The following is a 57671-nucleotide window of genomic DNA, read 5'->3' as shown; positions in this document are numbered from 1 at the left end:
CCATGTCCTCGTGTTCCAGCGAGAGCACCAGCTTGGCGGCGTCGAAGTCCTTGCGCAGCGAGACGCGGGCGGCCCAGTCATTGTCGCCGCCGGACTTTTGGCCGGTGGCGGTGTTGTCGACCCAGCCGTCGCTCTTCGACCGCACCACCACCACGCGCGCGGCCAGGGTGTCGCTGATCGGCAGGTTCATCATCGCGTCGGCATTGGTGCGGCCGAACTTGCCCAGCTTGAGATGGCCGGCGGCGTCGACTTCCTTGCCCGGTTCGTTCGGCGTGATGGAGATCGCGCCGGCCGCGCTGTTGCGGCCGAACAGCGTGCCTTGCGGGCCCTTGACCACCTCGATGCGCTGGACGTCGATGAAGTTCATCAGCGCGCCGCCGGTCTTGCCGGTGTAGACGCCGTCGACATAGATGCCGACCGGCGAATCGGTGGCGATGCCGAAGTCGCCCGCCTGCACGCCGCGGATGCCGAAGCTCGGCTGGGTCGGTTCGATCGCGTCCACCGTCAGGCCGGGGATGTAGCCGTTCAGGTCCGCCAGGTCCTTGGCGCCGACGCTGGCGATGTCCTTGGCGGTCAACACCTGCATGGTCATCGGCACATCCTGCACCAGCTGCTTGCGCGATTGCGCGGTCACGACCACCGATTGGATCTCGTCGGCGGCCCATGCCGGCGGCGCAAGGAAAGCGGCGCCCAGGCTGGCGGCGATAATGGTGCGGGTAGTTTTCAAGTCGTCCTCCAAGGTGTAGTTTTTATGTTTTTTTCCAACCATGCAGCTGCGCCCAGCAACATCACCAGCGCCGCCGCGCGCAACATCAGCGGTGCATCGAATCCGAACCACGCCGGCAGCAGCGCAAACGCCAGGCCCAGCGCCGCGGCGCGCGCCTGCTCGATGCGGATGGCGGCGCGGCGGCCTTCCAGCAGGGCGCCCAGCGTCAGCGTGCTGCCGACGACCAGCGCCGCGTACAGCCCCAGCGCGCCCGCGTCCAGCATCGGCGCCACCGCGATCAAATGCGACACGCATGGTACCAGCAAGGCGAATTGCAGCATAGCGTAGATGGCGACCGGCGCCGGCGTGTTGCTGCGGTAGTGTTCAAACCGGGCGCCGTCGAAATGACCCAGCGGCTCGCCGGTCCAGCCGCCGGGAGGCCCGAACCAGACGTACAGTTTTGTGCGCAGGCCCTTGACCTGGCGCGTGGCCCGCCACAGATCGGCGTAGTAATGGAAGTTGGCCCACAGCGGATTGAGGCTGCGCAGCGGCGTGCGCACGCCGTAGATGATTTTCTCGTCCTCGCGTTCTTCCGCGAAGGTGCCGAACAGGCGATCCCACAGGATCAGGATGCCGCCGTAGTTCTTGTCGATGCAGTAGTCGTTCTGGCCGTGGTGCACGCGGTGGTTGGACGGCGTGACCAGCACCCGGTCCAGCCAGCCGAGGCGGCCGACCATCTCGGTATGCACCCAATACTGGTACAGCAGGTCGATCAGGCCGACGCCGGCCAGCACCAGCGGCGGCACGCCGGCCAGCGCCATCGGCAGGTAGAACAGCCAGCCGAACATCCAGCCGCTGGAGGTCTGGCGCAGCGCGGTGGACAGGTTGTAGAACTCGGACGAATGATGCACCACATGCGCAGCCCACAGCACGCCGACTTCATGGCCCATGCGGTGCGCCCAGTAGTAGAAGAAATCGTAGGCCAGCAGGGCGGCTACCCAGACCCAGACGCTGTTCGCCGGCAGCGAGGCGAGACGCCAGTGCTCATAGACGGCGGTGTAGATGCCCAGCACGGCCAGCTTGACGAACAGGCCGGTGACCTGGCTGATCATGCCCAGGTGGAGGCTGGTCAGGGCGTCCGCCGTGTCGTAGGCGGCGGTGCCTCGGCGGTGCGCTACCCATGCTTCCAGCAGGATGGTCAGCATGAAAACAGGGATCGCAAAGACGATAGGATTCACGTGGGGCCAGGGTTGTTTAAGGCGCTTCGATTATGCCTACAACCATGATAGATACACAAGAATTACCGGCCCGGGTGACGTGTATCGAACACAAACGGGTCGGATTCATATGAATAGTTAATCCAGTTGTATTTCCGGCGGCGGCGCCGGCTCGCGCATGAGTTTGTAGTAGCCGATGGGGATCGCCATCGGCATGGCAAAGTGCACCAGCATCAACCACCACAGGCTGTCCGTCAGCACGTAGCCGACCGTGAACAGCAGCGCCGAGACGATGGCGCCGGCGAACGGCTTGGCCCCCTGGTAGCCGTGTCCCGCGCCGTAGGCCACGGCGGCGACGGCGACGGCGCCCCAGGTGCCGATCAGCGGCGTCAGCGCCAGCATCAGGAAGCCTCGGTACAGCAGCTCCCAGCCGACGGCCACGAACAGCATCAGCAATATGAAGAGCCGCAGTTCGGCCGGCGTGCGCGGGAAGCCCTGGTTGGCGAGGATTTTTTCCTGCGCGGCGGCGCGCTTGGCGGGATCCATTTTATTCTCGAACATCTTGCCGACGAAGTGCAGCACCGGCAGCGCGATGGCGACGCCGGCCAGCGACCAGAGGGCGGGACCGGCGGTTGGCGCGGATAGTCCCAGCGCCGCAGGGGTGTAGCCGTTCCACCAGCAGACCGCCGCAAGCGCCAGCAGGAGCAGCGCTATCTGGCGTATCGTCGACAGATAGCGCTGGGTGCGCGAGCGCTTGGGGCCTTCCACGGGGCGCAGGCTGCGCCGCAGCTGCATGCCGGGGAGGATGAAGACCAGATAGAACGCCAGCGCGATTTCAGCCATGAGCCGCATCCTTGAGAGTGGAGGTGAATGGAAATGCGCCGATTATACGTTACCAAATAGTCAACGCGGTCGGCGCTTGATGCGCCATGCCGCGGCGGCGCCTGCGGCCGCGCCGAGCAGGTGCGCCTGCCAGGAAACGAGGACGTCGGGCGGCAGGTCGGACCAGCCATGCGTGAGGAGCAGCGCCTCCGCGGCGATCTTGGCGGCCAGCGACATCGCCATCACCGCCAGCGCCATGCGCGCCAGGTTGCCGGCCTGCGGCCACAGCGCGGCGCCGGCCATCACGGTCAGCATCACGGCCAGGCCGGAAGCGCCGCGATAGTAAAGGCAGCCCTGCGCCACGAGCAGCAGGCCGATGGAGATGAATGGCGCGCCCAGCGCCAGCGCGGCCAGCATGGGACGCACGCCGTAGGCGCGGGCCGCGATCAGCCCCGCGACCAGCACCACGGCGCCGTCGACCAGCGCCTGCTGCCACGAGTAGTGGACAAGGTGGCAGGTCCACAGGCGCCAGATGTCGCCCGCCAGCAGCGCGTGGCGGTCGAACTCCAGCAGTTCAGGCGCGGCGTCGGCGAACGGCATATGCGACGCCGCCCAGCAGCACGGCGAAGGCGAGGCTGATCCAGCCCATGCCGCCGCCGCCCTTGTAGCCGGCCTTGTTCTCCACCTTGAAACTGGCGTCGTTCTTGATGCGCTCGCGGAAGTTGTCCAATTCCGTTTGCAGTTGAGGAATCAACTGCTCGACGGCGGCGTTATAGCCTTCGGTCTGCGCGGCGCGCGATTTTTCGCCGATGCCCACCATGCTGGCGCTGCCCTTGATCTGGCTGGTGCCGGGGGCGCGGAACAGCAGCTTGCGGCTCTGGACGTCGAACACCGAGGCGTCCAGCATGGTCTGCACGTCGTACTGGTCGCCGTGGATGACGTAGGCGCCGATGATGGTCCAGTACAGCACCGACAGCGCATTGTTGTCGGTGAACTGGACCTGGTCGTAGGACAGCAGCGCCACCACCTCGACATCGAACATGCGCGCGACCTGGTCAAGGTTGGTGAAGCCGCCCTTGGCGCGCATGTACTGGGTCGGGATGATCTCGATCTTGCCGATATAGGGATGCTTGGAGAACGACTCCTTGACGCGCTCCAGCAGTTTGATCTTCTGCGCCTCCGGCACGCCGCTGCCCCAGCCCGCGCCGGGGACGAAGGCGATGCCGACGCGTACCGGCGGCCGCAGCCTGGTCACGGTGGGCGTCATGGCCGGCGCGTTCTTCGCGTCCGGATACAGATAGTCGACGATGCTGCCGTTTTGCCGGGCGCCGTTATAGTTGTGCCACGACGCGCAGCCGGCCAATGCCGCTGCGGCGAGTACGAGTATCAGGGCTTGAAGAAGTCGCATGGAGTCTTGGGGAAGGATGTCGGTGCGGCGGATTATACGTTACCAAATAATTAATTGGTACTCCGCCGCCCCGGCATCACCTGGATACCACGGACTCCTGGCTAATCTCAAAAACTGGTCGACAGCCCCGCGTAGAAGGAACGGCGTTCGCCGTACTGCGGCGCGCCGACGCCCACACCCGAGCCGTCGCGCAGCAGGTAGGACTTGTCGAAGGCGTTGATCAGCGCCAGGCGGCCTTCCACCGTGCCGACGCCGGTGTTTTTCCAGGTATGCGTCAGCGCCAGGTTGACGGTGGTGTAGTGCGGCAGGTGGCCGGAGTTGGGGGCGGCGTCGTCCGGCGTCATGCGCAGGCCGCTGCCGTACAGGAAGTCGCCGCTGAGCTGCATGTCGCCCCAGTGGTAGTGCGCGCCGCCCGATACCGTGTAGGTCTGGTCGTGGTCCACGTAGATGTAGTGGTTGGCGATGTACGCCAGTTCATCCGGCGCGAACAGCGCCTGGCCCGAGACGATGTTCTGGCCCTTGGCCTGCTGCGTGGTCAGGTTGAGGAAGCCGCCCCAGTTCTTCTCGCTGTAGACGGCCGACAGTTCCACGCCCTTGGCGTAGCCGCGGTCGTAGTTGAACGGCGACAGGATCAGCGCCTGGCCGAACTGGCCTTCATCCAGCATGTTGCGGATCTTCTTGTAGTAGGCGTCGGCCGTCACGGTCAACTGATCGTTGAACTGGTGGCTCACGCCGACGTCGTAGTAGTTGGTGCGCTCGGACTTGACGTTGTCGGACACCGGCACTTCCGGCGCGTTGGAGGTGCCGGCGTACTTGTCGATGCTCGATTGCGCCGCCAGTTCCTGCGGCGGCGGGGTGAAGTAGCGCGAATAGCCGGCGTGCAGCGCCGTGCCCTTGGCGACCTGGTAGGCCAGGTTCACGCGCGGGCTCCATTGCTGCTCGTCGACATAGGCCGCGACTTTATCGAAGCGCACGCCGTAGTTCAGCGTCAGCGGCACGCCGATATGCCATTCATCCTGCAGGTAGATGCTGGACGTCTTGCCGGTCTTGCTGCCGTTGTCGATGATGGTGCGCGGATCGGTGCTCAGCTGCGAGCCGTCGTCGGCCAGGTCGAACACGCCGACGCTGTTGTCGCTATGCGTGGTCTGGCGCGTGTAGGCCAGGCCGGCGCGCACGGTGTGGGCATCGTTCAGCTTGTAGCTGGAGTCGAACTGCAGGCCGCTGGAGGAATTGGAGCGCAGCGTGTTGGACGCCACGCCGTTGTAGATCAGGTCGCCCAGCGGATCCGGCGTGTAGTGCAGTTCCGAATACTGGTGGAAGGCCGACACCTGGTAGTTCAGATCGCCGACGCTCTTTTGCAGCGACAGCACCAGGAAGCGGTTGACTTCACGCTGGTTCTCGTCCAGCTGCGAGGAGGCCAGCGTGCTGGTGCCCGCGCCGGCGTCGCTATGGCCGGTCAGCGAATAAGCTGGCGCCTGGTCCGGGTTGTTCGGAATCTGGAAGCGGCCGTTATAGGTGCCGAACATCAGGCCCAGGCGCGTCTGGTCGTCGAGGAAGTACGACAGCGTGCCGAAGGACTTGGCCTGCCTGGTGCGGTCGTGCAGCGCGCTGCTGGTCGGCAGCGGATTTTCGATGCCGAGATTATTCGACAGGTAGCTGCCGGACAGGTAGTAGTTGAAGGCGCCCTGGGTGCCGAAGAACTCCGCGCTCGGTTCCACGTGGTCGTGGCTACCCACCAGCACGCCGACGCGGCCGCCCGACTTGGGCTGGCCTTCCTTGGTCTGGATGTCGACGATGCCTGAGGTGCGCAGGCCGAATTGGGCCGGCAGCGCGCCGGTGATGAAATCGGTCGATTCCACGAAGCGGGTATCGATCGACTGGCCGAAGCCGGTGATGCTCTCCGGCAGCTGCACGCCGTTGACGCGGTATTGCACGTTGGCGTGGTCGTCGCGCACGTGGATCGAGCCGGAGGCCTTGGAGTCCTGGCTCACGCCCGGAAGGCGCAGCAGCACTTCATTGAAAGGCGTGTTGTCGCCCTGGCCCAGCTGGTCGACCATGTGCTTGTCGATCGAATAGATGGTGGTGCCGACGTTGGGCGACAAGTCGATGCGGGCGTTTTTCAGATGGGCGGCGGTGACTTCCACCTGCTGCATCGGTGCGGCGTCGGGCGCCGCGGCATCGGCGGCCGTATCGGCGGCGCTGGCGTGGTGGGCGTAGAAGGCGGCTGCGATCAGCAGCGGCAGGGTGCGGAGTTGTGGCGTGTGCTGCATGTTAAATCCTTGAATGTTCAGACGTGACTGGCCTCCGGCCCCGGCAATCGTGTCGGCGGGGCGCGCGGGCGTACTTGAAGAGAAATCAGAAGGAGGAAACAGCGGCGCCGGGCGGCGCGTGCGAAGGGGGCGTGAGGTAGTTGCCAACGACGGCGATCCAGCTGGCGGAGTGCGGTACCGCGGCCGGCAGACCGGCCAGCATCGCCACCGGCGCCACCACCGCGGCCGGCGGCGGAACGCCAGCCGGCATATCGGCGACCATGCAGGCCGCGCAATCCGTCTGGTGATCGGTGTAGGTGTGGTTGTGCGAACTTGCGCCGATCAGCTGCAGCGCCAGGAACATCAGCACGAAGAACATCATGACACGCTGGTAGTGCGTCTTGCGATGTTGCGTGCCTAAGATGAGTGTCGGTTCGTACATACCGTGATTTTACAGGGCTTATGCCCAAACCGACAATGAAATTCGCCTGTCAGTGCTGGCTGGCCGCGCCATCGCCGACCAGGCCCCGCCTTGTCGCCAGTACCACGGCATGGGTGCGTGCCGTTGCGCCAAGCTTGTCAAAGAGACCTTTGACGTGGGTCTTGACCGTGCCGACGCCGATGCCCAGCTCGCGCGCGATCGACTTGTTGCATTGGCCCTGCGCCAGCAACTGCAGCACATCGGTCTCGCGGCTGGTCAGGCCGATGCGGGTAAAGCTGTCGGCCACGCAGCGGCTCAGGTCCGCGCTCAGGTAGCGCAAGCCGCGGCTGAGGGTGCGCACGGCCGTCAGCAACTGCTCCTGATCGGCGTTCTGCAGCAGGTAGCCGTGCACGCCGGCCATCATCGCCGTGCGCACTTCCCACTCGCGTTCCAGCTGGGTCACGATCAGCACCCGCGCCGGCGTCTCGCCGTGGTGGGCGGCGGCGCAGCGGCGCATGTATTCCAGGCCGCCGCGATGATCGACGATGATGACGTCGGCGCCGGCGTGGCTGGTGGCGTCGCCGCCGACCGCGACCTGCATGTCGGCGCCGGCGCCCAGCAGCGCGGCCAGGCCGGCGCTGACGATGGCGTCGCCGTGCGCGATCGCCACGTTGATTCTGTCGCCTTGCTGGACGATGGCGCCGGCGCTACCGCCGGAGACGGTTTGGGTCCAGGTCCTGGTATCCAGTCGCATGTCATTCTCCTCAAGTTAAAACTAAAATGGATCGCTATCGCCTGCGGAAGCCGGCAGCACCAGCCGGCGGCGGCCGAACAGGCGGGCGTCCGCCGAGTAGGCTCCCGGGCCCATCAGCACCAGCGCGATCGCCGTGATGGCGGCGATCAACAGCGGCGCGGCGTGCGGCCAGCCGGCATGGGCCAGGCACAGCAGCTGGTACGCGGCGGCCAGCGCGCCGGCCACCGGCGTCAGCACGCCCAGCACCAGCGCCAGGCCGACGATCGTCACCAGCGCCGCCTGCCACCAGGGCAGGGCGCCGGTGCAATTGCTTTCGGAAAGCAATTGCAGGCCGACGGCCATCCGCAACATCAGGAGGCCGACACCCGCGCTACCGCGCGGAAAACTGGAGCTGAATCCCCGCATGATCGTCCGGCCTTTACGTTGTTGCGCTATTCTGTACAGAAGATTAAGCTTTTCGCCGCCGGTTGCCACGCCCCGATCCGGGGGGTACCCCCTACCCAGATGGGGGTATGGCGGAAAAATTGTGTATGTGTCATGCTGGCGCCGTCCGCCCGACTTTAATTGAGAAATCCATGAACCCGGCCCAGAACCCGCCGATTACCGTACTGAGCGTGGATGACCATCCCATGTTCCGCGAAGGCATCGCCAGCGTGATCGCCGACGAAGACGACATGCAGCTGGTGGCCGAAGCCACCAACGGCGTGCAGGCCGTCGAAGCCTACCGCCGCGTGTTGCCGGACGTGACCCTGATGGATATCCAGATGCCCGACATGAACGGCATCGACGCGACCATCGCCATCCGCAAGGAATTCCCCAACGCCCGCATCGTGGTGCTGACCACCTACGAGGGCGACGTGCTGGCGCAGCGCGCGATCGCCGCCGGCGCCGCCGGCTATCTGTTGAAAAGCATGTTGCGCAAGGAATTGCTGGCGACGGTGCGCTGCGTGCACGAGGGCCGCCGCAGCATCCCCGCGGTGGTGGCCAGCGGCATCGCCGAGCACTGGCATGAAGGCGCGCTGAGCAAGCGCGAGACCGAGGTCCTGCAATTGGTCGCGGGCGGCCAGAGCAACAAGCGCATCGGCATGCACCTGGCGATTTCGGAGGAAACGGTCAAGGTGCACATGAAGAGCATCCTGGCCAAGCTCAACGCCAGCGACCGCACGCATGCGGTGACGCTGGCCATCGAGCGCGGCATCCTCGACCTGCATGCCTGCGGGCAAGGGCTCTAAGCACCGCAATCAGTGGTGTTGTCATTTGACAATTAATGTGCTCACACCAAATATTGTTATGTAGCTATAATCAGTGTTTTGTTTCTGCTACGAAATATTCTTTGATTGAGGTGAGACGTTGGGGTTAGTCGGAAAACAGCATCACGATTTGGTCGAATGGTTTAGCGGTGGTTGGTGGGCGCAGGGCGAGGCTCCGGTAGCGATGCTTCAAGGTTTCCCGGGAAGCGGTAAAACCGAGATCGCGGACGTCGTTGAACAACGCTGCCGCAGCGCGATGGCGGGAGTGAAAGTGCTCCGCTGCGATTTTCCTCAGTCGAGCGGGACCGTCATTGACGACTTGATCCTTTTGATCGCGGCCGAGCTCGCGCGCAAAGGAGACGACCGTCTGGCCCGTCATCCGACGGAGTCGACGCTGCTTGCACTTCTGGGTGAGCCGCTGCTGATCGTTATCGACGAATTTCAAGCAAGTTTCGACGAGCAATTGACCCAGCCGCCTGCGGCTTTAACGAAATGGATCGCTGAGATCAGCGGCAGAAAAGAGTTGCGGGCGCGCATACTTTTCTTGACGAGCCGTCAGCTGAATAACCAGCGCTGGAATGAGCGCTGCGACAAGCATTCGCTCGCCGGCCTTTCTCCAGAGGATGGGTTGACTTTCCTCGCGGCGCAATTGGATAGTAGTGGCATGGCGGAAAGCGATCTGCCGCAGGAGCGACGCCTCGACGTAGTCAAGTGGTTGGGTGGTTTTCCACGGGCGATTCGGCTCCTTGTTGGCGCCTTGCATCATAATCCGCTAAACGAGTTAATTGGCGCCCTCCCCGAAGCTTGGGAGGCGCGGGAGCAGACGGTATCGGCGCGCTTGCTGCGGAGTATAGAAACCGAGATGGTCGCGCGCGCCCGGAAGGGGCTGCCTCCTGAAATTGATCGTTTCTTTGAGCGATTGGCGGTTTTTCGACGACCGGTCGACAGCGCCGCGATTGCTGCTGTCAGCGAGGGCATGCTGGCGTATCCGGATTGGCAGGCAGAGTTGCAATTGCGGTTTTTGCTGGAACTCAGGCAGCACCATTATTCCTTGCATCCGGCATTGCGTGAAACCGTACTTATGCCGCTCAGCAAGGAGTTACGCCAGCGCCATCATGCACTTGCTGGCAAGCATTATGGACGCCATTTTTTGGGCAAGAAGATAGAGGGCGTGCCGGTCAAGCTTGGCGCGGCGTTTATCGAGGCCCGCTATCATTACACGCAATCGGGCAACAAGGACGAACTGGGGAAAATCGCGCACGCATTCGAGGGCTATGTCAGAGATCGAATGGGATGGACCACGCCGGTACCGGCGCTCGCCGAGGAATGCAACGAGGGGATCGCGCTGTTGTCGGCCTTGCTGGTCAGCGGAGGCGCGATGAGCATGCACTATTATCTGGCGCGCCTGTTGCAGCGACGGAATCAACCTGGGGATATCAAACGTGCTTTGGATCATGCAAAAGCGGGAACCGGCCCCCAGTCTCCGCATGAAGCCTGGCTGCTGCGCGCGCAGCTGATCGAACAATGCAATGGGAAGTTGGGAGCATTGAACGACATGGCCGCTCATGGGCTGAAGATCTTGCCGCCGGAGCGGAATCTATTTGCGTTGTACCAGCGCGGTTCGGAACTGTCGAGGGAACTCGGGAAAAACGATAAGGCGATTGCGTTATTGCGTGAAGGGATCGCTCGTATAGGCCAGGAGTACAGTCTGTACGTGTTATACATCAGGGCTGCTGAACTACTCGTGGCGGAGGGGAAGGCGGACGAGGCGCTGCTGCTGCTCGAGGATGGGATCGGACGGATCGGCCCACACTCGAATATTCATATACTCTATTTGGACGCGGCCGATTTGCTTGATCATTGCGGCAAGACGAGTGAAGCGATCACCCTCTTAATCAAGGGCATGGCGCTGATCGGTTCTCATCCGAGCAACTATTCCGTTGTCGAGAAAGCCTTGCGTCTTGCACTTGGCATGTTGGATTTGTCCGCGCTGCATGAAATACAGTTAATTACTGAGAAGCTCCATGATTTTGAATTTCACGCGGCGCTGGCGGAGGTGTATCGCTTGCTGCTGCTGAAGCAGGAAACCACCCGGACCGTCGATGCGGTTGTTGCCCTGCAAGCGCGAATTTCTCGATCAAAAAAGATACCCGCTTACCAAGTCGCGTACTGCTGCCTGAGTGTCGGCGCAGCCTCAAAAGCGCAAGCCATCCTTGATCAATTTTTCGCCGACACCGCGCCATTGCACGCTGCTAGCGCGAGCTGGCTGACTTGCTTTATTCAGTTGGAGCTCCATAATCAAGCGCGAGCCGATGAGCTGCTGTCGCTACATCTTGGCCGGCCGTTGATGGAAAACGAATCCGCCGACCGCGCCCGCTTGCTCGCAATCTGGGACCAGCCGTCGAGCAAGTCCGGCCGGGGACCCGCTGCGGACTTCCCTGTGCTTCCACCCGCGATGAGCGGCCTTGCGCAGACCGTCCACCGCACCCGCTGGCAATCGCCGGTGTTGACGGAAGTAAATTCCGCGGCAATGCCAGCGCCGCCGTCGCCGCCGTCCGACTGGAACGCCGAGAACGTCATCATCAGCCTGCGCCCCAAAAATTGGAATGGCTTGTATGTGCTTGGTTGTTTCGATCACCGTATCACGGTCTTCGCTCAGCAGGCCCGGGCGTTAAGCCTGGTTCGCGCGCTGTTTGAGGTGGGAGACCTGAAAGCGGGTCAAACAGTGGGGATAGTCGGCGCTGGCGCGGCCGGCGTGACGGCCGCCGTTGCGGCCGCTCGCCTGGGATGCGCCGTGAGCCTGTACGACGAACACGACGCGCCTTTCGCCATGCAGGCGTCCGCACAGCATCGTTACTTGCATCCGCACATTTACGATTGGCCGGCGCGAGGTTCGGATCGAAGCAATGCGGGGCTGCCGTTGATGAATTGGGATGCGGGCTATGCGGATGACGTCGTCACTCATTTGCGTGCCGAATTTGACCGGCACCAGGATGGGATGGGTCATTCGCTGACTTTCCGGCCTTGTAGCGTGATTACCCATATAAAGAAAGGCAGCGGGGCGAAACGGATTCAGTTGCTTGGCAATGAAGCGACCATTAATCAATCGTTCGATTTGGTTCTGCTGGCCAGCGGCTTCGGTGTCGAGCGATCGCCAATGCCGCATGTCGAGATGTCTTCTTATTGGGGAGGGGATGGCATCAGCGGTCCTTTCCCGTCGCCTCGCCGCATTCTGGTGTCGGGGGCCGGCGATGGCGGATTGGTGGATGTTGCCCGGGCATCGATTCGGTCTAGTCTGGGGGACAATCATTTTCGCCATGATCAGGCGGTGCAGGAATTGACCACGGATCCGGCGTTCCGCGTTTTGGCCAATGCGATGGCGGAGGTGGACGCGCGCGCAAGGCAAGCCCGGGTGCTGGGCGGCCAGCCCGAAAACCTCTATCAGGGCTATAGCGAGCTTTTCATCGAGGGAAGTCTGCTTGAGCGTATGCGGAAGTTGAAGCGTAGTGATACCGACGTCACCTTTAACTATATGGATGAGTCGATCTTTGGTCTCGGTTCGGCGCTGCTGAATCGCTTGCTGGTGCTATTGCTGATGAAAGCAGAAGTAGTACAAGGGAAATTCGGGACCATTTCCGCAGTAACGCCTTCTCAATCGAACCCTGCGCGCAAGCAGGTGGTTTTTAATGGCGATATCGCAGGCGCCGCCGATTTTGATATCGTCGTATTACGGCACGGCCCGCCCAAGGCCGAGTTTGAGCGACGCTTTCCAGCGTTGGCCGATGACTGCGTTGAGCTTCGGGGCAAGGTGGCGGAGCTGGCGCTGACTCAGAAATTGTCGCCTGAAACCGCGTCCTGGTATGCCGAAGCGCTGAGCCGCTAGTCACGGGTAGCGGCTGTGCGGGGAGGTGCGCCATGCTGCGATGTCTTGATCCAAATCAATCTTTTTTGAAGTCGCGCGCAGCAGAATGGATGGCCGCCCCCCGGCGGGGTACTGGTCAGACGGGATGTTTGCGATGCTGGAACCAACACGGGAAAATGAAGGGTTGAGTGCTGCCGAGGCTGCGGCGCGGCTGGCGCAAAACGGGCCCAACGAGCTGCCGGCGTCCCGGCCGCTCGGTGCCTGGCGTTTGCTGGTCGATGTGGTTTCCGAGCCGATGTTCCTGTTGCTCGTCGCTTGCGGCTGCATTTACATGCTGCTCGGCGACCGCGGCGAGGCGCTGATGCTGCTGGGTTTTGTGGTCGTCGTGATCGGCATGACGTTTTTGCAAAAGCGGCGCACCGAGCAGTCGCTCAACGCCTTGCGGGATCTGTCCTCGCCGCGCGCCCTGGTGGTCCGCGACGGCAGGCAGCAGCGCATCGCCGGCCGGGAGCTGGTGAGCGGCGATATCGTCTTGCTGGCCGAAGGAGACCGCGTGCCGGCCGATATCGACCTGCTCGCCGCTTCCAATCTGATGGTCGATGAATCGATGCTGACGGGAGAGTCCGTCCCTGTCGAGAAGCAAGCCATGCGCCAGGACGGCAAGGACAAACAGGGCAAGGTTTACTCCGGAACCCTGATCACCAACGGCACGGCGTCCGGCCGTGTGGCGGCGACCGGGCCCGATAGCGCGCTGGGGCGGATCGGCGCCTCGCTGGCGAACCTGGGCGGCGAGCTGACGCCGATTCAACTGGAAACGCGCAAGGTCGTCAGGCAAGTCGCCATCGGCGGCCTGGGCCTGGCCATGGCCTTGGGAATCGCCTACTGGTGGCTGCGCGGCGACTGGCTGCATGGCTTGCTGGCGGGGCTGACGCTGGCGATGGCGGTCTTGCCCGAGGAGTTGCCGGTCATCCTGACACTGTTCCTTGGCTTGGGCGCCTGGCGGCTGGCGCGCCAGAAGGTGTTGGCGCGCAGCATTCCGGCGATCGAGTTGCTGGGGGCGACCACCGTCCTGTGCGTGGACAAGACCGGCACCTTGACGGCAAACCGGATGGAAGTCGCCCGGCTGTGGTCGGAGCAGGCGCACTACGATCGCGCCGGCCAGGCCGGCCTGCCGTTGCCGCAGGCATTGCACAAGTTGCTTGAGTACGCCGTGCTGGCCAGCCACCGGACCGCGTTCGATCCGATGGAGTCGGCGATCGGGCAGGCCGGCGCCCGCTTGCTGGCCGATAGCGGGCGCCTGCATGGCGATTGGACCCTGATCGACGACTATCCCTTGTCGCGGCGGCTGCTGGCGATGTCGCGCGTCTGGCAGGCGCCTGCGGGCCCGGATTATCTGATCGCGGCCAAGGGCGCGCCCGAGGCCATTATCGACCTGTGCCACCTGGATGCCGCGCGCGCCGCCGGCATCGCGGCGCAGGTGGCGGCCATGGCGCGGAACGGCCTGCGGGTGATCGGCGTGGCGAGCGCGGCTTTCCGCAACGGGGCTTTGCCGGACGACCAGCACGCATTCGATTTCGTCTTTCTGGGCCTGCTCGCCCTGGCGGACCCGGTGCGTCCGGAGGTACCGGCCGTGGTCGCCCAGGCGCATGCTGCGGGCATGCGCGTGGTGATGATCACCGGCGACCATCCGGCGACGGCGATGGCGATCGCGCGCCAGGCCGGCATCGCCGGCGCGGATGGCGGCTGGCTGTCCGGCGACGAGCTGCGCGGCATGGACGACGACGGGCTGCGGCAGCGCCTGGCGCATACCACGGTCTTTTGCCGCATCGCGCCGGAACAAAAGCTGCGCCTGGTGCAGGCGTTCCGCAGCTGTGGCGAGATCGTCGCCATGACGGGCGACGGCGTCAACGACGCGCCTGCGCTGAAGGCGGCCGACATCGGTGTGGCGATGGGCGCGCGCGGCACCGATGTGGCGCGGGAGGCGGCGGCGCTGGTGCTGCTCGGGGATGACTTTTCTTCGCTGCTGACGGCGGTAAGACACGGCCGCCGCCTGTTTGCCAATCTGCGCAAGGCGCTGGCCTTCATCGTTGCCGTGCATGTGCCGATCGTCGGCTTGTCGATCCTGCCGGTGGCGGCGGGGTGGCCCATGCTGCTGATGCCGGTTCACATCCTGTTTCTCCAGTTGATCATCGATCCGGCTTGCTCCATCGTTTTTGAGGCCGAGCCGATCGAGGCGGACGCCATGACCAGCAAGCCCAGAAACCGAGACAGCCACCTGTTCGACCGGGAAATCCTGATCCGTGGCTTGTTGCAGGGCGGCGGCCTGCTGGCGCTGCTGGCCGGCCTGTATCTTCAGGTGCGCTGGGCCAGCGGCTCGGACGAGATGGCGCGCACGGCGGCTTTTGTCGCCCTGGTGTGCTCGAATCTGGGCCTGATCCATGCCAATTGCAGCTGGCGGCAGGCCACATGGAAACGGACGGCGGCCGCGAATCCTTATTTCATCTGGGGCAGCCTGGGCACCTTGCTGTTCTTGCTGCTGGTGCTCAGCGTGGCGCCGTTGCGGACACTGTTTGCCTTCGTGGTTCCCGGCATCGGCACGGTGCTCGGCTGCGTGCTGGTCGCGCTGCTGGGCATCGCGTGGTTTGAAACCGTGAAGTTCGCTATGTCCCGCCTGTGCATTCAAGGCCGCTGCAGCCGGTAGCGATGCGCCATCAGCAGCGCCAGCGCGGCCGAGGCGGTGTGTGCGGCGGCGCCGTCCGCGCAGCCGCTCGCGGCGATCGGCACGGCCGCTCCCAGCACCACGCCGCAGACGGCGGCGCCGGCCAGGCATTGCAGTTGCCTGGCCAGCAGGTTGCCCGCTTCCAGGTCGGGCGCGATCAGGATGTCGGCATGGCCGGCCACCGCCGATGCGAGGCCTTTGGCGCGCGCGGCGGCGGGCGAGATGGCGTTGTCGAAAGCCAGCGGGCCGTCCAGCGCCGCGCCGCCGATCTGGCCGCGTTCGGCCATCTTGCACAGGGCCGCCGCATCGAGGGTGGAGGGGATGGCCGGCGTCACCGTCTCCAGCGCCGACAGGATGGCCACCTTGGGCCCGGCGTTGCCCAGCGCCTGCGCCAGGTCGATGGCGTTGCGGACGATGTCGGCCTTGTCGGACAGCGATGGCTTGATGTTCAGCACGCCGTCCGAGATCAGCAGCGCCTTGTCGTACAGCGGTACTTCGACGTGGAACACGTGCGACAGGCGGCGCTTGGTGCGCAGGGCCGGCAGCGCCAGCACGGCGGCCATCAGTTCGCCCACCTCCAGGCTGCCCTTGAGCAGCATCTCGACCTCGCCGGCGGCGGCCATGGCGGCCGCGCGATCGGCGGCCGCGTGGCTGTGGGGAACGTCGATCAGGACCGCGCCGTCCAGCGCCAGGCCGGCGGCGTCGGCCAGCGCCCGCAGCCGCGCCTCCGGGCCCAGCAGCAGCGGCACGATCAGGCCCTGGCGCGCGGCGTCGAGCGCGCCCCGCAGCGATGCTGCGTCGCAGGGATGGACCACGGCGCAGCGCACCGCCTCGTACCGGGCCGCGACCGCCATCAAGCCGGCGTAGTGGCGCGGCCCCTGCGACAGGCTCAGTTGCGGCAGCGGGGTGCGCGGGCGGCGTACCTTGCCGGCCGGGGCGATCACGGTGGCGACGCCGCTCAGCACCACGGCGCCGGTCTGGTTCTTGACCTCGCAATCGAGCAGCACGTGCCGGTTGGCCGGGTCCTTGGCGGTCACCGTGGCGGTGATGCGCAGCTCGTCGCCGATGCGCACCGGCCGCTGAAACTGCAGCGTCTGCGCCAGGTAGATGGTGCCGGGACCGGGCAGGCAGGTGCCCAGCAGGCGCGAGATCAGCGCCGCGCTCCACATGCCGTGCGCGATCACGCCATGAAACAGCGTCTGCTCGGCGTACTCCGGGTCGACATGGGCCGGGTTGACGTCGCCGGACACCGCGGCGAAGGCCGCGATGTCGTCCTGGCACAGCGTGCGGCTCAGGCGCGCGCTCTGGCCGACCCGCAATTCGTCGTAGGTGACGTTTTCAATGATGTCGCTGGACCCGATCATGAACGCAGTCTAGTGAGCGCGGTCCCTGAAGCGTTTGATGCAGATCAAATGCCTCAGGCACGCGAGCGCCAACCATAAGTACTGCATCGCTGATATCACGGAGGAAATGTGGAAACATCACCGCTGAAAGTAGTGCCGGACATCGCGGCGGCCCCGCCGCCCGCGCCGAATTGCCGCAATGCGCTGGACCTGTACCTGCAAAGCCAGGTGGCGCGGCTGACCGGCGGGGTGTCGCCGATCGCGATGTCGCTGGCCTTCCAGGACTGGCTGCAGCATCTGGCCGTATCGCCAGGAAAATGCGGCGAACTGGCCGCGTATGCGGCCGGCACGCATTCCGGCGCCGGACGGCAGCCCGATCCCAGCCAGGACAGCCGCTTTGCCAAGGACGTCTGGCGCCAGTGGCCGTTCGCGCAGTATGCGCAGGGCTTCATGCGGATCGAGCAGTTCTGGCGCCAGGCCACCAGCGGCATCTGCGGGGTGTCGCCGCATCACGCCGACGTGGTCGCCTTCTCGGTACGCCAGTTGCTCGATATGTGCGCACCGTCGAATTTCCTGTGGACGAACCCGGAAGTGCTGCAGGCGGCGGTCGCCAGCGGCGGGCGCAGCCTGGTCAACGGCGCGCTCAACTGGCGCCAGGACCTGGCCCGCCACTTGGCGCCGCCGGACATGGCGGTGCCGGAACCGGTCGGCGCCAGGTATGTCCCGGGCCAGGATGTGGCCGTCACGCCGGGCGCGGTGGTCTACAGCAACGAGCTGATCGAACTGATCCAATACACGCCGCAGACCGACCAGGTGTACCGCGAGCCGGTGCTGATCGTGCCGTCGTGGATCATGAAGTACTACATCCTCGACCTGTCGCCGCACAACTCGCTGGTGCGCTATCTGGTGCGGCAGGGGCACACGGTGCTGATGCTGTCCTGGCGCAATCCGGACCGGCAAGACCGCGACCTGGGCATGGACGACTATCTGCGGCGCGGCGTGTTTGCCGCGCTCGACCAGGCCGGCCTGTTGTGCGACGGCGCGCCGGTGCACGCGGTGGGCTACTGCCTGGGCGGCACGCTGCTGGCGATCGCGGCCGCCGCGCTCGATTCGGGCGCGTACGTCGCCGATGGCAAGCTGGCGTCAATGACGCTGCTGGCGGCGCAGACCGACTTCAGCGAACCGGGCGAGCTGGGCCTGTTTATCGATGACAGCGAACTGGCCTTCCTCGATGCGCTGATGTGGGACCAGGGCTACCTGGACGGCGACCAGATGGCGGCCTCGTTCCAGTTGCTGCATGCGCGCGACCTGGTGTGGTCGCGCATGATGCACGAATACCTGCTGGGCCGGCGCACCGCGCCCAACGATCTGATGACCTGGAACGCCGACAGCACGCGGCTGCCGTTCCGCATGCACAGCGAATACCTGCACGGGCTGTTCCTGCGCAACGACCTGGCCGAAGGGCGCTACCTGGTCGGCGGCAAGCCGGTGGCGCTGGCCGACGTGCGGACCCCGATGTTCGTGCTGGCCACCGAGCGCGATCATGTGTCGCCATGGCGGTCGGTGTACAAGATCAACCTGCTGAGCGGGGCGCCGATCGACTTCGTGCTGGCCTCGGGCGGCCACAACGCCGGCATCGTTTCCGAGCCGGGTCACGCCAACCGCAGCTACCGCAGCCGTCCCGCCAACCTGTCGCCGATCGGCTACAGCAGCCCGGACGCATGGCTCAACTGCGCCGAACGCACCGAGGGTTCATGGTGGCCGCACTGGCAGCAATGGCTGGTGCGCCACTCGATCCGGCAGCGCGTCGCGCCGCCGGCCATGGGCCTGGGGCGCGTGCTGGGGCCGGCGCCCGGGCATTTCGTGCTGCAGACCTAGCGCGACATGCCTAGTGCGAGAGCAGCACCGGCAGCGTCATCGTACCGAGTATGGTGCGGGTGACGCCGCCCAGCACCATTTCGCGCCAGCGCAGATGGCCGTAGGCGCCCATCACCAGCAGGTCGGCGCTCAGGTCGGCGGCCAGCGACAGCAGCGCGTCGCCCACGCCCAGCTCCGGCGGCGTGGTTTGCTTCAGCACGTCGACCTTGACGCCGTGGCGCGCCAGGAACAGGGCGATGTCGGCGCCGGGCAGGGCGCCGTGCACGGCGTACTGGCGTTCGGGATTGAACACCGCCACGGTCACGTGGGCGCTGCGGCGCAGCAGCGGCAGCGCGTCGGTCACCGCGCGGGTGGCGGAGCGGCTGCCGTCCCAGGCCACCAGCGCGTGGCGGTCCAGGTGCGGGTAGCTGCCGGCATGCGGCACCACCAGCACCGGCCTGCCGCCGTTCAGCGCCAGGTAGGCGGGCAGCCCTGGCCCCATGAGCAGGCCGTCCAGCCCGGGGTCGGTCTGGCTGAGCACCACCAGGTCCGCGTAACGGGCTTGCAGCACCAGCCCGGTCGGGGCATCGTCATCGGTCTGCCGGCTTTCATAGCGCAGTTCCGCCGCGCGGGCCTGGCGCTCAAAGCGTTCCAGCGCTTGCTGGGCGTCGCGCTTCAGTTGTTCCAGCTCTTCCTGCGGCAAGACGTTGTCGAACATCACGCTGCTGCTGCGGTAAAAATCCATGGCGATGCCGGTCATCGCGGCGCCGATCAAGTGGGCATCCTGCTGCAGCGCCAGTTGGGTCGCGGCAGCGATGCGTTCGGCGGCGTGTGGCGCGCCGTCGACGTGGACGAGTATGGTCTTGTAGGACATGGCGAACTCCGATGGCAGTTAAAAGACCAGCCTAACAAGCGCGATTCCAAAAATATATGATCTGGATCAAATTCCCGGTACTACCTGATAAAGCTCGGTGTGGCCGAAACCTTGTTCGTAATCCAGCACTGAAATGATCGTCGGCGTGATGCGCACGAAGACCGCGCCCGGCCAGTTGGCGCTGCCGCCGGCCTGCATCAACTGGCGCAGTTGCGGAAACCGAAACAGCATCAGGTCGGCCGCGTGCGCCGTCTCTTCCGGATCGCCGACGATCGCGGCGCGGCCGGCCAGCGACAGTCCCCGGATGTGCTGCCAGTCCGCATACGGCGGCGTGACGGTGGCCGAGACCTTGTCGTTCTGGCGGATGTTGTGCGCCTTCTGGCTGTCGAGGCCGATGCCGGCGTACAGCGTCAGGCCATCGTTGACGAAGCTGACCACGGTGGCCTGCGGATAGCCGTCCGGGCGCAGCGTGGCCAGCGTCAGGTCGTGCGTGGCGCCAAGCAGGTTGAGGATGAATTGGCGGTGGGTGCGGTCCAGTGCTTGCATGGTGGCTCCTTGTGGCCGGCGTCAGCGCGTCATCAGCACCGGCAGCGTCATGTGTTTGAGGATGCTGCGGGTGGCGCCGCCCAGCAGCAGTTCGTGAAAGCGCGTGTGGCCATAGCAACCCATGACCAGCAGGTCGGCGCCGGTTTCGGCCGCCAGCGACAACAGGGCGTCGCCGATATCGTCCGCCGTCTCGCGCACCACCACATCGAGCTGGACGCCGTGGCGCGCCAGGTAGCGCGCCAGGTCGGCGCCGGGCTGTTCGCCGTGCGCGGCGTACACCAGCGTCGGGTTGAACACCGCCAGCGTCGCCAGCGTCGCGCGCCGCAGCAGCGGCAGCGCCGCCTGGATGGCGCGGCTGGCGGCCATGCCGCCGTCCCAGGCCAGCAGCGGCCGCGCGCCGATCCGGTCGAACCGGCCCTCGCGCGGGACCACCAGCACCGGACGCGGACAATGCAGGATCAGCTGCTGCGGCAAGAGATCGGCCTGGCCGATGACGGCCAGGTCGCAGTAGCGCGACTGCAGCGCCAGGCTGTCGGGCAGGCTGTCATTGGTCAGGCGCTCTTCGCAGGACGGGGCGCCCAGCTGCGTGACGGTGGTCGTGAACCGGGCCAGCGCCTGCCGCGCCGCATCGGTCAGCACGGTCAGGTCCGGCGGCAGCAGCGGCACGCCGGGAGCGACCGCGTTGCACTGGTAGATCAGCTGGTTGATGCCGGTGCTGGCCAGGCCCACCACATGGGCCTGTTCGGCGGCCGCGATGCGGGCGGCGCAGCCGGCGATGTGCTGCGCGCGCGGCGATGATTCCGCGTTCACCAGGATGGTCTTGTAGCTCATGTCGGGCCGGCCGGCGCCGCCTCCTGCTCGTCGTGCTGGACCGTCACCAGCTGGTTGGCGAAGTCGGCCAGCGCGGTGGCGTGGCGCCCGGAGAGCACATCGCTTTGATGCAGGCTGAGGCTGGCCACCGGTAGCTTGTTGCACATGGCCGCCATCGCGCTGAGCACTTCCTCGCCGCCGCTATCGCCTACCGTGCAGAACAGGCCGATGCGGCGGAAGTGCTCACGCTGTTGCAGGATATAGCTGCGCATGGGGGCGCTGAGGTGTCCGCCCCATACCGGCGTGCCGAGCACGATGACGGGATAGTCGGCGGGATGATGGCGGGGGAGCGCGATCTCGGCGGGGGCGCCGCGCAGGGCCTGCCACGCGGAGTGCAGATAGCCTGTGATGCCCCTGCGCGGGCGGATCTCCCGGATCTGCTCCAGATCCGCGCCGCAGGCCTGCGCCAGGGCGCTGGCCACCTTCTCGGTGGCTCCTGTGCGCGAGTAATACACGATAAGGCAAAGTTTCATAGCGCTCCCGGACGGTCGACGTAGCGGGCCGGCAAGCCCGTTGCTAATTGGACCGCGTTGCTACGCCGCGGTTCCCGTCCAGGTGGTCGAGGTTACAACCCGGTTCGTGTCCAGAGGGACAGAGGATCATGCCGCCCCGGCCAAGGCTGCCAGCACATCCTTGGTATGGACGATGGTCGCGTACTCGCCGTTCAGATTGGACAGGGCCATGGCATGCACCTCGTCCGCAGTTCTGGGGACGCCTGCGTAGTCGGTCTTGGCGAAGGCGAAACAGGCATCGGCGACCACCTGTGTGTCGAAGCCCAGGTTACCTGCGGTCCGGGCACTTGCCTCTACCGAGTTGTTGGTGCTGACACCGACGATGACGAGTTTGCCGATCTCGCGCACCCGCAGCCAGCGTTCCAGCCCGGTGTTGATGAAGGCATCAGGCACATTCTTTTCCAGCACATGCGCTTCCGGCAATGGTGCCAGTTGCGCTTGGAATTCCACCCCCGGCTGGCCCGGCCAGAAGGGCGAGCCAGGCGTCCTGGAGATGTGGCGGACATGGACAACGGTGGCGCCGGCTTGCCGCCATGCATGAAGCAGGGCAGCGATATGCTGTTCCGCGCTGGGATTGTTGCGGGTGCCTGCTTCGGGCTTCGCCATGCCTTTCTGCATGTCGATAATGATCAGTGCGGGTAAGTCCACGTGCATGGATGGTGCTCCAGGTCTTGGAAGTTATTGACATGTCTGCAAGTGCAGACAGCCTGATTGTAACTTGAGCAGCGCTCGCTGCCCGCCCGGCTAGCGGATGATCCGCGTCTCGGGCACCGGGCCATAGCCCTTGCTGGCGCCGACGAAACGGATCTCGAACCGGTCCAGCGTCACCGCCGGATCGAGCGCGTAGACCTCCAGCGTGTGACTGCCGGGCTTCAGCGGCAGGTTGGCGACCTCCGCGACCACGGCGTTGTCGAGCACGCTCTCGCGCCACGTCGCCGCGTAATACTCGCGCCCGAAGTCGAGCACGCGAGGCGGCTCGCCGTCGATCGACACCGCGATCCGCATCTTGCCATCCTTGGTGGCGGGGAACAGCGGCAAGGCCACCGCGCGCAGCGACACCACCTCGTCGAACACATAGTTGGGGAAGCTGTAGTCGCGCTCCGGCTTCAGCGTGTGGAAGCGGTAGAGCAGGCGCGGCGCCTTGGCCAGCGCCGCCGGGTCGGCCGGGTCGACCGGTTGCAGGTCCAGCGACGCCTGCACGTCCGCGCCCGTGTGTCCGACGCCGTCAAGCACCCGCCATGCGCCCGTCATGCGGTCCGCGTGCGCGGCGTACATCGATACCACGCCTTGGGCGTCGACAAAGGACGCCGTGTCGTCCGCGATCGGCGGCGCGACGCGGACATGGACGTCGATCGGCTGCTGACCGACGCTGCAGCTGACGCGCACCAGCCCGTCCTTCGCCTGCTTCGGCGCCTTCGACCAGTCGATCGACACCTTCAATCGCTGCTCATAGCCGCCCGCTTGCGAGAAGCGGCCCGAGGTCTTGTCGAGCCTGATCCAGGGCACGCTCGGCGTCGCGCTCCAGGTCGCGTCGAGCGCTTGGCTGGTGAAAATGTCGAGGTAATAGCTGCGCTCCGCCAGTTCGGGATTGAAGGTCGGCAGGGTAGGGAAGAACCAGTCCTTGTCGTCGAAGAAGCCGCCGCCTTCCACTTGCACGGGACAGCGCTGGGCATCCGCCGGTATCGACCAGGTGGGGATGGCCGGCGGCAGATAGTTGGTCAGCGACTGTGGATAGCTGTTGGAGATGTGCCGCCATTTGCCCCCTTCGATCTGCTCGCCATAGCGGCGCACGTTCGCCAGGATGGCATCGTGCGCGCGTTGCGCTTCCGCCGCGTAGGCGTTGGCGCTGGCCCGCCGTTGCAGGCCATAGGCGATCGACTTGTCCATGGCGAGCTGGCGCAGGTTCATATTGCCGGCGACCGTGACCGGATAGCCGACCAGCTCGTAGAAGGCGGACTTGCGGTCGGCGGGCAGCACCGTTTCCAGTTCCTTCGACGCCGCCATGATCGCCTTGTAGGCGTCGGCGCGGCGCGCGTTCTCGTCGCCGAAGTCGGTGATGGAGAAGCGCGTCTGCTGTACCGGCGTCATCGGGAAGGTGGTGTTGAACGCCATGAACTCCGGATTGCGGCCGAAGGCGAGCTTGTAGTAGCGCCACATCACGTCGGCGACCCTGCCGCCTTGCTCCGGGCCGAAGTTCCGCACGGCCCAGTCGTCCATGTACGCATGGGCGGAACCGGGCGTGGCGAACCGGTCCATGTCGAACGCCATCGCCAGATAAAATTCGAGCAGGTATTCGACCGGCTTGATGTTGCCGACGTTTAGCATCCATATGTCGCGCGCGTTGGCATGGTAGGCGCGTGTCATCTCTTCCCACATCAGGCTGGGATCGGTCGACGGCAGGAGCAGGTAGTTGCCCGGCGCGCCCCAGAAGGTGGCGTGATAGTAGACGCCGGAGCCACCCGGGCGTTCGCGCTCGCGCGCGTCGTTCAGGCGCACCATGTAGCCGTAATTGTCATCGGGCCAGACGATCGTCACGTCGTCGGGCAACTGGATGCGGCCGGTGTTGTAGGCGGCGGTCACCTCCTTGTACGGCGTGAACGCCTGGGGGATTTGCTCAGCCGGCTTGCCGAGCGACGTGCTGAGGATCTTGCGCTGCGCCTGGATCACGTCGTGCAGGATATCGCCCATCTTCGCGGCGGAGTCCGCGCCCTCCATCGGGAAGTCGTCGACGCCGCGCATGCCGATGGTATAGAGGTTGTCGTACTTGCCCCACTGGTCGATCGCGCCGCGCCAATACGCGGTCAGCCGGTCCTTGTTGGTGAGCCAGTTGTAGGGCCCCATCTCCTTCTCGTCCCACTCGACGGCGTTATTTCGCAGGAGCATTTCGACGTGGGAGGAGCCACGGATCACCGCGTAATCGGCGGCGACGTCGTAGTTCCCGGGTCGGAGGTTGAAGGCCGGGTCGGTGCTGTTCATCGCCGGCCAGATCAGGTTCGCCTTCAGGCGCCACATCAGCTCGAATACGCGCTCATAGGTCTTGGGCCCGACGCCGCCGGCCGCCGGGTCGTAAGTCTTGCCCGCCCAGTCCCTGAAGAAGGACGCGTTGATGAAGAAGCCCCGGTACTTGACCGTCGGCGGCCTGGAGAAGCTGGCGGCGGCCGAGACGTCGATGCGGTCGCGCGCGCGCGTCTTGACGTCGGCCCACCATTCCCAGGGGGACACGCCCATTTCCCGCGTCAGGTCGACGACGCCCCAGACCGCCCCGCGCGTATCGGCGCCGAAGATAAGGAGCGCGCGGGATCCCAGGGCGCGGGAATGACGGCACGGCCATAGGTTTCCCACTTGCCGTCGATGGCGGCGGCCGACAGCCCGTTTTTGCGCAGCAGGCCTGCGATCAGCGGCGACGAGGCCACGCCGACGATGACGCCGGTGCCGTGGCTGGATGTGATTCCCGCGCTGATGTCGGGCGTTCGGCCGCTAAGTTGCAGAAGGTCGCGCGACAGCAGTTCCGCCGCTTTTCGGATGGGTGCGCCGCCTGCAGGGTCGTAGGCAACGCTGGCAACGGCGCGTCCGTCGTAGAGCGCAAGCTGAGCCGGTCCCCCGGCGCTGGCACGGGCCGGAGAAACACCAATCGCCAGCGTTAAGCACGCAAACAGCAACAGCCACTTTCTTCGCGCGTACCTCAAGATGCCTGATGAATAACGAACCATGCCTTCTCCATTATGTGTATCTGTTATTACCACGAGGATACACGTAATTGGTTGCGCAATCATTTCTGGATGTGTAACAGATTCAGGCTTCGGCGATGGCTGCCCCGTTGCGGGCGATGATGTTTTCCTGCTGTCCCCATGCTGTAGAGCTGCCGCTAGCCGCGCTATTATTGCCGTTGGGACTGGCCGTCGCCTGTTCCGCAACGATCTGCACGTATTTCCCCACCATGTTCCCGGCATTTAACGGTGCTTTCTTGACTATCTGCGCGCCCCCAGCGCCCTGCGTGCCCGTCTTGTAATTCAGGTAGTAGCTGCTACGCCAGCCTGTGAAAGCATACCGATTGGTCGCGCTGGTGAGGGGCCAGAAGTTCGCATCTATGTCGCTCCCTCCAAAGCCGAGATCCTTCACGTGGTCGCCATCTTGCCCGGCCATGTTGTACCCCATGGAAGTCAGGGCCGTATTTAGCAACTGCTGCCGCGTCCTTGTTTTTCCATGTTTGGGGTTGTTGAGCAGGACGTCGCCTATCACCGGATGATTAGCGGCGGTGACACCGAGCTGATACGTTGTACCGTCAGGCGCCGCTACTTGAGGATTGGCCGCAAAAGGACTCAACACTACATTGGCGTTCGTTAAGCCGTCCAGCACCGTCACAGTGGCATAGCTTGCAGTCGGCTTATACCACGTGATGGGGATGGGGTCCGCCTGGTCGCCGGTGTGGTAGCGAACCGTATTGGCATCGGCCACAACGACATCCGTATCTAATTTGATCGCCGGCATGTTGGCCCCGAGGATTTCCGCTACCTCGGTACTGAATTCGTTGGCCGAAATGGCGACAAACGCATTGACGGCTCGCCGCTCCTGTCCGATAGCGTTGATCAAATCGATCCGCAAATCCAATACCGCTTGCCTCAAGCGGTCCGCTTCGCTAGGTTGGTTTCTCTCCCGGCTTCTGGACCGGCTTCTGGAGCGCGCGCCGGATCCTGCACGGCCACCGCCCCTGCCACCTCTTGGGGCAGGGCTTCTTGACCTGCTTCTCCGCTCACGTGGTAATGCATCCAGCTGCCGCTCTGCCGTTTGCAAGTCCCTGAGTGCGGTTGTCCTGGCGTCGTGTGCGCCTCTTACAACCAGATAGCTGGCGCGCCAGGCTGCCGAGACGCCTCTCAGACGCAACGCCGTATGAATCGCCGCCGCCTCTGCCCAAGTAGAAGCGACGCCCAATACAAATTCCGATCCCACCTTGCGGTATTCAAGATGATGTGTTTCGCCCAGCAGTGGTATGGCCTCCCGCTGCGCCTCGAAAATATCCTCTTCGCTTTCGGGTTGATCTCCTGCCTCCGCTTGCCCGGCATCTGCTTCATCCGAATGAAGGACGTCTTCGCTGTCTTCTGACTCCAGGGTGTCGTCATGCGCCTGCACGGCGTTCATTTGCAGCGCGCGCGAACGCAAGGCTTTCCCGCTTGGGCTTTGGTCCATGGCTTTTGCGACCTGACGCTGCGCGATCATGCGTGGTCCCTTGTCCATCATGGACCTGAGTTGTCGCAACTGATCAGCCGACGAGCTTTGATCTGCCCAAACACCCTCCTGCCGGGGCAGGCCAGCCTCGGTACCGACAGCTTCGCGCTGCGCGGGACGGTCACCACGTGTTTGTTTCGATTCTTGCATAGGCGTTCACTCGCTGTCAGGCCGCTTCGCGCAGCAGCCAGCGGCGCAGCGGGCCGTGCTTGCGTTTGCTGGCATACACGATCGTGGCGGGTGCCGTCACTCGCACCGCCGTGCCCATGCCGGGCCGGCTCCACAGTTCCAGCACCGTGTGCAGTTTGACGGCGCGTTCGCGCATGCCGGTCAGGCCCCAGTGGCCGGGGCGCGCGCCGGCCGTCATGATCGTCTCGGCGATGCCGTCGCCGTTGTCGCGCACCTGCAGCGTGAGGTGGTCGGCGCCGTAGCCCAGTTCCAGTTCGATGCAGCCGGCGCTGGCGTGGCGGAAGGCGTTGAGCAGCGCTTCGCGGCCGATGTGGTACAGGTGCTCGCCGGCTTCCCCTTGCAGCGCGGCCGGCTGGCCGGTGACGATCAGTACGAAGCTGGCCGCATGTTGTTCGCGTAGTTGCTGCCCCAGTTCGCCGAACAGCCGCTGCAAATCGTTTTGATACTGGCTCACGCTGCGCAAGCCGCTGACCTGGTTGCGTCCTTCGGCCAGGACCTGGTCCGACTGGTCGAGGATTTTTTCCACCAGCGAGCGCGCTTCGCCGTCCTGCGGCAACCGCACCAGCAGCGTATGCACGCGCAGCATCAGTCCCTGCACGCTTTGCAGGAAGGTGTCGTGCAGCGCGCGGGCGATGCGCTGGCGCTCGTCGGCCCTTTCCTCGATGCGCTCCCGCAGTTGCTGCGTGACCTGGCGCACGCGCCATCGGTACAACAGTGCCAATGCCGCCCCCGCACCAATCACGCACAACAGCTTGAACCACACGGTCTGCGCGAAGGTCGGCGGGATGACGAAGGCCAGTTCCGCTTCCTGCGGATTCCATACGCCGTCCTCGTTGGCGGCCTTTACGCGGAAGCGGTAGCCGCCCGGCGAGAGGTTGGTGTAGAACGCCTGCCGCCGCGCGCCCGGATCCTGCCAGAACACGTCGACGCCGTCGAGGCGGTAACGGAAGCGCACACGTTCCGGTATGCTCAGGCTCAAGGCGGTGAAGTCGATGCGCAGGCTGCCGGTGGATTGCGGCAGCTCCAGGCCGGGCAGGGCGTTGTAGCGCCGCTCGCCGACCGTCACTCCCTGCATCAGCACTTGCGGCGGCACCGGGTTGCGCGTGATGTGCGACGGGTCGATCCAGTGGATGCGGTTGGAGGTGGACATCCACAGCAGCCCATCGTCCGCCATCACCAGCGACGGCATGGGCCGCAGTTGCGAGGCCGCGCCGAGTAGGCCATCCTGCGCGTCGAAGCGTTCGTATTCGACTTCAACGCCCGGCTGCCGCAACGCCAGCGCCAGTTGGTCGGCGCCGATGCGGCTCAGGCCTTCACCGCCGAACAGCCACAGGTCGCCGCGCGCGGTGCGCGCTATGCCGGAGACGCCGCGAAACGCTTCGCCCTGGCGGCCATGCAGCGGATTGAAACGGGTGCCGTCGAACCAGGCGACGCCGCGCTCGCCGCCCACCCACAGCTGTTCGCCGTGCTGGTACAAGGTCAGTACGGTGCCGACTTCCAGTCCCTGCTCGGCGCCGAACGAGGTGACCTGCTTGCCGTCGATGCGGACGATGCGGTTGCGGATGTAGCCGGCCCACAGCGTGCCGTCGGCCTCGCTGGCCAGGCTGGTCGGAAATTGGTCGGGTTCGCCGGGCAGGGCCGGCAGGCCGCCGTGATGCAGCCATTGCCCGTCCTTGAGCAGGTACAGGCCGGCGCGCACCACCGATACCCACAGGCCGCCGTCCGCCGCGCGGCTCATGGCCTGTACTTCATAGCTTTGCGCTTCGGCCGGCAGCGCGAAGCGCGTGGCTTCCGCTGCCTTGCCGCGTCCCACGCGCCAGACCGCGCTGGCGTTGCCTGCCCACAGCACGCCGTCCGGATCGCGGTACAGCGCCGAGACGGGATCCGCCGGCACGCTGCTGCGTTCGCCCTCCGGTCCGAGCGCGCGCAATGCGCCGATGCGGTCGCCGGCCCAGACGCCGCCGCCGGTTGCGGGCGCGATGGCCGGATGGTTGAACTGCGCACGCAAGGGCAGCGTCAGCAGGCGATTGCGGCGGAAGCGGTCCAGCCCGGCCGAGGTGCCTATCCATACATTGCCTTCGCGGTCCTGCAAGAAGCTTTGCGCGAGGCCGCCGCTGAGTTCCAGCTGCTGCGGCGGGGCATCGCCTCCGGCCGTCCGGCGCTCGACGCCGCCGGCATGGAACAGCCACATATTGCCGTCGCGGTCGAACTGCATGCTGTTGCCGCGCAGCGCAGGCCGGGATGGTTCGCGGCCGTTCGGCGCGGCCGGCGCCATGCGGTAGTAATTATCCGCGATGGTGGCCCAGACGGCGCCGTCGGGCGCCAGCGTCATGCCGCTCAGGTCGCCGCGCGGCCAGGCCGGCTGGAAGGCGGAGCGCGTGTCCGGCCGGCTGTATACGCCGCCCTGCAAGGCGATCCATTGGCGGCCTTCGCGGTCGAACAGCACCTGGCGCGCGCGCCGTTGCGGCAAGCCCTGCGCGGAGCCGATGGTCTCGAAGCGCCCACCGTCGAGCCGCGCCAGGCCGTCGCGGGCGGCGATCCAGAGCGCGCCGTCCGGTGCGCGCGTGATGCTGGTGATGGCGCCGCCCGGCAAACCCTGGTCGGCGGCGTAGTGCCGTGCCTGGCCGCTGTGGAAGTGGCTGATGCCGCCACCCATGCGGTAGCCGACCCACAGTCCGCCTTCGGGCGGCGCGTACAGCGTGCGGACGTTGGACGACAGCAGCGCATGACCGTCGATGGCGTCGAGGCGCTCGTAGCGCTGGCCGTCGAAGCGGTACAGGCCGGTGGCGGCGGCCAGCCACAGCCAGCCATCGCTGGTCTGGGCGATGCTGAGGACGTCGGTGGGGCCGTTGTCCAGTGCGCTCCAGCCGGTATGGGTGAATTGTTCGAGCAGGCGCGGCGGGGCCGAGGGAGACTGCTGCGCCGGCGCCGGTGTGCACAATAGCCAGCCGCAGAGGACGGCGGCTTGCAATGGCAGCGGGGCGCGGATAGTCTTCATGGTCTAGCCTGCGGACGGGTTGCATACATTTTAACACCCAATACTTGTCATTTTGGTAGCGGTAACGCTGCTTTGCGTCCGCATCACCCGAAAGAGGGATATCGGGGCTGACCTTCCCAGTGATGGCAGGCCGGCCTTGTGTCTTTACACTGGCGGGATCACCATCGAGGGGAATTCCATGAAGATGTATATTGTGTCGATAGCGGTCGGCCTGTTGGTCGGCCTGATCTATGGCTTCCTGAACGTGCGCTCGCCGGCGCCGCCGGTGATCGCGCTGGTCGGCCTGCTGGGCATGCTGCTGGGCGAGCAATTGCCGCCGCTGCTGCGCCAGCTCTGGCAGCCGGAAGCCAAACAAGTGTCGTGGATCGAAGACCACGTCAAGCCGCATTGCTTCGGTCAACTGCCGTCGGCGCAGAAGTCCGATGAAACCAGGAGTTCGTAATGTCCCAAAGTCCCGACCTGATTTTGCATCGAGGCTTGTTCACCACGCTGGACCGCGGCAATCCGCACGCGGAAGCGGTGGCGATCAAGGATGGCCGCTTTACCCACGTCGGCCGCGCCAACGAGATCATGGCGCTGGCCGGTCCGGCCACCAAGGTGATCGACCTGCAGGGCAAGCGCGTGCTGCCCGGCCTGATCGACAACCACTGCCACATCATTCGCGGCGGCCTGAATTTTAATCTTGAGCTGCGCTGGGACGGCGTGCGCAGCCTGGCCGACGCGATGGCCATGCTGAAGGCGCAAGTGGCGATCACGCCGGCGCCGCAGTGGGTGCGCGTGGTGGGCGGCTTCACCGAGCACCAGTTCGCCGAGAAGCGCCTGCCGACCATCGATGAGCTGAACGCGGTGGCGCCGGATACGCCGGTGTTCATCCTGCACCTGTACGACCGCGCCTTGTTGAACGGGGCCGCGTTGCGCGCCGTCGGCTACACCAGGGAGACGCCGGAACCGCACGGCGGCCAGATCCTGCGCGACGGCGCCGGCAATCCGACCGGCCTGCTGCTGGCCAAGCCGAATGCGGCGATCCTGTACCAGACGCTGGCCAAGGGACCCAAGCTGCCGCTGGAATACCAGGTCAATTCGACCCGCCATTTCATGCGCGAGCTGAATCGCCTGGGCGTGACCGGCGCCATCGACGCCGGCGGCGGCTTCCAGAACTATCCCGAGGATTACCAGGTGATCCAGCAGCTGTCCGACGCCAATGAGCTGACGATACGCCTGGCCTACAACCTGTTCACGCAAAAGCCGCAGCAGGAGAAGGAAGACTTCCTGAACTGGACGCAGAGCGTCAAGTACCAGCAGGGCGACGACTACTTCCGCCACAACGGCGCGGGCGAGATGCTGACCTTCTCGGCGGCCGACTTCGAGGACTTCCGCCAGCCGCGTCCGGACATGCCGGAGACGATGGAAGACGACCTGGAAGGCGTGATCCGCGTGCTGGCGCAGAACCGCTGGCCTTGGCGCATGCACGCGACCTACGACGAAACCATCAGCCGCGCGCTGGATGTGTTCGAGCGCGTCAACCAGGAGATTCCGCTGGAGGGCCTGAACTGGTTCTTCGACCACGCGGAGACCATCTCGCCGGCATCGATCGACCGCATCGCGGCGCTGGGCGGCGGCGTCGCCGTGCAGCACCGCATGGCCTATCAGGGCGAGTACTTCGTCGAGCGCTATGGCCACGGCGCGGCCGAGGCGACGCCGCCGATCAAGAAGATCCTGGAAGCGGGCGTCAAAGTATCGGCCGGTACCGATGCGACGCGCGTGGCTTCGTACAATCCGTGGGTGTCGCTGGCGTGGATGATCACCGGTAAAACCGTGGGCGGCATGCAGCTGTACCCGCGCGCCAATTGCCTGGACCGCGAAACCGCGCTGCGCATGTGGACCGAGAATACGACCTGGTTCTCGAATGAAGTCGGCAAAAAGGGCCGCATCGAAGTGGGCCAGCTGGCCGACCTGATCGTGCCGGACAAGGACTTCTACGCTTGCGCGGAGAGCGAGATCTCCGATATGAGCTCGCACCTGACCATCGTCGGCGGCAAGATCGTCTACGCGGCGGGGCAGTTCGCCAGCCATGACAAGGCGCCGCCGCCGGCGATGCCGGACTGGTCGCCGGTGCGGCGCTTCGGCGGCTATGCCGGATGGGGAGAGCAGATCGGTAACAACCGCGCGGCGCTCAAGGAACTGGAGCAGCGCAAGCGGCAGCAAGCGCAGTTGCGCCAGCAGCAGGCCGCGTGCGGCTGCGCCAACTCGTGCAGCGTGCACGGTCACCAGCACGCCACCGCGTGGACCAGCAAGTTGCCGATCGCCGATCTGAAAAGCTTCTGGGGCGCACTGGGCTGCGCCTGCTGGGCTGTTTAACCACCACCACCGTCGTTCCCGCCTGTGCGGGAGTGACGGAGCAACCTGGAGCTCAAGCTCATGCGTCAAATAATTCCCGGCTGCTGGATACGCTGGCTGTGTCTATTACTTCTCTGCTCCGCGTATCTGCAGGGCGGCATCAACAAGCTGACCGACTTTGGTTCCGCCATCGGCGAGATGCAGCACTTCGGCCTGTCGCCGGCGGGGCCGCTGGCCGCGCTGGTGATCGCGCTGGAACTGGGCGCCTCGCTGCTGATCCTGACCGGCTTTTACCGCTGGCTGGGCGCAGGTTTCCTCGGCGTCTTCACGCTGATGGCGACCTTCGTCGCCAACCGCTTTTGGGAGATGGCGGGCATGGAACGCTTCATGGCCGCCAACAGCTTCTTCGAGCATCTGGGCCTGACCGGCGCCTTCCTGCTGGTGGCCTGGCTCGATCTCCAGAAAGGCAATGATGGAACGCGGTGATACCAAACAAGCCGTGGCGCTGGGCTTCCTGGCCGGCTACGTGGACACGCTGGGCTTTGTGGGGTTGTTCGGGCTGTTCACGGCCCACGTGACGGGCAACTTCGTGTTGATCGGCCGCGCGCTGATCGAGCCGTCGCAGTCCATCCTGATCAAGCTGATGGTGTTCCCGGTGTTTATCGTGTTTGTCGCGCTGGCGCGGCTGTTGATACTGCACTGGTCGCGCTCCGGCGCCAAACAGCTGCGCAACAGCTTCCTGTTCCAGCTGCTGATGATGGCGGCCACGGTGCTGTGCGCGTGGCAGGCGGCGCCGGTAGTGGAGGCGTCGGCGCCGCTGACGCTGTTGACCGGCATGCTGTGCGCCGGCGCGATGGCGGTGCAGAACGCCTACGGCAAGCTATTGCTGGGCAAGACGGCGGCCACCACCGTCATGACGGGTAACGTCACGACGCTGGTGATCGAGATGGTGGATTCGCTGCGCGGCGACCCCGAGGCGATGGGGCGCTGCAAAAAGCTGGCGTGGCCGGTGCTGGCGTTCGGCGCCGGCTGCATGGCCGGCGCGCTGGCCTTCGTGGCGGTGGGCTTCCACGGCTTGCTGCTGCCGTGCGCGATGCTGGTCTGGCTGGCTGCGGCGACGCCGGACTAGATCGTAATAATGCCGCGCTTAAGAGCGATCGTCACCGCATGGGTGCGATCGTTCGCGGCCAGCTTGGCCAGCACATTCTTCATGTGCGCCTTGACGGTTTCCTCCGAAATCGTCAGGCGCTCGGCGATGCGGCGGTTGGAGTTGCCGCTCGCCGCATGATGCAGCACTTCCATTTCCCTTGCGCTCAACGGACCCTGGCCCATGTGCTGGGCCAGTTCCATCGCGATCTCCGGCGGGATGCGGCGCTGCCCCATGTGCACGCCGCGCACCGTGTCCAGCAGCTCCTTGCGCAAGGTACTCTTCAGCATGAAGCCTGCGGCCCCGGCCTGGACGGCGCGCAGGATCTGCGCGTCGCCCTTGTAGGTGGTCAGCATGACGATGCGGGCGTTGTTATGCTCGCGGCGGATCTGCTGCAGGGCCGTGACGCCGCACATATTCGGCATCGCGATATCCATGATGGTGACGTCGGGACGCAATGCCTCCCAGCGCTCGACAGCCTCGCGGCCGTCGTCCGCTTCGCCGACCACGCGCATATCGGCCTGGCTGGAGATCGCCTCCACCAGGCCGGCGCGCAGCAAGGGGTGATCGTCGACGACGAGCACACTGATGGGGCGCGGTGTGGTACTCATATTCATCTGCCTATTGTAAACCGTTGATGCTGACAACACACTGACTAGCGCAATTGCGTGTAGTTGACCGGCACCCAGTCGAAGGCCTTGCCGCTGCTGCGCAAATGGCCCAGGCCGGGGAAGGGCAGGTGGCTGGCGCCGACCAGCGTGCCGTCCTTGGCCACGGCCTGGAAGGCCTTCAGGCGCGCCACGGCGGCGGTCTTGCTGTCGCTGTCGAAGCCGATGGTCACCTCCGGATGGTCGAACTGGACTGCTGCCACGTGGATCAGGTCGCCGATCAGCAGCAGCTTCTTGCCTTTGCTCTCGATGGTGTAGGTGGTGTGGCCCGGCGTGTGGCCGTAGCTGGCGTTGGCGCGGATGCCCGGCGCCAGTTCGGTGCCGCCGTTGAACGGCTGCAGATGCCTGGCCGCCGAGTACGGCGACAGCGAGGCGATCGCGCCCTGGAAGAAGCCCTTGCTGTCGGCCGGCGCCTGGTCCAGGTTGGCCTGGCTGAGCCAGAAGTCGGTGTCGTGCTGATCGGCGCGCACGATGGCGTTGGGGAAGGCCGCCTGGCCGTTGGCCGCGAGGCCGCCGACGTGGTCCGGGTGCAAATGGGTCAGGTAGATTTCATCGACCTGTTCCGGCTGGTAACCCGAGGCCTTGAGGTTGGCCAGCAGCTTGCCCAAGGTCGGTCCGAACAGGTTGCCGGCGCCGGTGTCGATCAGCACCAGCTTGCCGCCGGTGTTGACCAGGTAGCCGGTGACCGAGGTTTCCAGCGGCGCCCTCAGGTACGAGCGGGCCAGTTCCTTGCCGGTGGCGGCCGGCGCCTGGTGCAGCAGCTTGTCGACCGGCAGGTCGACGGTGCCGTCGCTGATGGCGGTGATTTCAAAGTCGCCCAGCATGATGCGGAAGAAGCCGGGAGCATTGGTGCCTGCCAGCGGCGCGGCGGCGAATGCGGGGGCCGACGCGGCGAAGGCGAGGGCGGCAACGATAGGTGCGAGTTTCATCCGTGTGTCCTTGATTGTTTATTGATGAAACATAGTATGCATCTTTGCATAAAATGGCACAATATCCAAAAAGACAAAGTATATTTGCAATATCTGCAAACTGCTTTGCCTATGGAGATACCAATGATTGACGCTTTGCAATGCTTCGTTGCCGTCGTGGAAACCGGCAGCCTGTCGCGCGCGGCGGCGCAGCTGAAAATCGCGATTTCCTCGGTCTCGCGCAAGCTTGATGCATTGGAAGCGGAACTGGGTTCGAAGCTGCTGCTGCGCAGTTCGCGGCAGGTGCTGTTGACCGACGCCGGCGAGCGCTTCCTGCCCCGGGCGCGCAATATACTGGCCGAGCTGGCCGATGGCAAGGCCGCCGTGCAGGAGCTGGACAGCGAGCCGCGCGGTCTGCTGACGGTGACCGCGCCGGCGGCGTTCGGCCGCCTGCATGTGGCGCCGGCGATCGCCGTGTTCCTGCAGCTTCATCCCATGCTGGAAGTGGAGCTGCACGTCAGCGACGACATCGTCGACCTGTCGGCGCAGCGGGTCGATGTGGCGGTGCGTGCCGGCGTGCTGCCGCCCAGCGACCTGGTGGCGACCCGGCTGGCGGGCATGAACCGCGTGGTCGCCGCCAGTCCCGCCTATCTGGAGCGTCACGGCTGGCCGGCATCGCCGGAGGATTTGCTCAACCACCAATGCCTGACCTTGACCGAGAGCCCGATGCCGCGTGGCTGGTGGCTGTTCGGCGGCGTGAACGGCAACCAGCCGCTGGCGGTCAAGGGCAAGCTGCGCTGCGACGACACCGGCTCTCTGCTGCAGGCCGCCATCGGCGGCGCCGGCGTGGCGCATTTGCCCAACTGGCTGGTCAGCGATGCCGTCGTCGCCGGCCAGCTGCTGCCGGTGTTTCCGATGGATCCGGTGCAGCGGCCGGCCACGCCGCCACGGCGCGATCCCGCTGATGCGGCGATCCACGCGGTGTTCATGCCGGGCCGTTCCAACCAGGCCAAGGCACAACTATTGATACGTCATTTGAGGGAGTATTTCGGCGATCCGCCGTATTGGGATCTGGCGATGGAAGCTGCCGGGGCGGGCGAGCGCCGCGCCCCGATGAAGAACTGAAGTGTATCTAATTGCTTCGGAATTAGTCCCAGTCGCCGCCGCCACCACCGCTATCGCCGCCGCCACCGCCGGAATCATCCCAGCCGCCGCTGACGCCGAAGTCGTTGCCGCCCATGTCGTCGCGGCGCAGCAGGTCGTCTGGATTATCGTAGACGATGTCGTTGCGCGGCTGGTCATGGCTGCCCGATCCGCTGTCGTGATTGCCGCCGGTGAACTGGCGCGCAATCGCTTCGCCCGCCACGATGCCGGCGCCGACCGCCGCACCGGTGGCGAGGCCGCCCATGATGCGCGAACCCATGCCGCTACCTTGCGGCTGGCCGTAACCGGGCTGAGGATAGCCCTGCTGCGGGTAGCCGGGTTGCGGATAGCCGCCCGGCGCATAGCCAGGCTGCTGCGCCCCCGGGTTGTAGCCGGCCGGATCGAAACCGCCCGCATTCTGCTGCGCGCGGCGCTGCATAAAGCGCGAGGCCAGCCAGATGAAACCCAGCAGGCCGCCGCCAAGGATCAGGATCGTGCCCCAGGGGATGCCGCCGCCGGACGCGCCGCTGCCCGCATTATTGGCGTAGCCGGCATTGCTGCTGCGCGCCGGCTTCTGACCGTAGTCGGCGCGCGGCTTCTGGCCTTCCGCCAGCAGCGTGCGCAGCTTGCTGACCGCGGTCGGGTTCACCTTGGGCAGGCCGGGCGAGAGTTGCTCGGCCTTGGCCAGCGAGGCCTCTGCCGCAGCGAACTTGCCTTGCTTGGCCAATAGCTCCGCTTCGACGAAGTGAGCGCTGGCGCTGTTTGGATGGGCCTTGAGCACCTGGTCCATCATGGTTTGCGCCTCGACGTAATTGCCGGCCTGTGCGGCCGCATAGACGTCCTTCACCGTCGGTTCGGCAGCAAACACCGGCGCCGACAGCGCCATCGCGGCGGCCAGCACGGTCATGCTTGCGAATGATTTAGCCTTCATGGTCTAACCTCCTAGTTGAGACAGGCAACAGATGATGGCAGTTTACGCCAATTTCAAGGGGGCCGCCGTACGGTGGATCACAGAGCCCAGGGAGGCGGCGATGGTTTCGGCCACCATGTCCGCCGTGGCGGCCGACAGCGTCCAGCCCAGGTGGCCGTGGCCGGTGTTGTAGAACACCGCCGGCGACTTGCCCGGCCCGACGCGTGGCATCAGGTCCGGCGTCATCGGCCGCAGGCCGGCCCAGGGGGTGATGCTGCGCGTGCTGACGCCGGGGAAGCAGCGCTGCACCCAGTTGATCAGCGGCGCGATGCGGTCGGCGCGGATGTCGCGGTTGAAGCCGTTGAACTCCGCCGTGCCGGCCACGCGCAGGCGGTCCTCTCCCAATCGGCTGGAGACCAGCTTGGTGGCGTCGTCCAGCAGGCTGACGTTGGGTGCGGCGGCCTGGCTGGCGGCGTCGTTCAAGTGCACGGTGATCGAATAGCCCTTGACCGGATAGACGTTGACATGGTCGCCCAGCTGCGCGGCCAGTGCGCGGCTGGCGGTGCCGGCGCAGATCACTACCGCGTCGTAGTGGCTGGTGTCGGCCGCCTCGTCCTGCAGCACGGTGACGCTGGCGCCGTCGGCGCCGGCGCTGACATTGACCACCTGCTGGTTGAAGCGCAGCTGCACGCCCAGCCGCTGCGCGGCCTGCGCCAGGCCGACGGTGAACTTGTGGATGTCGCCGCTGCTGTCGCTCTCGGTGTAGTGGCCGCCGTAGTAGTCGCCGGCCAGCTGCGGCTCGATGGCGCGCATCTCTTCCGGCGTGACGGGGCGGCGCGCCAGGCCGCCGCGCGCCAGCAGCTTCGATACTTCGGACGCGCGCTCGAAGCCGGCGCGGTCGCGGTAGATGTGCAGGATGCCTTCGCGCTTCAAGTTGAAGTCGATGTTCTCTTCCTCGGCCCAGCTGAACAGATGCGCGCGCGCGGCCACCGCCATTTTCGTGATGGCGATGGTGTTGTCGCGGTACTGGGGAATGGCGGCGATGAATTCGGCGAACCAGGACAGCTTGTGCCAGCTCGGCTTGGGATTGACCAGCAGCGGCGCGTCGTTCTTCAGCATCCACTTCAGGCCATTGACCAGGGTGGAGCTGCGGTTCCAGACCTCGGCATGGCAGGCCGACAGCTGGCCGCCGTTGGCATACGAGGTTTCCATCGCCGCGTAGCGATGGCGTTCGAACAGGGTGACGGCGAAGCCGCGTTTGGCGAGCGCGTAGGCCGTGGTGACGCCGGTGATGCCGCCGCCGATGATAGCTATGGTCTTCATGAGTAAAACTCCAGCACGTCAAAGGGCATGGTCGCTGCGCACATGCGCAAGGACGAGCTGGGTTCCTTGTAGAGGCTTTCCCGATACCGCGGTGGCTTTTGGCCGTGTTGCTACCACCGCAGCTTACAACAAAAGCATCATTGGCGAAACGACTTTCTATGCCCGCTGTTGTTTCACAATGTAGCGGTCGATCACCGTCGGCAGCACCGTCAGCGGCACGCCGCAGCTTTGCACCAGCGCGTCGTTGAAGCCGGCCAGGTCGAACTTGCCGCCCAGCGCGGCCTTGGCGCGCTCGCGCTGGCGCAGGATTTCGTTGTGGCCCATCTTGTAGCCGCACGCCTGGCCCGGCGACACCGTGTAGCGGTCGATCTCGCTGGTCATGGCCTGCACGCCGCGGCCGGTGTTCTCGACCAGGAAGCGGATCGCCTGCTGGCGCGTCCACTTCATCGCGTGCATGCCGGTGTCGACCACCAGGCGGCAGGCGCGGAACTGCTGCGCCTGCAGGTAGCCGATCTGGCTGAACGGATCGTTGGCGTACAGGCCGAACTCGTCGACCAGCTGTTCCGCATACAGCGCCCAGCCTTCGATGAAGGCGTTGAAGCCGATCAGCGAGGAGATCAGCGGCAGCTCGTTGTGGTGCTCGGCCAGGTAGGCGCCTTGCCAGGCGTGGCCCGGGATGCCTTCGTGCGCGGTCAGCGTGGCGATCTCGGACTTCGGCCACAGTGTGGTCGACTTCAGGTTGATGTAGTAGATCGCCGGGCGCGAGCCGTCCAGCGCGGCGAAGTTCATATAGCCCAGCGGCGCGCCGGCTTCGATATCGATCGGCACGCGCTTGATCTGCAGCGGCACCTTCAGGTCCAGGTGCGAGATCCGCGGCATCAGCTTGCGCACCGCGTCGACGCGGTCGTTGCAGTAGGCGATCAGCTCCGCGCGGCCCTTGTCGTTGTCGGCGTAGAAGCGCTGCGGATCCTTGGACAGCGCCAGCAAACGCGCGCCCACCGTGCCCTTGGTGATGCCCTGCGACTTGAGGATGGCGTCGATGCGCGACTGCAGCATCTTGTTCTGTTCCAGGCCGATCGCGTGGATCTCCCTGGCGCTGTGCGTGGTCGAGGTGCCCAGGCGCAGCGCCCACTCGTAGTAGGCCGCGCCGTCCGGCAGGCGGTGCACGCCGGCGATGTCGGTGGCCTTGGCCGAGGCCTTGCCGAAGGTGGCGATCTGGCGTTCCAGCGCCGGGTACACCGAGCCTTCCACCAGCTTGGTGGCGCGCGCGTTCCAGTCGCCGGCGATGCCCAGCTTGTGGGTGCGCTCGGTGATCGAGGTCACCAGCTTTTGCGACGCCACGGCGGTCTTGCGGAATTCCTGCAACTGGCCCAGCGCCGTGCGGCAGATGAAGTTCGGCGGCATGATGCCTTTGCCGGCCTGCTCGGCGATGCGGGCGGTTTCCTGGTCCAGCATGCGGGCCATCGCGGCCACGCGCTCGAGATAGGCTTCCGCATCGGCGGCGTTGGCGATCTGGTGCTGCGAGTCGAGGAATTCCGGGATGCGGGTCAGCGCGCCGTCCTGTTGCGTGACGGGGAAGGGCGCGGTGCCGCCGTTAAAACCGCTGGCGGCGCCGCCGAACGGGAAGCGCAGGCCGGCGATGCCTTCGGTGGCCGCGTAGCTGATGGTGTCGTAGCGGGTCTGCGCATCGGCGCTCAGCGCGGCGCGGTCGACGCCGCCCAGGCGGGTCTGGATCGATTTGACTTGGGAAGCCCAGGCGGCGTCGCCGTTGGGGCCGATATCTTCCAGCTGCGACTTGAGCGCGGCGCGGGCGCCGTTGTCCAGGCCCAGGCCGGTGGCGCCGGTCGGCGACAGGCGCAGGATTTCTTCGGCGATGTCGTCCAGCAGCTTGGTGAATTTGGCGTCGGCGGGGTTGGCGGTGTCGGCCATTGCGAGGCCAGGCAGGGCGCCGACCGCGGTGGCGGATAAGGCGGTCAGCAGCAAGTCGCGGCGGGAGAAGTTACTCATGGCATCCTTTGTATTGGGTAAGGGAAAGAATCAGCGCGACGCCGACCTTAGCGTGGCGCCCCCGGGGATGTCAATGGCTTTCAATTAAGTCAGGCCGCGCAGCCACTCCTTGATCATCAGCGTGCTCTGCTGAACCAGCTGCGCGCCGTGCTTGCGGGTGCCGGCGCGCAAGTCCTCCAGGTGGGAGCCGGCGTGCACCAGTTCCACCGCATGGCCGACCAGCCACAGCTCCAGCCTGGCCGGGTCGAATTCGGGATGGCACTGGAACGCCAATGCGTGCTTGCCGACCGCGAACGCCTGGTGGCGGCAGGCCGGCGTCGAGGCCAGCAGTTCCGCGCCGTAGGGCAGGTCGAAGGTATCGCCGTGCCAGTGCAGCATCGAGGTCAGTTCCGGCGCCAGGTGGCGCATCGGCGAGGCGGCGCCGGCTTCGGTCAGGCGCAGCGGCGCCCAGCCGATTTCGCGGATGCCGGAATGGACCAAGGCGTCCAATGCCCTGGCCATCAGCTGCGCGCCCAGGCACAGGCCCAGCGTCGGCTGCTGGGCGATCAGGCGCTTGCGCAGCAGGGTGATCTCGTCGTTGATGAAGGCGTAGTGGCGGGTGTCGTTGACGCTGATCGGGCCGCCCAGCACGATCACCAGGTCGGCGTCCGCGGCGGGGGCGAGGTCGTCGCAGCCGGCCTCCAGGTAGTGCAGATGATAGCCGGCGGCGGCCAGCGGCGCGGCAAAGCTGCCCACGTCTTCAAACATGACGTGACGTATGGCGACCGCAGTTTTTTTGGCGGTTCTGCTCATGGTGGTCTCCTCCCGAATTTTTCCTAGGTTAGCCTAAAATGTCATCGGAAAGGTTGTATTACGGTAATTCGTGAGAAAAACGCAATTTGAGGCGTTCGGCCAGGCCGCGCAGCGCGTCGGCTTCCTGGCGCGGCAGGGCCAGCGCCACGTACATGTCGGGACGCACCAGGTAGGCGGCGTCCTTCAGCAAACCGGCCTGTCCGGCGGCCTCGCTCCATGCGTAGGCATGCAGCGGCAGGCGCAGCGCCTGCGCGGCGGCGGCCAGCTGCGGTTCCGGCTGGCCATACACGTGCAACTGCCAGTCCAGCGTCTGCAGCGCGCCGAAATTGTCATGGCCGTCCGCCAGCGGCAGCCAGGGCAGGCGGTCGCCGCCGATGATCTCGCCGGCGCGGCCGCCGCTCAGCGCACTGTCGGGATAATGGATCTGCACCTGCGACAGTGTCCTGAACAGCGTGCGGCGGGCGGCGGCAAAGCCGGTCAGCACCGGGAACACATGCGGCAGCAGCCAGCTGCGCAGCAGTTGCCCGCCCGCGCCCTGCGAGACGATCAGCTGGAAGGCGCGGTCGGTGGTGGCCACCAGCTTGCGCGCGAAGACGATGCGCTCGGCCTCGTAGGTGTCGAGCAGGGTGGGATCGGCGCGGCCCTGCAGCACGTGGGCCAGCTTCCATGCCAGGTTGACGGCGTCGCCGATGCCGGTGTTCATGCCCTGGCCGCCGGCGGGGCTGTGGATGTGGGCCGCATCGCCGCCGATGAAGCAGCGGCCGGCGCGGAAGTGCGCGGCCACGCGGTGGTGCACGCGGTAGGTCGAGAACCAGTTCAGCTGCTCCACCTGGATGCCCAGCAGCGGCTCCAGCACCGGTCGCACCGCGTCGAAGCCGGCGTCCTGCGGCGCGTCCTCCGGCATGATGCCGATCAGGCGCTGCATGCCGCGCGAGCGCACCGGCAGCATCAGCGCGAAGGTGTTGGCGCCCAGGTGGCCGATCAGGTCGCGGTTGGGCGGACCGGAGGTCTGCACGTCGGCCACGTAGTACAGGTGGTCGTAGGTGCCGCCGCTGAAGTCCAGCTTGAGCGACTCGCGCACCCGGCTGCGGGCGCCGTCGCAGCCGCACAGCCACGCGGCGCTGCAGGGGATGCGCTCGCCGTCGCGCTCCAGCACCGCGCGCACGCCCCATTCGTCCTGGGTGAAGGATTCCAGTTCGGTGTTCCATTCGACCTCGACGCCGCCGGCGCGCAGCTGCTCGACCAGGAAGCGCTCATGGTCGTCCTGCGCGAAGGCCAGCACGAAGGGATAGGGACTGAGGCCGGCGCCGATATCCTTGAGCGGCAGCTCGGCGATATCCTCGCCGGCCTCGCGCAGGTGGATGGTCTCGATCTTGATGCCGAGGTTGACCACCACGTCGGCAAAGCCCAGCTGGCGGTAGAACTCCAGCGTGCGCGCATGCACGGCCATCGCGCGCGAGGCCTGGCCCGGGCCGCTGTTGCTGTCGATGATGCGCACGGCCACGCCATGCCGCGCCAGGGAGATGGCGAGCACCAGTCCGGTGGGTCCGGCGCCGACGATGAGCACTTGAGTAGCCATGAAACCAGTCTACATCCGTGCAGGAATGGGGTGCGCGCAATTGGCGGCGACGGTTTTTGACGCTGCTGGTATCATTCATGCATCTTATTTAACTTATTTTTGACGCGATGACACATTCCTCTCTCCGCCGTACCGTGCTGCTGGCGCTGGCCGCCGCTCCCTTGGCCCGCGCCGCGGACCTGCTGGACAGCGCGCCGTCCGCCACGCCGTTGTCGCCCGCCGCGCAACTGGCGCAGCTGGAGGCGACGTCGGGCGGGCGGCTGGGCGTGGCGGCGTTCAACACCGCCGACGGCCGCGAGTTGATGCATCGCGGCGGCGAGCGCTTCCCGTTCTGCAGCACCTTCAAGATGATGTTGTCGGCGGCGGTGCTGGCCAAGGAGCCGGCGCTGCTGAAAAAGCGCATTCAATATACGAAGGACGACCTGGTGCCGCATGCGCCGGTCACCGGCAAGCATCTGGCGGACGGCATGACGGTGGCGGAGCTGTGCGAGGCGACGCTGCAATACAGCGACAACCCGGCCGCCAACCTGCTGATGAAGCAGATCGGCGGACCGGCCGCGGTGACGGCCTACGCGCGCTCGATCGGCGACACCGAATTCCACCAGGAGCGCTGGGAGACGGAGCTGAACTCCGCGATTCCGGGCGACGCGCGCGACACCACCACGCCGCTGGCGATGGCGCGCTCGCTGCAAAAGCTGGTGCTGGGCGACGCCCTGCCGGCGGCGCAGCGCAAGCAGCTCAAGGACTGGATGCTGGGGAATACCACCGGCGCGACGCGCATCCGCGCCGGCGTGCCGGCCGGCTGGCCGGTGGCCGACAAGACCGGCGCCGGCGAATACGGCACGGTCAACGACATCGCCGTGATCTGGCCGCCCGGGAAGGCGCCGATTGTGCTGGCGGTCTACCTCACGCAGCCCGGCAAGGACGACAAGATCCGCCCGGAATTCCATGGCGAGGTGGCGAAGATTGTCATCGATGCCTTCAAGGTGGGATAAACTACGCCCCTTACTCAAAAGAGGCATAGCCCATGAATACCAAAAAACAGCCTCCAAAGACCCCGGAGGCGCCCGCCGCCATGGGCGTCAACCCCTATCTGGACGCCGATTTCTATAACCGCGTGCGCGACTACACCGAGCGCGATGCGACCTTTTCCAAGGAATTGAAGGCGATCGGCGAGACCGGCGCCGGCAAGCAGGACACCGATGCGCGCACCGCGCCGTCGCTGGAACTGCTGCGCGGCGTGGTCAAGAAAGGCTTGCCGCTGTCGGATATGCTGGACCGCATCGTGCAGGGTGTCGAAAGCGGCTTGTGGGAACCGTGGCTGACGGCCTTCGGCATCGAGCTGCGCGGCGTGAACTACGCCAAGACCGGCGAGCGCAACGCGCGCCTGGCGCTGGACATGAGCCTCGGCTCCAAGGCGCATGCGTTGTTCGCCAACGCCGGCGTCGGCAACTGGCGCAGCCAGGTCGCGCGCGACTGCGCCCAGATCCAGATCGAAAAACCAACCGAAAAGACGCCGGCGCAGGCCTACGCGATCTTCTTCCTCGACGCGCCTTAAGATCCATGGCAAGAGAAAAACGGTCGCTGCCGCCTCGGCTCTCGCCCGAGGAGGTGATCGCCAGGAAGCAGATGCGAGAACGGAAGGACGCCGAGGTGCGCGGCGTCACCTCGATACAGGAAATGCGCGACGCCATCAAGCGCGCCGCGCGCGCGCTGCCGGTGATTTCGGAAGTGCCGCGTTTCGGCGTGCTCGATGCGGCCGCGTTCCGGGCGCGTGCCGCGCAGGGACTGCCGTTCATGATCACCGGGCTGGTAGGCCGCTGGCCCTTGTCGGCGCTGACGCCGGAAACGCTGCGCGAGCGCTTCAGCCACCTGCCGGTGCGCGCGCGGGTGGGCGACTATATCAACACTGCATTCGCGCCGGATCGGGCCATGCAGGACATGACCATGCTGGAGTATCTGGAGCTGGCCGATGGCACGCATGGTCTGCCGCCGTATCTGGGCAATCTGGAATTGCGCGAGTTGAACAGCATGTGCCACTGGCCCACGTACTTCGACAAAATGGGACCGCCGCGCTTCTGGATCGGTCCTGCGGGGACGGTGACGCCGCTGCATTGCGACTACGACGACAACATCTTCGCGCAGATCTGGGGCACCAAGCGCATCTTCCTGTCGCCGCCGCATCATGACGAATTCCTGTACACCAGCGAAGCGAACGCCATCCTGTTCGGTTCCCCGGTGGATCCCGAAGCGCCGGACTTCGACAAATTCCCGCTCGCCCGCCAAGCCTGCATGATCGAATGCATCGTCAAGCCGGGCGAGATGCTGTATGTGCCCGCCGGCTGGTACCACCAGGTCCGCGCGCTGACGTTTTCTCTCTCTTCGAACCGCTGGGCGAGGGCGATGCCGTTCGCATTGAACGGCGACCCGTCGCTGCAGCGCCCTTAGTTCGAACGACGAGTGTCAGTGCCGACATTCGGACATCAGGGAACTTTTTAGATGCCGAAAGTTCCGTAAATGTCCGAATGTCGGCACTGACACCAATGATTTTATGGATAATCGTCGTTCATGTCCCGTTTCTCGTCGTTCGTCGCCTAGCCTCTCCTTTCGCCGCCTTGCTTGAATTACACTGCGGTCATGTTCAAGCAAGGGGGCGATATGTGGAGCAGGCTGAGGAACTGGTATCGTGAGTGGGATGCGGAGCAGTTGCGTGTGCTGGAGCATCCTGAACTGGCGGCAACCGTGGCGCCCGGTTACCGGCGCTATTTCGCGCTGAAGATGGCCGAGCTGTCTTTCATCGAACGCCAGCAACTGCGCGATTTTTCGCTGAAGTACCGGGGCTGGCGCACCTATGCGGCCATCGCCGGCCTGCTGTCGCTGTGCACGCTGGCGGGGTTGGTCGGGGGCTTGGTCTTTCCCGACAAGGGGATGCTGCCGCCCATTATCCTGGCCAACGCCATCGGCATCGCCATGGCGATAGCGTTCATCGGTGCATGGTTCAATTACCGCAAGATGATCGGCAGAGGCCTGTGGGTCGGCGTGAGCATGGTCGGCTGGGCGGTGTTTTCCGGGCTGGCCGGCATCGTTGCCCACGCGGTGCGGCATGGCGGCTCCTTGCAGGGGGAACTCGCGGCGAGAGGGCCGACGGTGATTGCCATCTGCCTGGCGGGATGCGCCTTGTTCGCGCTGCCGATTGCGCTGGTGGGTTTGATGCGCAATCAGCAGTTCGAGGTGCTGACCGCGAAGCTGGCGTTCGATGCCGAGCGCGAACGGGCGGCGCGCGAGCTGAGCGAGTCGCAACTGCGGTTGCTGCGCGCCCAGATCGAGCCGCACTTCCTGTTCAATACGCTGGGCGCGGTGCAGCAGTTGGCGGAAAAGGGCGCGCCGCTGGCGGCCGCGCTGACCGCCAGCCTGATCGATTTCCTGCGCGCCAGCCTGGCCGGCATGCGCAGCGAACGGGTCACCTTGCGTGCCGATTTCGCCCTGATCGACGCCTATCTGAACGTGATGCGGACGCGTATGGGCGAACGCCTGCGCTACCGCCTCGACCTGCCCGAGGCGCTGGCCGGCACCAGCGTGCCCGGCATGATGCTGTTGACACTGGTGGAGAACGCGATCAAGCATGGCATCGAGCCATCGCTGCGCGGCGGCGAGATCGGCGTGAGCGTGCAGCGGCAGGACGGCATGGTGCGGATACGAGTGCAGGACAGCGGCGTCGGCATGAGCGCCACGCCGGGCGCCGGCGAGGGCATCGACAATGTGCGCAAGCGCCTGCAACTGGCATATGCCGGCGCGGCAGGCTTGGACTTGAGCGACGCGGACGATGGCGGGGTGATCGCCGATATCCTGCTGCCGGCGGGGGCGGGGGCGGAGGCATGAGCGCGCGCATCCTGATCGCGGAGGATGAGCCGCTGATGCGCGAGCGTCTGCTCGGCATGCTGCAAGAAGCCTGGCCGCAAGCCGAGGTGGTGCTGGTTGCCGAAAACGGCAACGATGCCTGGGACGGTTTCCTGGAGCACGAGCCGGACGTGGTCTTCCTCGATATCCGCATGCCGGGCCTGTCCGGGCTGGAGGTGGCCGAGCGCATCGGCGACGCCGCACATATCGTTTTCGTCACCGCCTACGACCAATATGCGGTCGATGCCTTCGACGCCGGCGCGGTCGACTACCTGCTCAAGCCGGTGCAGGCCGACCGCCTGGCGCGGGCGCTAACGCGTTTGCGCGACAAGCTGAATGGCCCGCCCGCCGATATGGGCGAGCTGCTGCGCCAGCTGAAGGCCGCACTGCCGGCCCAGGCGAGCGAGCGCCTGAAATGGATCAAGGCCACGGTCGGCAAGCAGATTCGCTTGATCGACGTGCGGGACGTGCTGTTCTTCCAGTCCGACACCAAGTACACCCGCGTGGTGCTGGCCGAGTCCGAAGCATTGGTCCGGATCGCGCTGAAGGATCTGTTGGGCGGGCTGGATCCGGAGCATTTCTGGCAGATACACCGGGGCACGGTGGTCAACGTCAAGGCCGTGACGGCGGTGGAACGGATCGATGCCGAGCGGCTGGAAGTGCAGGTGCGCGGCTGCGCCGAGAAGCTGCCGGTCAGCCGAACCTTCGCGCATCTGTTCCGCAACTGAGCGAGCGCCGTCTCACTTTTCCCATTCCAGATGCACGACCTTGTAGCCTTTGTCCTTCAAGACCTTCAGCAGGGCGGGCAGGGCTTTCGCGGTTGGGATGTTCGCGTCGTGCATGAGGATGATGCCCTTGCCTGATTTGTCCAGGCTCTCGGTCAGGCGCTTGACGAGGATCTCGGTGGTGTCGTCCGGCAGCCAGTCATTGATGCCGAAGTCGATCGATGCGACCGTCAGGTCGGCTTGCTTGAGTGCGGCCAGCAGCGTCGGCGTCTCTTCCAGGAACGGGAAGCGGTAGGCCGGGGTGGCGGTGCCGAACGTGGCACGGTAGATATCCTGCGTTTTCTTCAGGTCCGCCAATTGCTCGTCCGCGCTGAGCGCGGCCATGTGCTCGTGCTTGTAGCTGTGGATGCCCGTCGAGTGGCCTTCGCCGACGACGCGCCTGGCCAGTTGCGGATACTGCGTCAGCCGCTCGCCGATCATGAAGAAGGTGGCTTTGGCGCATTGATCGGCCAGCGCCTTGAGCACCATCGGCGTGTATTCAGGCACCGGACCGTCGTCGAAAGTCAGCACCACTTCGCCCTTTTGCAGCGGCAGCGCGTTGTGCTGGTGCGCGCCGTACAAGGCGCCTTCGCGCTTGAGCGTGATGGTGCGCTCGGTGCCCAGCGTATCCGGGCCGCATTCCGCTGCGACGGCCGATCCAGTCAGTGCCGCCAATATCAGTGCGTGTGCCACTGTCGATTTCATTGTTGTTTGTCTCCGGTGTGGATGTGGCCTACCAGGTCGGGTACCGGGATGGCCAGCGTTGTCGTTAGGCCGTTGATGTCGGCTTGCCATTCGCTGAGTTGTTGGCCGCTGCATTTTAACGCGGCTTCGCGCCGGGTCCACATTTGCGCAAGGGCGCCAGGGCGGTCGGTGACGGACGTGTCGAGCAGGGAGGCGCTGGCGGCCGGGCCGAGATAGTCGCGCGCCACGGCCTGCCAGTCGGGGATGTCCAGCACGCGCATCAGGTCTACGCCGATGGCGCCGTGCAGGTTGACGGCCGCCAGCGCGTAGCTGTTCTCGTGCGCGAACGAGCAGCCGATGTTGTGCGCGCCGCCCGCCAGCACGACGCGCGGAGGCTTGCCCGGCGTCGATGCGATGCCGATGGACTCGGGCTGCAGGCCAAGCACGCCGGCCAGCGCCTGCCGTAGCGCTTCGCGGATCTGCGCCCGTGCGCGTGCGCGCTGCGGGCTGGTTTCCACGCCGATGATGAATACGCCGTCTCGCAACGCCGGCACGGGGCCGGGCCATGGATGGACGGCCAGCGTCGTCATGCGCGTGCCGGCGCTGCGGGGCAGCCGGCCCAGTTGCCGTTGGCCGGGATATGCTCGCCCTTCATCACCAGCGTTAGCGCGCCGAGGCGGGCGTTGTCGCCGACCACGGCGCTGTACAGCACCGAAGCGCGCGGCCCCATGTAGACACGCTCGCCGATGGTGACCTGGTCGATCTTCATCACGCGGTCTTCGAACAGGTGGGTCTGCGGACAGGTCAACGCATTCAATTCGCTGTTGTCGCCGATCCGCACGCAGTCGAATTCCGTGATGTCGGTGGTGTCCATGTAGACGCCCTTGCCGATGCGGGAGCCCAGCAGGTTGAAGGCCAGCGGCAGCCACGGCGTGCCGCGCAGATAGCGCATGAAGTTCGGCACGGCGATGCCTTCGTACAGATTGGTCACGCCTTCCGACAGCCAGACGAACGGTGTCCACATCGGTTCCGATTGCTTGCGGTAGCGGCCGATCAGCAGCCACTTGAGCAGTACCACGAAGACGTAGTTGCCGACGCCGTAGGCCAGCCCCGCCAGGGTCAGGTCCCAGATCACTTCCGCCCAGCGGCCGGCGCCGGCGGCCGGCATCACTTGCAGCACCAGCGTGTAGCCGACCGCGATCACCAGCGCATGCGGCGCGACGATGCGGAATGCCTCGATCAGGCCGCGGCCCAGGCGGCGCATCGGCGACGGGTGGAAGGTCAGCCACTCGGGATAGCCGCTGGTCTGCTCGCGCGCGGGCAGGTTGATCGGCGGGGAGCCGAGCCAGGTGTCGCCGCTGTTCATCTGCGCGTTGCCGGGCGCGCGCGAGTGCACGCCGATCAGCACCTGCTCCGGTAGTACCGTGCCGTCCGGGATGTAGGCGCCGTTGCCGACGAAGCTGCGGTTGGAGATGACGGTCGGCTGCATGGTCATCCAGCCGCCGTCGATTTCCTCGTCGCCCAGCATGACGGCGTCGGCGATGAAGGTTTCGTCGCCGAGGGTCAGCATGTCCGGCACCACGCCGAGCGCGGTGGAGATTTCCGCATCCTTGCCGACCTTGGCGCCCAGCAGGCGATACCAGTAGGGGGCGAACACGGTGGCGTAAATGCCGTGCAAAACGTTGAGGCTCGATTCCTGGATCTGGCTGACCAGCCACTTGGCGACATAGGTGTTGCTGTGCACCGCGAAGCGGCCCGGCTTCAGGCGCGGCAGCACGCTCCAGCGGATGCCGGCCGACAGCAGCGCGGTCAGCACGATCAGCACCGTGCTGGCCGGGAAGGCCAGCAGGAAGTAGCGCAGCAGGCGGATGGTCATGTCGTCGCCCTGCACCCATGGCAGCCATCCGCCTTCGTCGAACAGGTCGATCAGGATGAAGCTCGGGAACACCGGCATGAAGAACAGCGTGACGATCAGCAGGATGCCGAAGATGAAGAACACGCCTTCGCCGAAGCGGCGCGCGCCGCTGGCCTGCGGCCGGGGCGGCAGCCGGTTGGTGTCGAAGGCGCCCATGTCGCGCGCCGGTGAGCCGGCCCAGATGCGGCCTGCGGGTACGACGCCGCCGTCGCTCAATGCCGATTGGCCTTCGAGGTGGCCCAGCGCTTCGACGCGCGTATTGCCTTCCATGATGGCGAAGGAGCTGACGCAGGCGTCGTCGCCCAACGTGATGCGGCCCAGATGCAGGAAGCCGCGTTCGACGCGGGCGTTCTCGAAGTTGACGGCGTTGCCGATGCTGACGTTGTCGCCGATCCGCAGCAGGTCCGGCGCGCGCAGCGTCATCGAGCCGATGATGACGTCCTTGCCGACCCTGGCGCCCAGTGAGCGCAGCCACCAGGCGTTGAGCGAGGAGCCGCTCAGCAAATAGGCCGGCGCGGATTCGACCAGCCGGTCGGCCAGCCACCAGCGGTAGTAGGTCACGCCCCACAGAGGATACACGCCCGCTTGCAGGCGGCCGGCGATCAGCCATTTTCCGGCGATGGCGATGGCGAATTCCATCACGGTGGCCAGCAGGAACACGCAGACCGAGGCGGCGATCGCGCGCGGCACCGAGTCGCCGGGATCGCCGGTGAAGAAGTGGTAGGTAAAGAACGGCGCCAGCCACTGCGCCATGCGCAGCGCGACCAGCGCCGGCATGGCGGCGGCTTGCGCCATGCCGCATGTCCAGCGCTTGAGCGTGGAGGGCGGCGTCCATGGCTGTTCTTCGGCGCCGGCGTTCGGCGCATCGGCCAGCACCAGCGCGATCTTGCCGATCTGGCGCTGCTGGTAGATGTCGCGCACGGTGACGTGGGCAAAGCGCGGATCGGCGCGCAGGGCCGAGGCCAGGCGCGCTGCGAAGAAGGAGTGGCCGCCAAGGTCGGTGAAGAAGTCGGCGTTGCGCAGGATGGGCTGGCCGGGGAACAGCGCGGCCAGCGCGGCGAACAGCGCTTCCTCGGCCGGCGTCTCGGGCAGGTCGGAATCTTCGGCGCTGCCGGCCGGCGGTGCGCTGAGCGGCGTGGCTTTCAGCGTCTTGCGGTCGATTTTGCCGGAGGTCAGGCGGGGCATGGCGTCCAGCATTTCGTAGCGGCCGGGGACCATGTACGGCGGCAGCTTCGCGGCGAGGCTGGCCCTCAGCGCACGCGGATCCAGCGTGGCGCCGGCTTCGGCGACCAGGTAGGCGACCAGCTGGTCGATGCCGTCGTCCTTGCGCAGCAGGACCGCGACCGTGCCGACGCCCGCCTGCTGCGCCAGCAGGGCTTCGATCTCGCCCAGTTCGACGCGGAAGCCGCGTATCTTGACCTGGTCGTCGGCGCGGCCCAGGCACACCACTTCGCCGTCGGCGGCGATGCGCGCGAGGTCGCCGGTGCGGTACAGGCGCGCGTCATGTTCGCCGCTGGACCAGGGATTGGCCAGGAATTTTTCCGCCGTCAGGTCCGGTCGGCCGAGGTAGCCGGCCGCCAGGCCGGGGCCGGTGATGCACAATTCGCCGATCTCGCCGCGCGGCAGCAGGCGAAGCGGCGCGCCGGGCGCGGCATCGGGATTGGCGTCGATCACCAGCAGGCCGTAGTTGGGCAGCGGCGTGCCGATGGTGACCGGCTGGCCGGGATGCAGGCGCGCGAGGCTGGCGGAGACCGTCGCCTCGGTCGGACCGTAGGTGTTGAACATCTGGCGGCCTGCGCGCGACCAGCGTTCGACCAGCGATTCCGGGCACATCTCGCCGCCGAGGTTAATCAGGCGCAGGCTGGCCACTTCCTGGTTGAACAGCGCGAGCAGGGTGGGGACGGCGTGCAGCACCGTCACGCGGTTCTGCTCCAGCATGCGCGGCAGCGTTTCGGGGTCGCCGCTGATTTCCTTCGGACCTATCCACAAGGTGGCGCCGCACAGGTAGGCGATCCAGATTTCCTCGAACGACATATCGAAGGCGACCGAAAAGCCTTGATAGACCTTGTCGGCGGCGGTCACGCCCAGCACCGCGTTCTCGCTGCGCAGGAAGTGGCAGATGCTGCGCTGGGTGATCAGGATGCCTTTCGGCTTGCCGGTCGAGCCGGAGGTGTAGATGACATAGGCCGGGACGTCGGGCGAGACCGCGCCTCGGCGCGGCAGGACGGCGCCGGGGGCGGGCACGGCCAGCAGCGCCTCGGCGGTCCAGACCGGCCGGCCGATGGCGGCCAGGCGTGGCGCGAAGGAGGCCGAAGTCAGCACGCCGGCGCCGTCGGCGTCGTCCAGGCAGACCTGCAGGCGCTCGACCGGCGTGTCCTCGTCCACCGGCAGCCAGGCCGCGCCGGCCTTGGCGATGGCCGCCTGCAGCACCAGCAGCTCGATCCCGCGCGGCAGCCACAGGCCGACGATCTGGCCCGGCCGCACGCCGGCGTCGATCAGGCGCGCAGCGGCCAGGTCGGCCTGCGCGTTCAGCTCGCGGTAACTCAGCGTGCGCTCGCCGAAGATCAGCGCGGCCTGGTCGGGGCTGCGCGCGGCGGTCGCTTCCAGCAGATCGGCCAGGATTTCCTCGCGCAGCAAGTCTTGCTGCTGCGCTCCATACAGGATGTCCGGATGCGATTGCGGAATATGCTGTGTTACTGGGTCGTTCATGTTGAAACTTTATTTGATCGTGGCGTGTCATTGTACGGTACGCCTGTCTGTTCCTCTAGAGGAGCAATGCAAGTTCTGCTTACAGCCTTTACAATAGGAAATAAGAGCATACTGAGAAGGAGTCGCATGTCCACGCACCGTCCTTTTATCGCACCACTGCAATTTGACGACCCGATTGCCGCCTTCGACCAGGTCCAGGCCATTTACGACGCCAACATCGCCCATCTGCGCGATGCCATGAAACGCTTTGTCGCCGGCGAGGATGTCGGCGAGCACGTGCGCGGCTGCTATCCCTTTGTCCGCGTGCATACCGACACCGTGGCCCGCGCCGATTCGCGCCTGGCCTTCGGTTTCGTCGCCGGCCCCGGCACCTACGAAACCACCTTGACCCGGCCCGACCTGTTCGTGCGCTACTACCAGACCCAATTCAAGTTGCTGCTGCAAAACCACGGCAGCCGCCAGCAGGTAAGGATCGAAGTGGGGACCAGCGCGATGCCGATCCCGATCCATTTCTCGTTTGCCGAGCACGAGCACATTGAAGGCACGATGAGCGCCGGACGCCGCCTGTTGATGCGCGATGTCTTCGATTTGCCGAACCTGGCCGCGATGGACGACGGCATCGCCAACGGCACGCACGAGCCGCCGCCGGGCGAGGCGCAGCCGCTGGCACTGTTCACCGCGCCGCGCGTGGACTATTCGCTGCAGCGCCTGCGCCATTACACCGGCACTTCCTGTGAGCACTTCCAGAAATTTGTGCTGTTCACCAATTACCAGTTCTACATCGACGAGTTCATCAAGCTCGGCCACGAGCTGATGAACGCGGCCCCCAACGCGCCGGATAACGATTACGTCGCCTTTGTCGAGCCGGGCAACCTGGTCACGCGCCGCGTCGGCCAGGCCGTCGAGCCGGGCGATGCGCTGGGCGCCGCGCCGCCGCGCATGCCGCAAATGCCGGGCTATCACCTGATCCGCGCCGACGGCACCGGGATTTCGATGGTCAATATCGGCGTCGGCCCGGCCAACGCCAAGACCATCACCGACCACATCGCCGTGCTGCGCCCGCACGCCTGGCTGATGCTGGGCCATTGCGCCGGCCTGCGCAATACCCAAGAGTTGGGTGATTACGTGCTGGCCCACGGCTATGTGCGCGAGGATCACGTGCTGGATGAGGATTTGCCTTTGTGGGTGCCGATCCCGCCGCTGGCCGAGGTGCAGGTGGCGATCGAGGCCGCCGTGGCCGAGGTCACGCAGCTGACCGGCCACGACCTGAAGCGCGTGATGCGCACCGGCACCGTCGCCAGCACCGACAACCGCAACTGGGAATTGTTGCCACAGCGCACGCCCGAGCGCCGCTTCAGCCAGAGCAGGGCGATCGCGCTGGACATGGAGAGCGCGACGATCGCCGCCAACGGCTTCCGTTTCCGCGTTCCCTACGGCACTTTGTTGTGCGTGAGCGACAAGCCTATGCATGGGGAAATCAAGTTGCCGGGCATGGCTAACCAGTTTTACCGCGACCGTGTCGACCAGCATTTACGCATCGGCATCCGCGCGATGGAGCTGCTGCGGGCGCTTGGTGTGGACAAACTACACTCTCGCAAGTTACGCAGCTTCACGGAAGTGGCCTTCCAGTAGTTTCATCGCCTGCCCGCAAGCCCGCGCAATGCGGGCTTTTTTCATTTTTGCGGCAAACGTTTCCACTCTCCTGATACCCTTTTCGATATCAAAAACCCCAAAAAATTGATTGGTTTGTTTTTCTTCCAGCCCCTAAGATTTAATTCAGACAGCTGAATATTGGTCAGCTCTCTATAAAACAGATAACACTGGAGACTTATGAAACACATAGCATCCGGGGCTTGCGAGTCCCAGGCGAAGCATCGCCTCGTCCTGAAAACCAGCGTCGCCGTCCTCGCGGCGGCGGGCCTGATGAGCGCTTTCCCAGTCATGGCGCAAGAAGCCCCGGCCGCCGATGCGGCGCCGTCGAGCGTCGTCACCGTGACCGGCGTGCGCAAGGCCGCGCAGAGCGCGCAGAAGATCAAGCAGGATGCCGAAAACGTTATCGATTCCATCGTCGCCGACGATATCGGTAAGTTCCCGGATACGAACGTCGCCCAAACCCTGGCCCGCGTCACCGGCGTGCAGGTGCGCCGCGACGGCGGTGAAGCCAACACGGTCCTGATCCGCGGCTTGCCGGGCATCGCCACTGTGTTGAACGGCCGCGAGCTGTTCACCACCACCGGCCGCTACATCCAGCTGGCCGACATTCCATCGACCATGCTGCAGCGCGTGGACGTGTACAAATCCCAGAGCGCCGACCTGCTCGACGGCGGTATCGCCGGCGTGATCGATGTGCGCACCAACCGTCCGTTCGATTTCAAGGGCTTCACTGCGGCCATCAACGGTGGCGGCACCAATAATTCGCAGGCCGACCGCACCGACCCTAACCTCAGCGGCATGATCTCGAACCGCTGGAAAACGCCGGTCGGCGAAGTCGGCGCCTTGTTCGGCGTTTCGTATGTGCGCAACCACTATTCGGAAGAGCGCGCGTTCAACACCAAGCCGATCGACAAGAGCTGGCTGCTGCCTGCGCTGACCGGTCCCGACCTGATGGGCCTGCAGAACGTCAAGGGCGACCGCCGCCGCGCCGCAGCCAACTATGCGCTGCAGTGGAAGCCGAACAAGGATGTGGAACTGTACGCCGAAGGCCTGGCGACCCATTACCTGAACAACTTCGAGACCGACTTCCTGGTCGCGCTGCCATGGTGGGGCCCTGGCGATACCATGTCCGGCACCAAGATCCCGGGCACCAACCAGCTGCAGTCGCTGACTTCGCACAACGTCAATACCATTATGTCGACCCAGGCCAACCGCGCCAACAACGTGACCCAGCAGCACGCCATCGGCGGCCGCTGGAACGCCGCGCCGGGCCTGAAACTGACCTCCGAGCTGGCCCGCACGCTGTCGGACTACGATTGGCAGAACCCGATCCTGGACACCATCACCACCATGCCTACTTCGGTGGTCAACACCAATGTCGGCGGCAGCGCCAACGTCTCGTACAGCGGCCAGGATATCAGCGATTCCAAGAACTACCGCCTGGACCAGCTGTTCGACCGCTATGGCCATGACCACGGCGCTTCGACCGACTGGCGCGCCGACGGCACCTACACGCTGGCGGACGACGGCTTCTTCAAGGACTTCGGCTTCGGCGTGCGCGCCGCCAAGCGTACCGCCGCATCGATCAAGTCGTTCGAGGGCTCGGTGCCTGCGACCGGCACCGTTTCCGCAGCCAGCCTGCCAGGCCTGAACTGCACCTCCGAGATGAATAACAACTGGGGCGCGACGTCGTGGTACACGCCTTGCGCCAGCTACCTGATCTCCAACACGGCCGACGTCCGCCAGGCCGTCACCGGCAGCTCGGCCGCCAAGGCGCTGGATCCTGGATCGTACTTCGCCGACCAGGAAAAGAACTACGCCTTCTACGGTAAGGCGCACATCGGCTGGGAAACCGCCGGTATCCCGATCGACGGCGTGCTGGGTCTGCGCGTGACCAAGACCGACGCGGACTTGCTGGGCAAGCTGGGCGTCGGCAATGCCGACGGCACCACGACGTATATCGATACCGGCAAGAGCAGCAGCAATACCGACTACCTGCCTAGCGCGAACTTCAAGCTGCAACTGCGCGACGACGTCGTCGGCCGCGTATCGCTGACCAAGACGCTGACCCGTCCCGACTTCGCCCAGCTGAATCCAGGCACCGCCTATGTCTTCCCGGGCGCCACCGTGCAGGCCACCGCATCGGGCGGCAATCCGGACCTGAAGCCTTTCACCGCGCGTAACTTCGATGCGTCGCTGGAGTGGTACTTCGCGCCGACCGGCATGGTCAGCGCAGCCTTGTTCCGCCATGATTTCAAAGGCTACATCATGAGCAAGGTGGCCAAGGAAACATACAACGGCCAGGTCTTCGACGTCACCCGTCCATTCAACACCGATGACGGCTACCTGCAGGGCGCGGAAGTGGCGTACCGCCAGTTCTACGACCAACTGCCAGGCTGGCTGGGCGGCTTCGGCCTGGAAGCGAACGCGACCTACACCGAAGGCCAGACCACGACTTCGGGCGACAACACCCTGAGCGGCAAGCCGTTTGCCGGCATGTCGAAATGGTCGTACAACGTCGTCGCGCTGTATGAGAAGTATGGCATCTCGGGCCGCCTGGCCTACAACTGGCGCTCGAAGTTCGTTCAGCTCTACAATGACGGCGGCCCTGGCCTGGACCTGATCGCCGCGCCGATGTCGTCGCTGGACGGCTCGCTGGGCTACAAGATCAACGAGAATACGTCGATCACGCTGACCGGCTCCAACCTGTTGAACTTCAAGTATTCCGACTACTGGAAGGACAAGGCACTGTATCCACGCGATACCCGCCGCTACGATCGTTCGGTCGGCCTGTTCCTGAACTGGAAGATCTAAGACTGCTGCTGCAACCTGGCCGCGTCCCCGCCTGAGCGAGGACGCGGCCTCGCACTTTGAGGTAACTAAGATGTCGAATCAAAAAATGTCGGTGGTGGAAAAAATCGGTTTCGGCGCCGGCGATATGGCGCTGAACGTGGTGATCTCGTCGATGATGCTGATCATTACCTTCTTCTACACCGATATCTACGGCCTGAAGACCACCGACCTGGCGCTGCTGTTCGTGCTGGTGAAGATCGTCGGCGCCATGAGCGACCTGGTGATGGGCCAGATCACCGACCGCGTGCTGACGCGCTGGGGACGTTATCGTCCGTGGCTGCTATTCCTCGCGCTGCCGTATGGCCTCAGCGTGTTCTTCGTCTTCTCCACGCCGGACTGGGGCTACAGCGCCAAGCTGGTATGGGCCTATTCGACCTACATCATCATGACGGTGATGACCTCCGGCGTGGGCGTATCCTATATTTCCCTGCCCAGCGCACTGTCCAACGATCCGCAGCAGACGCTGTCGGCCAACGGCTACCGCCTGTTCTTCGCCAAGATCGGCGCCTTCATGGTGACGGTGATCGTGCCGCTGCTGTCGGAGCGCTGGGGCGATGGCAAC

At 65.5% G+C, this 57671-nt stretch carries 46 protein-coding genes (2 of these 46 cut by a window edge); 17 read left to right on the top strand and 29 right to left on the bottom strand.

The features are described 5' to 3' along the window. The 9 genes from ACEN9F_RS06565 to ACEN9F_RS06525 form a co-directional block, all read right to left on the bottom strand. Positions 1-727, bottom strand: partial view of a TonB-dependent receptor gene (locus ACEN9F_RS06565; protein WP_413419022.1) — the 5' portion only. Its footprint begins 1667 nt before the window's first position; the window shows 727 of its 2394 coding nt (coding positions 1-727); it begins with the start codon at positions 725-727; the stop codon falls past the left edge of the window. Continuing rightward, entirely contained in the window at positions 724-1944 is a 1221-nt protein-coding gene (locus tag ACEN9F_RS06560) for a sterol desaturase family protein (RefSeq protein WP_413419020.1), read from the bottom strand. Before ACEN9F_RS06560 ends, ACEN9F_RS06565 begins: the two co-directional genes overlap by 4 nt. A 117-nt stretch (positions 1945-2061) precedes the next feature. Beyond that, a complete protein-coding gene (locus tag ACEN9F_RS06555; protein WP_413419018.1) occupies positions 2062-2766 on the bottom strand; it encodes a CPBP family intramembrane glutamic endopeptidase in 705 nt (234 codons plus the stop codon). A gap of 60 nt (positions 2767-2826) precedes the next feature. After that, complete coding sequence (locus ACEN9F_RS06550) at positions 2827-3345, bottom strand: rhomboid family intramembrane serine protease (protein WP_413419016.1); 519 nt, start codon at positions 3343-3345, stop codon at positions 2827-2829. Continuing rightward, on the bottom strand, positions 3320-4153 hold the full coding sequence (gene rhlP, locus ACEN9F_RS06545) for a rhombotarget lipoprotein (RefSeq protein ID WP_413419014.1): 834 nt from the start codon (positions 4151-4153) through the stop codon (positions 3320-3322). The genes ACEN9F_RS06550 and rhlP overlap by 26 nt, the downstream gene beginning before the upstream one ends. Positions 4154-4260: 107 nt before the next feature. Further along, entirely contained in the window at positions 4261-6423 is a 2163-nt protein-coding gene (locus ACEN9F_RS06540) for a TonB-dependent receptor (RefSeq protein WP_413419012.1), read from the bottom strand. 85 nt (positions 6424-6508) lie between these two features. Then, on the bottom strand, positions 6509-6784 hold the full coding sequence (locus tag ACEN9F_RS06535; RefSeq protein ID WP_413419010.1) for a hypothetical protein: 276 nt from the start codon (positions 6782-6784) through the stop codon (positions 6509-6511). Positions 6785-6893: 109 nt separating this feature from the next. Next, positions 6894-7577 (bottom strand): LuxR C-terminal-related transcriptional regulator, encoded by a 684-nt coding sequence (locus ACEN9F_RS06530; protein WP_413419008.1) that lies wholly within the window; start codon positions 7575-7577, stop codon positions 6894-6896. Positions 7578-7598: 21 nt separating this feature from the next. After that, positions 7599-7928, bottom strand: coding sequence for a hypothetical protein (locus ACEN9F_RS06525; protein WP_413419006.1), 330 nt, complete (start codon positions 7926-7928; stop codon positions 7599-7601). 224 nt (positions 7929-8152) lie between these two features. Here ACEN9F_RS06525 and ACEN9F_RS06520 point away from each other — a divergent pair, with 224 nt between their 5' ends. From ACEN9F_RS06520 to ACEN9F_RS06510, 3 genes are all read left to right on the top strand, one after another. Continuing rightward, positions 8153-8809 (top strand): response regulator, encoded by a 657-nt coding sequence (locus ACEN9F_RS06520; RefSeq protein ID WP_413419004.1) that lies wholly within the window; start codon positions 8153-8155, stop codon positions 8807-8809. A 118-nt stretch (positions 8810-8927) separates the two neighbouring features. Then, complete coding sequence (locus ACEN9F_RS06515; protein ID WP_413419002.1) at positions 8928-12710, top strand: tetratricopeptide repeat protein; 3783 nt, start codon at positions 8928-8930, stop codon at positions 12708-12710. Between the two features lie 133 nt (positions 12711-12843). After that, positions 12844-15390, top strand: a complete 2547-nt coding sequence (locus ACEN9F_RS06510) for a cation-translocating P-type ATPase (RefSeq protein WP_413419000.1) — start codon at positions 12844-12846, stop codon at positions 15388-15390. On the opposite strand, the gene ACEN9F_RS06505 is transcribed toward ACEN9F_RS06510, so the two are convergent. Beyond that, entirely contained in the window at positions 15369-16772 is a 1404-nt protein-coding gene (locus ACEN9F_RS06505) for a bifunctional enoyl-CoA hydratase/phosphate acetyltransferase (RefSeq protein WP_413418997.1), read from the bottom strand. The genes ACEN9F_RS06510 and ACEN9F_RS06505 overlap by 22 nt on opposite strands. A 108-nt stretch (positions 16773-16880) precedes the next feature. Here ACEN9F_RS06505 and ACEN9F_RS06500 point away from each other — a divergent pair, with 108 nt between their 5' ends. Next, positions 16881-18629 carry a PHA/PHB synthase family protein gene (locus tag ACEN9F_RS06500; RefSeq protein ID WP_413418995.1) on the top strand — a complete coding sequence of 583 codons (1749 nt, stop codon included), beginning with the start codon at positions 16881-16883 and terminating at the stop codon, positions 18627-18629. A 10-nt stretch (positions 18630-18639) separates the two neighbouring features. On the opposite strand, the gene ACEN9F_RS06495 is transcribed toward ACEN9F_RS06500, so the two are convergent. From ACEN9F_RS06495 to ACEN9F_RS06455, 9 genes are all read right to left on the bottom strand, one after another. Further along, positions 18640-19482: a universal stress protein gene (locus ACEN9F_RS06495; RefSeq protein WP_413418993.1), complete on the bottom strand. Its 843-nt coding sequence runs from the start codon at positions 19480-19482 to the stop codon at positions 18640-18642. Positions 19483-19548: 66 nt separating this feature from the next. Next, positions 19549-20028, bottom strand: a complete 480-nt coding sequence (locus tag ACEN9F_RS06490) for a pyridoxamine 5'-phosphate oxidase family protein (protein ID WP_413418991.1) — start codon at positions 20026-20028, stop codon at positions 19549-19551. A gap of 21 nt (positions 20029-20049) precedes the next feature. Continuing rightward, positions 20050-20859 (bottom strand): universal stress protein, encoded by an 810-nt coding sequence (locus ACEN9F_RS06485; protein WP_413418989.1) that lies wholly within the window; start codon positions 20857-20859, stop codon positions 20050-20052. Then, on the bottom strand, positions 20856-21371 hold the full coding sequence (locus tag ACEN9F_RS06480; protein WP_413418987.1) for a flavodoxin family protein: 516 nt from the start codon (positions 21369-21371) through the stop codon (positions 20856-20858). The genes ACEN9F_RS06485 and ACEN9F_RS06480 overlap by 4 nt, the downstream gene beginning before the upstream one ends. Positions 21372-21497: 126 nt before the next feature. Further along, complete coding sequence (locus tag ACEN9F_RS06475) at positions 21498-22064, bottom strand: cysteine hydrolase family protein (RefSeq protein WP_413418985.1); 567 nt, start codon at positions 22062-22064, stop codon at positions 21498-21500. A 90-nt stretch (positions 22065-22154) separates the two neighbouring features. Continuing rightward, complete coding sequence (locus ACEN9F_RS06470; RefSeq protein ID WP_413418983.1) at positions 22155-24632, bottom strand: glycosyl hydrolase 115 family protein; 2478 nt, start codon at positions 24630-24632, stop codon at positions 22155-22157. Positions 24633-24646: 14 nt separating this feature from the next. After that, positions 24647-25120: a hypothetical protein gene (locus ACEN9F_RS06465; RefSeq protein WP_413418981.1), complete on the bottom strand. Its 474-nt coding sequence runs from the start codon at positions 25118-25120 to the stop codon at positions 24647-24649. Positions 25121-25202: 82 nt separating this feature from the next. Then, the gene (locus ACEN9F_RS06460) at positions 25203-26783 is read right to left on the bottom strand and encodes a hypothetical protein (protein ID WP_413418979.1); all 1581 of its coding nucleotides are present in this window, start codon (positions 26781-26783) and stop codon (positions 25203-25205) included. A 16-nt stretch (positions 26784-26799) separates the two neighbouring features. Beyond that, complete coding sequence (locus tag ACEN9F_RS06455) at positions 26800-29820, bottom strand: two-component regulator propeller domain-containing protein (protein ID WP_413418977.1); 3021 nt, start codon at positions 29818-29820, stop codon at positions 26800-26802. Positions 29821-29998: 178 nt separating this feature from the next. Between ACEN9F_RS06455 and ACEN9F_RS06450 the strand changes: the two genes are divergently transcribed. From ACEN9F_RS06450 to ACEN9F_RS06435, 4 genes are read left to right on the top strand one after another with little or no spacing between them, the layout of a single operon-like run. After that, a complete protein-coding gene (locus tag ACEN9F_RS06450) occupies positions 29999-30262 on the top strand; it encodes a DUF1427 family protein (protein ID WP_413418975.1) in 264 nt (87 codons plus the stop codon). Next, positions 30262-32178, top strand: a complete 1917-nt coding sequence (locus ACEN9F_RS06445; protein ID WP_413418973.1) for an amidohydrolase — start codon at positions 30262-30264, stop codon at positions 32176-32178. The genes ACEN9F_RS06450 and ACEN9F_RS06445 overlap by 1 nt, the downstream gene beginning before the upstream one ends. Before the next feature lie 60 nt (positions 32179-32238). Then, entirely contained in the window at positions 32239-32643 is a 405-nt protein-coding gene (locus ACEN9F_RS06440; RefSeq protein WP_413418971.1) for a DoxX family protein, read from the top strand. After that, the gene (locus tag ACEN9F_RS06435; protein ID WP_413418969.1) at positions 32627-33286 is read left to right on the top strand and encodes a YoaK family protein; all 660 of its coding nucleotides are present in this window, start codon (positions 32627-32629) and stop codon (positions 33284-33286) included. Before ACEN9F_RS06440 ends, ACEN9F_RS06435 begins: the two co-directional genes overlap by 17 nt. Here ACEN9F_RS06435 and ACEN9F_RS06430 read toward each other — a convergent pair. Together ACEN9F_RS06430 and ACEN9F_RS06425 are read right to left on the bottom strand one after the other, a co-directional pair. Continuing rightward, positions 33283-33915 (bottom strand): response regulator, encoded by a 633-nt coding sequence (locus tag ACEN9F_RS06430; protein ID WP_413418967.1) that lies wholly within the window; start codon positions 33913-33915, stop codon positions 33283-33285. The genes ACEN9F_RS06435 and ACEN9F_RS06430 overlap by 4 nt on opposite strands. Before the next feature lie 44 nt (positions 33916-33959). After that, a complete protein-coding gene (locus ACEN9F_RS06425; protein ID WP_413418965.1) occupies positions 33960-34901 on the bottom strand; it encodes an MBL fold metallo-hydrolase in 942 nt (313 codons plus the stop codon). Positions 34902-35024: 123 nt separating this feature from the next. Between ACEN9F_RS06425 and ACEN9F_RS06420 the strand changes: the two genes are divergently transcribed. After that, on the top strand, positions 35025-36005 hold the full coding sequence (locus tag ACEN9F_RS06420; protein WP_413418963.1) for a LysR family transcriptional regulator: 981 nt from the start codon (positions 35025-35027) through the stop codon (positions 36003-36005). Positions 36006-36027: 22 nt separating this feature from the next. Here the strand turns inward: ACEN9F_RS06420 and ACEN9F_RS06415 are convergent, their stop codons facing one another. From ACEN9F_RS06415 to ACEN9F_RS06395, 5 genes are all read right to left on the bottom strand, one after another. After that, the gene (locus ACEN9F_RS06415; protein WP_413418961.1) at positions 36028-36954 is read right to left on the bottom strand and encodes a tetratricopeptide repeat protein; all 927 of its coding nucleotides are present in this window, start codon (positions 36952-36954) and stop codon (positions 36028-36030) included. 42 nt (positions 36955-36996) lie between these two features. Further along, the gene (locus tag ACEN9F_RS06410) at positions 36997-38256 is read right to left on the bottom strand and encodes a D-amino acid dehydrogenase (protein ID WP_413418959.1); all 1260 of its coding nucleotides are present in this window, start codon (positions 38254-38256) and stop codon (positions 36997-36999) included. A 156-nt stretch (positions 38257-38412) separates the two neighbouring features. Then, the gene (locus tag ACEN9F_RS06405; RefSeq protein WP_413418958.1) at positions 38413-40263 is read right to left on the bottom strand and encodes a DUF885 domain-containing protein; all 1851 of its coding nucleotides are present in this window, start codon (positions 40261-40263) and stop codon (positions 38413-38415) included. A gap of 84 nt (positions 40264-40347) precedes the next feature. Further along, the gene (locus ACEN9F_RS06400; protein ID WP_413418956.1) at positions 40348-41055 is read right to left on the bottom strand and encodes a glutamine amidotransferase; all 708 of its coding nucleotides are present in this window, start codon (positions 41053-41055) and stop codon (positions 40348-40350) included. 58 nt (positions 41056-41113) lie between these two features. Then, positions 41114-42634 carry an FAD-dependent monooxygenase gene (locus ACEN9F_RS06395; protein ID WP_413418954.1) on the bottom strand — a complete coding sequence of 507 codons (1521 nt, stop codon included), beginning with the start codon at positions 42632-42634 and terminating at the stop codon, positions 41114-41116. Positions 42635-42741: 107 nt separating this feature from the next. Here ACEN9F_RS06395 and bla point away from each other — a divergent pair, with 107 nt between their 5' ends. The 5 genes from bla to ACEN9F_RS06370 all read left to right on the top strand — a co-directional run bounded on the left by bla (position 42742) and on the right by ACEN9F_RS06370 (position 47259). Further along, complete coding sequence (gene bla / locus ACEN9F_RS06390) at positions 42742-43629, top strand: class A beta-lactamase (RefSeq protein WP_413418953.1); 888 nt, start codon at positions 42742-42744, stop codon at positions 43627-43629. A gap of 32 nt (positions 43630-43661) precedes the next feature. Beyond that, complete coding sequence (locus ACEN9F_RS06385) at positions 43662-44192, top strand: hypothetical protein (RefSeq protein WP_413418951.1); 531 nt, start codon at positions 43662-43664, stop codon at positions 44190-44192. 5 nt (positions 44193-44197) lie between these two features. Continuing rightward, positions 44198-45082: a cupin-like domain-containing protein gene (locus ACEN9F_RS06380; protein ID WP_413418949.1), complete on the top strand. Its 885-nt coding sequence runs from the start codon at positions 44198-44200 to the stop codon at positions 45080-45082. Between the two features lie 210 nt (positions 45083-45292). Further along, on the top strand, positions 45293-46513 hold the full coding sequence (locus ACEN9F_RS06375) for a sensor histidine kinase (protein ID WP_413418947.1): 1221 nt from the start codon (positions 45293-45295) through the stop codon (positions 46511-46513). Then, positions 46510-47259, top strand: coding sequence for a LytR/AlgR family response regulator transcription factor (locus ACEN9F_RS06370; protein WP_413418945.1), 750 nt, complete (start codon positions 46510-46512; stop codon positions 47257-47259). The genes ACEN9F_RS06375 and ACEN9F_RS06370 overlap by 4 nt, the downstream gene beginning before the upstream one ends. Positions 47260-47271: 12 nt before the next feature. Here ACEN9F_RS06370 and ACEN9F_RS06365 read toward each other — a convergent pair whose 3' ends face one another. From ACEN9F_RS06365 to ACEN9F_RS06355, 3 genes are read right to left on the bottom strand one after another with little or no spacing between them, the layout of a single operon-like run. Beyond that, positions 47272-48000, bottom strand: coding sequence for a polysaccharide deacetylase family protein (locus tag ACEN9F_RS06365; protein ID WP_413418943.1), 729 nt, complete (start codon positions 47998-48000; stop codon positions 47272-47274). Further along, positions 47997-48569, bottom strand: coding sequence for a 4'-phosphopantetheinyl transferase family protein (locus ACEN9F_RS06360; RefSeq protein ID WP_413418941.1), 573 nt, complete (start codon positions 48567-48569; stop codon positions 47997-47999). The genes ACEN9F_RS06365 and ACEN9F_RS06360 overlap by 4 nt, the downstream gene beginning before the upstream one ends. Next, positions 48566-52603, bottom strand: a complete 4038-nt coding sequence (locus ACEN9F_RS06355) for a Pls/PosA family non-ribosomal peptide synthetase (protein ID WP_413418939.1) — start codon at positions 52601-52603, stop codon at positions 48566-48568. The genes ACEN9F_RS06360 and ACEN9F_RS06355 overlap by 4 nt, the downstream gene beginning before the upstream one ends. Positions 52604-52729: 126 nt before the next feature. On the opposite strand from ACEN9F_RS06355, the gene ACEN9F_RS06350 reads away from it, so the two are divergent. The 3 genes from ACEN9F_RS06350 to ACEN9F_RS06340 form a co-directional block, all read left to right on the top strand. Next, positions 52730-54235, top strand: coding sequence for an AMP nucleosidase (locus ACEN9F_RS06350; protein ID WP_413418937.1), 1506 nt, complete (start codon positions 52730-52732; stop codon positions 54233-54235). 198 nt (positions 54236-54433) lie between these two features. Then, the gene (locus ACEN9F_RS06345) at positions 54434-57070 is read left to right on the top strand and encodes a TonB-dependent receptor (protein WP_413418935.1); all 2637 of its coding nucleotides are present in this window, start codon (positions 54434-54436) and stop codon (positions 57068-57070) included. A 70-nt stretch (positions 57071-57140) separates the two neighbouring features. After that, a protein-coding gene (locus ACEN9F_RS06340) for an MFS transporter (RefSeq protein WP_413418933.1) crosses the window boundary here: on the top strand, positions 57141-57671 show its start. 822 nt of this gene lie beyond the right edge of the window; 531 of the gene's 1353 nt are visible here — the first part of the coding sequence; its start codon is at positions 57141-57143; its stop codon lies beyond the right edge, outside the window.

This window comes from Duganella sp. CT11-25, from assembly GCF_047302815.1.
Lineage (GTDB): Bacteria > Pseudomonadota > Gammaproteobacteria > Burkholderiales > Burkholderiaceae_D > Rugamonas.
Note: the sequence above shows the minus strand (reverse complement) of the source record. Positions and strands in the feature narration are given on the sequence as shown.

Bases quoted from the DNA above. Each gene is read 5' to 3' on its own strand.
- ACEN9F_RS06555 (WP_413419018.1), bottom strand. From the start codon at position 2,766: ATGGCTGAAATCGCGCTGGCGTTCTATCTGGTCTTCATCCTCCCCGGC.
- ACEN9F_RS06550 (WP_413419016.1), bottom strand. From the start codon at position 3,345: ATGCCGTTCGCCGACGCCGCGCCTGAACTGCTGGAGTTCGACCGCCAC.
- rhlP (WP_413419014.1), bottom strand. From the start codon at position 4,153: ATGCGACTTCTTCAAGCCCTGATACTCGTACTCGCCGCAGCGGCATTG.
- ACEN9F_RS06540 (WP_413419012.1), bottom strand. From the start codon at position 6,423: ATGCAGCACACGCCACAACTCCGCACCCTGCCGCTGCTGATCGCAGCC.
- ACEN9F_RS06535 (WP_413419010.1), bottom strand. From the start codon at position 6,784: ATGATGTTCTTCGTGCTGATGTTCCTGGCGCTGCAGCTGATCGGCGCA.
- ACEN9F_RS06530 (WP_413419008.1), bottom strand. From the start codon at position 7,577: ATGCGACTGGATACCAGGACCTGGACCCAAACCGTCTCCGGCGGTAGC.
- ACEN9F_RS06525 (WP_413419006.1), bottom strand. From the start codon at position 7,928: ATGTTGCGGATGGCCGTCGGCCTGCAATTGCTTTCCGAAAGCAATTGC.
- ACEN9F_RS06520 (WP_413419004.1), top strand. From the start codon at position 8,153: ATGAACCCGGCCCAGAACCCGCCGATTACCGTACTGAGCGTGGATGAC.
- ACEN9F_RS06510 (WP_413419000.1), top strand. From the start codon at position 12,844: ATGCTGGAACCAACACGGGAAAATGAAGGGTTGAGTGCTGCCGAGGCT.
- ACEN9F_RS06505 (WP_413418997.1), bottom strand. From the start codon at position 16,772: ATGATCGGGTCCAGCGACATCATTGAAAACGTCACCTACGACGAATTG.
- ACEN9F_RS06495 (WP_413418993.1), bottom strand. From the start codon at position 19,482: ATGTCCTACAAGACCATACTCGTCCACGTCGACGGCGCGCCACACGCC.
- ACEN9F_RS06490 (WP_413418991.1), bottom strand. From the start codon at position 20,028: ATGCAAGCACTGGACCGCACCCACCGCCAATTCATCCTCAACCTGCTT.
- ACEN9F_RS06485 (WP_413418989.1), bottom strand. From the start codon at position 20,859: ATGAGCTACAAGACCATCCTGGTGAACGCGGAATCATCGCCGCGCGCG.
- ACEN9F_RS06480 (WP_413418987.1), bottom strand. From the start codon at position 21,371: ATGAAACTTTGCCTTATCGTGTATTACTCGCGCACAGGAGCCACCGAG.
- ACEN9F_RS06475 (WP_413418985.1), bottom strand. From the start codon at position 22,064: ATGCACGTGGACTTACCCGCACTGATCATTATCGACATGCAGAAAGGC.
- ACEN9F_RS06465 (WP_413418981.1), bottom strand. From the start codon at position 25,120: ATGGTTCGTTATTCATCAGGCATCTTGAGGTACGCGCGAAGAAAGTGG.
- ACEN9F_RS06460 (WP_413418979.1), bottom strand. From the start codon at position 26,783: ATGCAAGAATCGAAACAAACACGTGGTGACCGTCCCGCGCAGCGCGAA.
- ACEN9F_RS06455 (WP_413418977.1), bottom strand. From the start codon at position 29,820: ATGAAGACTATCCGCGCCCCGCTGCCATTGCAAGCCGCCGTCCTCTGC.
- ACEN9F_RS06450 (WP_413418975.1), top strand. From the start codon at position 29,999: ATGAAGATGTATATTGTGTCGATAGCGGTCGGCCTGTTGGTCGGCCTG.
- ACEN9F_RS06445 (WP_413418973.1), top strand. From the start codon at position 30,262: ATGTCCCAAAGTCCCGACCTGATTTTGCATCGAGGCTTGTTCACCACG.
- ACEN9F_RS06440 (WP_413418971.1), top strand. From the start codon at position 32,239: ATGCGTCAAATAATTCCCGGCTGCTGGATACGCTGGCTGTGTCTATTA.
- ACEN9F_RS06435 (WP_413418969.1), top strand. From the start codon at position 32,627: ATGATGGAACGCGGTGATACCAAACAAGCCGTGGCGCTGGGCTTCCTG.
- ACEN9F_RS06430 (WP_413418967.1), bottom strand. From the start codon at position 33,915: ATGAGTACCACACCGCGCCCCATCAGTGTGCTCGTCGTCGACGATCAC.
- ACEN9F_RS06425 (WP_413418965.1), bottom strand. From the start codon at position 34,901: ATGAAACTCGCACCTATCGTTGCCGCCCTCGCCTTCGCCGCGTCGGCC.
- ACEN9F_RS06420 (WP_413418963.1), top strand. From the start codon at position 35,025: ATGATTGACGCTTTGCAATGCTTCGTTGCCGTCGTGGAAACCGGCAGC.
- ACEN9F_RS06415 (WP_413418961.1), bottom strand. From the start codon at position 36,954: ATGAAGGCTAAATCATTCGCAAGCATGACCGTGCTGGCCGCCGCGATG.
- ACEN9F_RS06410 (WP_413418959.1), bottom strand. From the start codon at position 38,256: ATGAAGACCATAGCTATCATCGGCGGCGGCATCACCGGCGTCACCACG.
- ACEN9F_RS06405 (WP_413418958.1), bottom strand. From the start codon at position 40,263: ATGAGTAACTTCTCCCGCCGCGACTTGCTGCTGACCGCCTTATCCGCC.
- ACEN9F_RS06400 (WP_413418956.1), bottom strand. From the start codon at position 41,055: ATGAGCAGAACCGCCAAAAAAACTGCGGTCGCCATACGTCACGTCATG.
- ACEN9F_RS06395 (WP_413418954.1), bottom strand. From the start codon at position 42,634: ATGGCTACTCAAGTGCTCATCGTCGGCGCCGGACCCACCGGACTGGTG.
- bla (WP_413418953.1), top strand. From the start codon at position 42,742: ATGACACATTCCTCTCTCCGCCGTACCGTGCTGCTGGCGCTGGCCGCC.
- ACEN9F_RS06385 (WP_413418951.1), top strand. From the start codon at position 43,662: ATGAATACCAAAAAACAGCCTCCAAAGACCCCGGAGGCGCCCGCCGCC.
- ACEN9F_RS06380 (WP_413418949.1), top strand. From the start codon at position 44,198: ATGGCAAGAGAAAAACGGTCGCTGCCGCCTCGGCTCTCGCCCGAGGAG.
- ACEN9F_RS06375 (WP_413418947.1), top strand. From the start codon at position 45,293: ATGTGGAGCAGGCTGAGGAACTGGTATCGTGAGTGGGATGCGGAGCAG.
- ACEN9F_RS06370 (WP_413418945.1), top strand. From the start codon at position 46,510: ATGAGCGCGCGCATCCTGATCGCGGAGGATGAGCCGCTGATGCGCGAG.
- ACEN9F_RS06365 (WP_413418943.1), bottom strand. From the start codon at position 48,000: ATGAAATCGACAGTGGCACACGCACTGATATTGGCGGCACTGACTGGA.
- ACEN9F_RS06360 (WP_413418941.1), bottom strand. From the start codon at position 48,569: ATGACGACGCTGGCCGTCCATCCATGGCCCGGCCCCGTGCCGGCGTTG.
- ACEN9F_RS06355 (WP_413418939.1), bottom strand. From the start codon at position 52,603: ATGAACGACCCAGTAACACAGCATATTCCGCAATCGCATCCGGACATC.
- ACEN9F_RS06350 (WP_413418937.1), top strand. From the start codon at position 52,730: ATGTCCACGCACCGTCCTTTTATCGCACCACTGCAATTTGACGACCCG.
- ACEN9F_RS06345 (WP_413418935.1), top strand. From the start codon at position 54,434: ATGAAACACATAGCATCCGGGGCTTGCGAGTCCCAGGCGAAGCATCGC.